This window comes from Pseudomonas sp. JV414, assembly GCF_032424305.1.
In the GTDB taxonomy this organism is placed as follows: Bacteria; Pseudomonadota; Gammaproteobacteria; order Pseudomonadales; family Pseudomonadaceae; genus Aquipseudomonas; species Aquipseudomonas lini.
Genome location: NZ_VYKC01000009.1, coordinates 171,431 through 229,101, shown reverse-complemented (window position 1 = coordinate 229,101; position 57,671 = coordinate 171,431). Strand labels below are relative to the sequence as shown.

Annotated in this window: 48 protein-coding genes, 2 tRNA genes and 1 riboswitch (2 of these 51 running past the window's edge); of the genes, 31 read left to right on the top strand and 19 right to left on the bottom strand. The window is 60.0% G+C overall.

The annotated features are described in order from the left end of the window. The 3 genes from F6R97_RS12020 to F6R97_RS12010 all read right to left on the bottom strand — a co-directional run. Positions 1-264, bottom strand: the 5' end (the start) of a protein-coding gene (locus F6R97_RS12020) for an aldo/keto reductase (protein WP_048396122.1). The gene continues 549 nt to the left of window position 1, outside the view; 264 of the gene's 813 nt are visible here — the first part of the coding sequence; its start codon is at positions 262-264; its stop codon lies off the left edge, out of view. Then, positions 261-1,436: an NAD(P)/FAD-dependent oxidoreductase gene (locus F6R97_RS12015; protein WP_048396123.1), complete on the bottom strand. Its 1,176-nt coding sequence runs from the start codon at positions 1,434-1,436 to the stop codon at positions 261-263. Before F6R97_RS12015 ends, F6R97_RS12020 begins: the two co-directional genes overlap by 4 nt. Positions 1,437-1,583: 147 nt before the next feature. Further along, positions 1,584-1,916, bottom strand: a complete 333-nt coding sequence (locus F6R97_RS12010; RefSeq protein WP_008004867.1) for a DMT family transporter — start codon at positions 1,914-1,916, stop codon at positions 1,584-1,586. Positions 1,917-2,019: 103 nt separating this feature from the next. On the opposite strand from F6R97_RS12010, the gene F6R97_RS12005 reads away from it, so the two are divergent. Beyond that, positions 2,020-2,910 (top strand): LysR family transcriptional regulator, encoded by an 891-nt coding sequence (locus F6R97_RS12005; RefSeq protein ID WP_038978680.1) that lies wholly within the window; start codon positions 2,020-2,022, stop codon positions 2,908-2,910. 22 nt (positions 2,911-2,932) lie between these two features. Next, positions 2,933-4,210, top strand: a complete 1,278-nt coding sequence (waaA, locus tag F6R97_RS12000; protein ID WP_315866595.1) for a lipid IV(A) 3-deoxy-D-manno-octulosonic acid transferase — start codon at positions 2,933-2,935, stop codon at positions 4,208-4,210. A gap of 106 nt (positions 4,211-4,316) precedes the next feature. On the opposite strand, the gene F6R97_RS11995 is transcribed toward waaA, so the two are convergent. After that, complete coding sequence (locus tag F6R97_RS11995; protein ID WP_038978682.1) at positions 4,317-5,756, bottom strand: TolC family outer membrane protein; 1,440 nt, start codon at positions 5,754-5,756, stop codon at positions 4,317-4,319. Between the two features lie 193 nt (positions 5,757-5,949). Further along, a riboswitch (TPP riboswitch) is annotated at positions 5,950-6,055 on the top strand. A 166-nt stretch (positions 6,056-6,221) separates the two neighbouring features. Here F6R97_RS11995 and thiC point away from each other — a divergent pair. Together thiC and cytX are read left to right on the top strand one after the other, a co-directional pair. Further along, a complete protein-coding gene (gene thiC, locus F6R97_RS11990; protein WP_315866594.1) occupies positions 6,222-8,111 on the top strand; it encodes a phosphomethylpyrimidine synthase ThiC in 1,890 nt (629 codons plus the stop codon). Between the two features lie 157 nt (positions 8,112-8,268). After that, positions 8,269-9,561 carry a putative hydroxymethylpyrimidine transporter CytX gene (gene cytX / locus F6R97_RS11985; RefSeq protein ID WP_315866593.1) on the top strand — a complete coding sequence of 431 codons (1,293 nt, stop codon included), beginning with the start codon at positions 8,269-8,271 and terminating at the stop codon, positions 9,559-9,561. On the opposite strand, the gene F6R97_RS11980 is transcribed toward cytX, so the two are convergent. Next, positions 9,530-10,276 (bottom strand): RsiV family protein, encoded by a 747-nt coding sequence (locus F6R97_RS11980; protein WP_038978685.1) that lies wholly within the window; start codon positions 10,274-10,276, stop codon positions 9,530-9,532. The two genes, cytX and F6R97_RS11980, sit on opposite strands and share 32 nt — an antisense overlap. A 242-nt stretch (positions 10,277-10,518) precedes the next feature. On the opposite strand from F6R97_RS11980, the gene F6R97_RS11975 reads away from it, so the two are divergent. The 9 genes from F6R97_RS11975 (at position 10,519) to F6R97_RS11935 (ending at position 19,954) form a co-directional block, all read left to right on the top strand. Beyond that, positions 10,519-11,136 (top strand): NUDIX domain-containing protein, encoded by a 618-nt coding sequence (locus F6R97_RS11975; RefSeq protein ID WP_038978686.1) that lies wholly within the window; start codon positions 10,519-10,521, stop codon positions 11,134-11,136. Further along, the gene (locus F6R97_RS11970; RefSeq protein WP_038978687.1) at positions 11,127-11,579 is read left to right on the top strand and encodes a DUF1249 domain-containing protein; all 453 of its coding nucleotides are present in this window, start codon (positions 11,127-11,129) and stop codon (positions 11,577-11,579) included. Before F6R97_RS11975 ends, F6R97_RS11970 begins: the two co-directional genes overlap by 10 nt. Before the next feature lie 98 nt (positions 11,580-11,677). Beyond that, positions 11,678-12,493: a 3',5'-cyclic-AMP phosphodiesterase gene (gene cpdA, locus F6R97_RS11965; RefSeq protein WP_050681609.1), complete on the top strand. Its 816-nt coding sequence runs from the start codon at positions 11,678-11,680 to the stop codon at positions 12,491-12,493. A 203-nt stretch (positions 12,494-12,696) separates the two neighbouring features. Continuing rightward, the gene (locus F6R97_RS11960; RefSeq protein WP_038978689.1) at positions 12,697-13,305 is read left to right on the top strand and encodes a YqiA/YcfP family alpha/beta fold hydrolase; all 609 of its coding nucleotides are present in this window, start codon (positions 12,697-12,699) and stop codon (positions 13,303-13,305) included. A gap of 69 nt (positions 13,306-13,374) precedes the next feature. Continuing rightward, a complete protein-coding gene (gene parE / locus F6R97_RS11955) occupies positions 13,375-15,279 on the top strand; it encodes a DNA topoisomerase IV subunit B (protein ID WP_007902595.1) in 1,905 nt (634 codons plus the stop codon). After that, positions 15,279-16,268 (top strand): esterase-like activity of phytase family protein, encoded by a 990-nt coding sequence (locus F6R97_RS11950; protein WP_315866592.1) that lies wholly within the window; start codon positions 15,279-15,281, stop codon positions 16,266-16,268. The genes parE and F6R97_RS11950 overlap by 1 nt, the downstream gene beginning before the upstream one ends. Then, positions 16,265-16,786 carry a TIGR02281 family clan AA aspartic protease gene (locus F6R97_RS11945; protein ID WP_050681611.1) on the top strand — a complete coding sequence of 174 codons (522 nt, stop codon included), beginning with the start codon at positions 16,265-16,267 and terminating at the stop codon, positions 16,784-16,786. Before F6R97_RS11950 ends, F6R97_RS11945 begins: the two co-directional genes overlap by 4 nt. A 10-nt stretch (positions 16,787-16,796) precedes the next feature. After that, positions 16,797-19,064, top strand: coding sequence for a DNA topoisomerase IV subunit A (gene parC, locus F6R97_RS11940; protein WP_038978692.1), 2,268 nt, complete (start codon positions 16,797-16,799; stop codon positions 19,062-19,064). A gap of 176 nt (positions 19,065-19,240) precedes the next feature. Continuing rightward, entirely contained in the window at positions 19,241-19,954 is a 714-nt protein-coding gene (locus F6R97_RS11935) for a membrane integrity-associated transporter subunit PqiC (RefSeq protein ID WP_038978693.1), read from the top strand. A 253-nt stretch (positions 19,955-20,207) separates the two neighbouring features. Here the strand turns inward: F6R97_RS11935 and F6R97_RS11930 are convergent, their stop codons facing one another. After that, positions 20,208-21,743, bottom strand: a complete 1,536-nt coding sequence (locus F6R97_RS11930; RefSeq protein WP_315866591.1) for an AhpA/YtjB family protein — start codon at positions 21,741-21,743, stop codon at positions 20,208-20,210. 135 nt (positions 21,744-21,878) lie between these two features. On the opposite strand from F6R97_RS11930, the gene serB reads away from it, so the two are divergent. Next, a complete protein-coding gene (gene serB / locus F6R97_RS11925; protein ID WP_038978695.1) occupies positions 21,879-23,093 on the top strand; it encodes a phosphoserine phosphatase SerB in 1,215 nt (404 codons plus the stop codon). A 119-nt stretch (positions 23,094-23,212) separates the two neighbouring features. On the opposite strand, the gene F6R97_RS11920 is transcribed toward serB, so the two are convergent. From F6R97_RS11920 to F6R97_RS11905, 4 genes are all read right to left on the bottom strand, one after another. Further along, on the bottom strand, positions 23,213-25,003 hold the full coding sequence (locus tag F6R97_RS11920; RefSeq protein WP_038978696.1) for a hypothetical protein: 1,791 nt from the start codon (positions 25,001-25,003) through the stop codon (positions 23,213-23,215). 250 nt (positions 25,004-25,253) lie between these two features. Further along, the gene (gene asd, locus F6R97_RS11915; RefSeq protein WP_038978697.1) at positions 25,254-26,114 is read right to left on the bottom strand and encodes an archaetidylserine decarboxylase; all 861 of its coding nucleotides are present in this window, start codon (positions 26,112-26,114) and stop codon (positions 25,254-25,256) included. A gap of 19 nt (positions 26,115-26,133) precedes the next feature. Continuing rightward, entirely contained in the window at positions 26,134-26,949 is an 816-nt protein-coding gene (locus F6R97_RS11910) for a rhodanese-like domain-containing protein (protein WP_038978698.1), read from the bottom strand. Between the two features lie 109 nt (positions 26,950-27,058). Further along, positions 27,059-28,591 (bottom strand): HDOD domain-containing protein, encoded by a 1,533-nt coding sequence (locus F6R97_RS11905; protein WP_315866590.1) that lies wholly within the window; start codon positions 28,589-28,591, stop codon positions 27,059-27,061. Positions 28,592-28,757: 166 nt separating this feature from the next. On the opposite strand from F6R97_RS11905, the gene motA reads away from it, so the two are divergent. Next, positions 28,758-29,609, top strand: coding sequence for a flagellar motor stator protein MotA (gene motA, locus F6R97_RS11900; RefSeq protein ID WP_038978700.1), 852 nt, complete (start codon positions 28,758-28,760; stop codon positions 29,607-29,609). 3 nt (positions 29,610-29,612) lie between these two features. Then, on the top strand, positions 29,613-30,641 hold the full coding sequence (motB, locus tag F6R97_RS11895) for a flagellar motor protein MotB (RefSeq protein ID WP_048396135.1): 1,029 nt from the start codon (positions 29,613-29,615) through the stop codon (positions 30,639-30,641). Positions 30,642-30,942: 301 nt separating this feature from the next. Here motB and F6R97_RS11890 read toward each other — a convergent pair whose 3' ends face one another. From F6R97_RS11890 to rsgA, 4 genes are all read right to left on the bottom strand, one after another. Continuing rightward, entirely contained in the window at positions 30,943-31,428 is a 486-nt protein-coding gene (locus F6R97_RS11890) for a toll/interleukin-1 receptor domain-containing protein (protein ID WP_315866589.1), read from the bottom strand. After that, positions 31,428-32,387 (bottom strand): caspase family protein, encoded by a 960-nt coding sequence (locus F6R97_RS11885; RefSeq protein ID WP_315866588.1) that lies wholly within the window; start codon positions 32,385-32,387, stop codon positions 31,428-31,430. The genes F6R97_RS11890 and F6R97_RS11885 overlap by 1 nt, the downstream gene beginning before the upstream one ends. A 3-nt stretch (positions 32,388-32,390) precedes the next feature. Continuing rightward, a complete protein-coding gene (locus F6R97_RS11880) occupies positions 32,391-32,798 on the bottom strand; it encodes a TIR domain-containing protein (RefSeq protein WP_315866587.1) in 408 nt (135 codons plus the stop codon). 213 nt (positions 32,799-33,011) lie between these two features. Beyond that, a complete protein-coding gene (rsgA, locus tag F6R97_RS11875) occupies positions 33,012-34,043 on the bottom strand; it encodes a small ribosomal subunit biogenesis GTPase RsgA (protein WP_315866586.1) in 1,032 nt (343 codons plus the stop codon). 108 nt (positions 34,044-34,151) lie between these two features. On the opposite strand from rsgA, the gene orn reads away from it, so the two are divergent. Both orn and F6R97_RS11865 read left to right on the top strand, forming a co-directional pair. Further along, a complete protein-coding gene (gene orn / locus F6R97_RS11870) occupies positions 34,152-34,694 on the top strand; it encodes an oligoribonuclease (protein WP_315866585.1) in 543 nt (180 codons plus the stop codon). 94 nt (positions 34,695-34,788) lie between these two features. Next, complete coding sequence (locus F6R97_RS11865; RefSeq protein WP_007902638.1) at positions 34,789-35,400, top strand: trimeric intracellular cation channel family protein; 612 nt, start codon at positions 34,789-34,791, stop codon at positions 35,398-35,400. A gap of 116 nt (positions 35,401-35,516) precedes the next feature. Here the strand turns inward: F6R97_RS11865 and queG are convergent, their stop codons facing one another. Further along, on the bottom strand, positions 35,517-36,581 hold the full coding sequence (queG, locus tag F6R97_RS11860; RefSeq protein ID WP_315866584.1) for a tRNA epoxyqueuosine(34) reductase QueG: 1,065 nt from the start codon (positions 36,579-36,581) through the stop codon (positions 35,517-35,519). Positions 36,582-36,644: 63 nt separating this feature from the next. On the opposite strand from queG, the gene F6R97_RS11855 reads away from it, so the two are divergent. The 12 genes from F6R97_RS11855 (at position 36,645) to F6R97_RS11800 (ending at position 51,647) form a co-directional block, all read left to right on the top strand. Then, entirely contained in the window at positions 36,645-38,144 is a 1,500-nt protein-coding gene (locus F6R97_RS11855) for an NAD(P)H-hydrate dehydratase (protein ID WP_315866583.1), read from the top strand. Further along, a complete protein-coding gene (tsaE, locus tag F6R97_RS11850) occupies positions 38,132-38,602 on the top strand; it encodes a tRNA (adenosine(37)-N6)-threonylcarbamoyltransferase complex ATPase subunit type 1 TsaE (RefSeq protein ID WP_038978707.1) in 471 nt (156 codons plus the stop codon). The genes F6R97_RS11855 and tsaE overlap by 13 nt, the downstream gene beginning before the upstream one ends. Continuing rightward, the gene (locus tag F6R97_RS11845; protein ID WP_048396139.1) at positions 38,603-40,030 is read left to right on the top strand and encodes an N-acetylmuramoyl-L-alanine amidase; all 1,428 of its coding nucleotides are present in this window, start codon (positions 38,603-38,605) and stop codon (positions 40,028-40,030) included. It abuts the gene before it with no gap. After that, on the top strand, positions 40,027-41,937 hold the full coding sequence (mutL, locus tag F6R97_RS11840) for a DNA mismatch repair endonuclease MutL (RefSeq protein ID WP_409999794.1): 1,911 nt from the start codon (positions 40,027-40,029) through the stop codon (positions 41,935-41,937). The genes F6R97_RS11845 and mutL overlap by 4 nt, the downstream gene beginning before the upstream one ends. Further along, positions 41,937-42,908 (top strand): tRNA (adenosine(37)-N6)-dimethylallyltransferase MiaA, encoded by a 972-nt coding sequence (gene miaA, locus F6R97_RS11835; protein WP_038978710.1) that lies wholly within the window; start codon positions 41,937-41,939, stop codon positions 42,906-42,908. Before mutL ends, miaA begins: the two co-directional genes overlap by 1 nt. Before the next feature lie 94 nt (positions 42,909-43,002). Next, positions 43,003-43,263 carry an RNA chaperone Hfq gene (hfq, locus tag F6R97_RS11830; RefSeq protein WP_007902656.1) on the top strand — a complete coding sequence of 87 codons (261 nt, stop codon included), beginning with the start codon at positions 43,003-43,005 and terminating at the stop codon, positions 43,261-43,263. 12 nt (positions 43,264-43,275) lie between these two features. Further along, positions 43,276-44,577: a ribosome rescue GTPase HflX gene (gene hflX / locus F6R97_RS11825; protein WP_008009827.1), complete on the top strand. Its 1,302-nt coding sequence runs from the start codon at positions 43,276-43,278 to the stop codon at positions 44,575-44,577. Positions 44,578-44,673: 96 nt separating this feature from the next. Beyond that, entirely contained in the window at positions 44,674-45,846 is a 1,173-nt protein-coding gene (gene hflK, locus F6R97_RS11820) for an FtsH protease activity modulator HflK (protein WP_038978711.1), read from the top strand. Beyond that, positions 45,846-46,715, top strand: coding sequence for a protease modulator HflC (hflC, locus tag F6R97_RS11815; RefSeq protein ID WP_038978712.1), 870 nt, complete (start codon positions 45,846-45,848; stop codon positions 46,713-46,715). The genes hflK and hflC overlap by 1 nt, the downstream gene beginning before the upstream one ends. Positions 46,716-47,031: 316 nt before the next feature. Then, entirely contained in the window at positions 47,032-48,219 is a 1,188-nt protein-coding gene (locus F6R97_RS11810; protein ID WP_038978713.1) for an ATP phosphoribosyltransferase regulatory subunit, read from the top strand. A 54-nt stretch (positions 48,220-48,273) separates the two neighbouring features. Continuing rightward, on the top strand, positions 48,274-49,563 hold the full coding sequence (locus tag F6R97_RS11805; protein WP_030128327.1) for an adenylosuccinate synthase: 1,290 nt from the start codon (positions 48,274-48,276) through the stop codon (positions 49,561-49,563). Between the two features lie 149 nt (positions 49,564-49,712). Continuing rightward, on the top strand, positions 49,713-51,647 hold the full coding sequence (locus F6R97_RS11800) for a methyl-accepting chemotaxis protein (RefSeq protein ID WP_315866582.1): 1,935 nt from the start codon (positions 49,713-49,715) through the stop codon (positions 51,645-51,647). A gap of 123 nt (positions 51,648-51,770) precedes the next feature. Here F6R97_RS11800 and F6R97_RS11795 read toward each other — a convergent pair whose 3' ends face one another. The 4 genes from F6R97_RS11795 to F6R97_RS11780 form a co-directional block, all read right to left on the bottom strand. After that, positions 51,771-53,336 carry an iron ABC transporter permease gene (locus F6R97_RS11795; RefSeq protein ID WP_315866581.1) on the bottom strand — a complete coding sequence of 522 codons (1,566 nt, stop codon included), beginning with the start codon at positions 53,334-53,336 and terminating at the stop codon, positions 51,771-51,773. Beyond that, on the bottom strand, positions 53,336-54,346 hold the full coding sequence (locus F6R97_RS11790; RefSeq protein WP_048396143.1) for an iron ABC transporter substrate-binding protein: 1,011 nt from the start codon (positions 54,344-54,346) through the stop codon (positions 53,336-53,338). The genes F6R97_RS11795 and F6R97_RS11790 overlap by 1 nt, the downstream gene beginning before the upstream one ends. 337 nt (positions 54,347-54,683) lie before the next feature. Next, positions 54,684-54,770: transfer RNA gene (locus F6R97_RS11785), tRNA-Leu, on the bottom strand. A 165-nt stretch (positions 54,771-54,935) separates the two neighbouring features. Then, positions 54,936-55,022: transfer RNA gene (locus tag F6R97_RS11780), tRNA-Leu, on the bottom strand. 226 nt (positions 55,023-55,248) lie between these two features. Here F6R97_RS11780 and rnr point away from each other — a divergent pair. Continuing rightward, positions 55,249-57,671: the 5' portion of a ribonuclease R gene (gene rnr / locus F6R97_RS11775; protein WP_048396144.1), read on the top strand. It continues 205 nt past the right edge of the window; the window shows 2,423 of its 2,628 coding nt (coding positions 1-2,423); it begins with the start codon at positions 55,249-55,251; its stop codon lies off the right edge, out of view.

Sequence of the window (57,671 nt, the reverse complement as noted above, 5' to 3'; positions counted from 1 at the left end):
ATCCTGACGTTGACCCCGCAGCAACGGGCCGAGACGCTCTTCGCTGCGGCCATAGGCCGGCGCGGTGTCGATCAGGTTGATGCCCAGGTCGCGCGCGAGTTTGAGCAGCATGCGCGCTTCGTCATCGTCGGGGATCTGGAAGCCATTGGGGTATTTCACCCCTTGATCGCGGCCGAGTTTCACTGTGCCCAGACCCAGGGGCGAAACCAGCAGGCCGGTGCTCCCCAACGGGCGATGAAAGTCGTGCAGGGTTGGTTGGCTCATGGCAGCAGTTGCTCCCAGGCAGGGACGCCCATCGGCGGTTTTGGCAGTTCCGGCAGCGGCACCGGATGGCTCGGCTGAATGCCGTCGCGTTGCAGTGCTGCGAGGACGCGGTCAGCGAAGTCCGGCGCCAGGGCCAGTTTGGTCGGCCAACCCACCAGCACGCGATCCTGCTCGGCGAGGAAGGCATTGTCCGGGCGAGTCAGGCCCGATTGCAGCGGCTCGGCGCGTTCGACTCGCAAGGTCGCCCACTGCGCGGTGCTCAGGTCGATCCACGGTAGCAGGTTGCCGAGTTCTTTCTGCGCGGTGGCTATCTGCTCCGCAGGATCGCGGGCCACGCCTTCGGCTTCGGCGATGTCGCCTCCCACGTACCAGACCCACTGGCCATCGGCGGCCGGGTGAGTGGTCACGGTGACGCGCGGCTTCGGCCCGCCGCCCAGGCAATGGGCGTACAGCGGTTTGAGGCCCGGGCCTTTGACGATGATCATGTGCAGGGGGCGACGCTGCATGGCCGGTTGGCTCAGGCCCAGTGCCTTGAGCAGGTCGGCGGTGCCGGCACCGGCGCTGAGAATGATGCGCTGGGCGCGGATCTCGCGTTCGTCGACTTTCAAGCCGACCAGTTCGCCGTTTTCCAGCAGCGGTTCGATGTGCTGACCGGCCAACAGACCGTCGCCAGCCAGATCGGCCAAGCGCTGGATCAGGCTCGGCACGTCGACCACCAGTTCCGTCAGGCGATAGACCTTGCCCTTGAAGCGCTTGTCTTGCAGCGCTGGCGGCAATTGATCGCCTTTAACTTGATCGACCCGCCCGCGCACGGCTTTGCTGGCGAAAAAACTGGTGAGGTTGCCGGCGAGAGTGCCGGGGGACCATAGGTAATGGGCGTCGGACAACACGCGTACGCCGGACAGATCCAGTTCGCCGTCGCCGGCCAGCGCTTCACGCCAGCGACGCGGCATGTCGGCGATGGCTTCCGAGGCGCCGGTCAGGGCACCGTGCAATGCGTACTTGGCGCCGCCGTGGATGATGCCCTGGGACTTCAGGCTCTGCCCGCCACCGAGGCTGGCGCTTTCCACCAGCACGGTCGAAAAACCCTGATGGCGCAGACGCGCATTCAGCCAGAGGCCGGCGACACCAGCGCCGACAATCAGAACGTCGGTGGAAATAACAGATGGCATGCAGCGACCTCAGTGTTCAAGACGAGGGCGCAGTATACAGACTCATAGATTGGAGGTTTTGCTGGCGATCAAGAGAACCATTGTGGCGAGGGGGCAAGCCCCCTCGCCACAGGATCCCCTTCACCACAAGGGGATTGGTTGCGACAGTTAATGCCCCGCAGTCTTCGAGAACAACTGGATTACAACCACGCCCAGCACAATCAACGCCATCCCCAGCATCGCCGGCACATCCAGCTTCTGCCCGTAGATAAACAGCGCCGCAACGCTGACCATCACGATCCCCATGCCGGCCCACACCGCGTAGGCCACGCCCACCGGAACGCTGCGCACCACCAGGGTCAGCATCCAGAAAGCAATGCCATAACCGACGATGACCAGCAGCAGCGGCAGTGGCGTGCTGAAACCCTTGACCGCTTTCATCGAAACGGTAGCGATCACTTCGGCGCAGATGGCGATGGCCAGGTAGTAGTAAGCGGTCATGGGTCAATCCTCGTGTGAAGTGTTGCTTTCTGAGGTCGGCATTCTAGAGATTCGCCAGATGCGGTAAAGTCATTACCTATCTGCTCTGAAGATGGGTTGAGCCATGAACATGCAATGGAATCTGGAACAGCTGCGCTTGTTTGTCAGCGTAGCGGAACAGCGTTCGTTTTCCGCGGTGGCGCGGGATCAGCGCAAGGCACAGTCGGCGGTCAGCAGTTCGATTGCGTTGCTGGAAGAGGACTTGGGCATCAGCCTGTTCGATCGTAGCAGTGGTCGTCAGCCGAGACTCACCGAAGCCGGTACCGCCCTGCTTGAGGAGGCGCGGGAAGTGCTGCGTCAATGCGAGCGCCTCAATGGCCGGGCGCTGGCGATGATGCGCGGCCAGGAAGCGAGTCTGCGTGTGGCTCAGGACGAGGCAATGCCCTATCAAGCGGTGGTTGAAAGCTTCGAGGCCCTGGCAGAAAAGTTTCCCAGCCTCGAAGTGCAGCTGACCAGCGCCGCCCAAGGTGATGTGGCGCGCAAACTGGTGGAGCGGCGGGCTGACCTGGGCTTGCTGTTTTATCATGACCAGATTCCCGAAGCCCTTGAGCGGCGAGTATTGGGCAGCGTCGAGATGGTCACGGTGTGCGGCGCGGGGCATCCCTTGGCGAAGCAGACGCAGGTCGATTGTCAGCAATTGGCGCAGCATCGACAGTTGCTGATGTCCACGCAGTCCAGCGTTTATCCCGGCAGCGAGCCGGCCAGCCCGCAGGTCTGGCGCGCCGACAGTTTCTACGTGATGGCTGAATGGGTGATGCGCGGCCTTGGCTGGGCCTGGTTGCCGCGACATGTGGTGCAGTACCCCGCGTATCAGGATCTGATGGTCGAGCTGAGCAGCGAATGGACGCCGCCGGCATTGATTGTCGAGCTGGTATGGCGGCGCGACGAGCCCCTCGGCCCGGCGGCTCGTTGGCTGGCGGAACGTTTTGCCGTGCACTTGCAGGCGATCGGCTAAAAAACCGATAAACTCCGCCGCCATGAATAGAACTCTCTACACCGCGCTGTTTTACCTGGGGCTGCCATTGGTAGCGATTCGGCTTTGGCTGCGGGCGCGCAAGGCGCCGGCGTATGCCAAGCGTATTGGCGAGCGTTTCTCCCTCGCGCTGCCGGCGATGACGCCGGACGGCATTTGGGTGCACGCGGTGTCGGTGGGCGAAAGCATCGCCGCGGCGCCGATGATTCGTGCCTTGTTGCAACGGTATCCGACGCTGCCGATCACCGTCACCTGCATGACCCCGACCGGGTCCGAGCGCATCCAGGCGTTGTTCGCCAACGAGCCGCGCATCCAGCATTGCTATTTGCCTTATGACTTGCCTTGCGCAGCAAAGCGATTCCTTGATCGGGCCCGGCCGAAACTGGCGGTAATCATGGAAACCGAGCTCTGGCCCAACCATATCCACCAATGCGCCAAGCGCGGGATTCCCGTGGCGCTGGCCAATGCGCGACTGTCCGAACGTTCGGCCAAAGGTTATGGCCGCTTCCATAAACTGACCCGGCCGATGCTCGCCGAGATGAGCCTGTTCGCGGTACAGACCGAAGCCGAGGCGCAGCGTTTCCGGGATTTGGGCGCACGCCCGGAAACCGTCGAAGTGACCGGTTCGATCAAATTCGACCTGACCATCGACCCGCAACTGCTGCAGCGTGCCGGCGAATTGCGTGCGCAGTGGCAGGCACAGGATCGTCCGGTATGGATCGCCGCGAGTACGCATGAAGGTGAAGACGATGTGGTGCTGGCTGCCCATCGTAGGCTGCTGGCCAATCATCCCGATGCCTTGCTGATTCTGGTGCCGCGTCATCCGGAGCGTTTCAACCCGGTGTTCGAGTTGTGCCGGCAGCAGGGTTTTGCCACGGTACGGCGTTCGACGGGCGAGCCGGTTACCACAGGTACGTCGGTGCTCTTGGGCGACACCATGGGCGAGTTGTTGTTTCTCTATGCGTTAGCCGATAGCGCTTTCGTCGGTGGCAGCCTGGTGCCGAACGGCGGCCATAATCTGCTGGAACCAGCAGCCCTGGCCAAGCCGGTGCTCAGTGGGCCGCACTTGTTCAACTTCCTCGAAATCGCCGCGCAGTTGCGCAGCGCCGGGGCGTTGGCCGAGGTCGATGATGCCGAAAGTCTGGCGCTGGCGGTGCAGCGGCTGTTCGAACTGCCGAGCGATGCGCAGCGGATGGCAGAGGCGGGGCTGAAAGTGATGCGCACTAACCAGGGGGCGCTGCAGCGGTTGCTGGAAGGGTTGGGCAGGTTGATCGAGCGTTAAATCGGGGTGCCTTCAAAAAGATCGCAGCCTTCGGCAGCTCCTACAGGGTGTACACCAATCCCAATGTAGGAGCTGCCGAAGGCTGCGATCTTTTGATCTTTTGCTGTTATTGAGCCGGATTAGCCCGTAACTGCTCCGCCGCAGCCTTGGCCAGATCCGGTGGCAGGAAGTCCTTGTCCGGGTTGTAGTCGGCCTTGAGGTAACGCGTCAGGTCCTGCAAATCCCCCGGGTTCAAGGTGCCAGCGGCCTGCTTCAAGCGCAGGTTGTCGAGGATGTAGTCGTAGCGGGTGTTGTTGTAGTTGCGCACCGAGGTGTACAGCTGGCGCTGGGCATCGAGCACGTCAACGATGTTGCGCGTCCCCACCTGATAACCGATTTCGGTCGCTTCCACCGCGCTCTGGTTGGAGATGATCGACTGCCGGCGGGCCTGCACCTGCTCGACGTCGGTGTTGACGGCGCGGTGCAGATTGCGGGTGTTTTCCACGACCTGACGACGCAGCGCTTCGCGTTGCTGCTCGGACTGAGTCAGCCGTGAATAGGACTCACGCACCTGCGAGCTGGTCAGCCCACCGCTGTAGAGCGGGATGCTCAATTGCAGGCCAACCGTGCGCTGCTCGACATCGCCGCCGTAACGCACGCCGTTCGGGTTCGGGTTGGTAAAACCGAGGGCGTCGTTGTCACCTTTCTGATATTGCGCGACCGCATCCAGGGTGGGCGCATGTCCGGCCTTGCGCTGCTTGAGGGTTTCCTCGGCGGCGCTTACCGCGTAGTTGCTGGCCAGCAAATTCAGGTTCTGTTTGGCGGCGGTGTCGACCCAGGCTTTGGCATCGTTCGGTGCTGGCGGCAGGATCGGTAAGGTGTGGACGATGCCCTGGATCGAATTGTATTGACGGTTGGTCAGGGTGATCAGCGCTTCGAACGCGTCATCCACCTGACGCTGAGCGAGAATCCGGTTGGCCCGCGCCGTGTCGTAACTGGCTTGGGATTGCAGTACATCGGTCTTATCGGACAGGCCAACGTCGAAGCGCTCGTTGGACTGATCGAGTTGACGCTTGAACGCCGCTTCTTCGGCCTTGGTCGAGGCCAGGGTGTCCTGGCTGCGCAGCACGTTGAAGTAGCTTTCGGCGCTTTGCAGAATCAGGTTCTGTTCGGTGGCCGAGAGTTGCAAGGCTGCCTGTTCGTTGACGTCCTTGGCGGCCTGCAACTGGAACCAGCGATCGGCGCGGAAAATCGGTTGTGCCAGGGTTGCCTGATACACCGTGCCGCTGCGGGTCGAAGTCACCGAGGGCTGATCGAGCGCGGTGCGGGTGTTGTTCAGGTCGGCACCGGCGGACAGGTTGGGCAACAGCCCTGCGCGGGCCTGGGGCACGACTTCCTTCTGAGCGCCGTATTGGGCGCGGGCGGCGGCGAGGTCGGCGTTGTTGTCCACCGCTTCCTGATAGACGCTGACCAGGTCAGTTTTGGTCGATAAGGGCGCTTCAGCTGCCCAGGCCATTCCGTTGGACGCACAAGACACGGCAAGGGCCAGTGAGAGTTTGCGCAGCATGAGGCCATCCCTAAAAAATTACGCTGATAATTTGAGCGCCAAGGCTACGGCGCGGCGCCCTGCAGCGTCAAGGCGCGGCACGGCGTAGCGAGTGTAGTTGCACGCAGGCAAGGCAACAATCCTGCAATTGCGCCATTCATCATGGTGTTTGCTGCGGAGTTGGCGTTCTTTGCCGGTTGTGTCTAGACTGGCCGGGTTCTTGTCGGGGTGCCTTGCTATGAGGCTGAGATCGAATAATTTCGGATCCCGTTGAACCTGATCAGGTTAGCGCCTGCGTAGGGAACAAGATTTCTCGTCACCCGGCGAGTCCTCTTGTGCTTCGTCCGGGATGTTGTTCGACAATCGAACACCCCTCGAGCACCGAGCACAGCACCAGCTGGTTTTCCCAGCGCCCGTGCGTCCATTCGTTTACAGGTTCGCTCCGACAAAAATCCACTGCCTGGATGTGTGTCTGGAGAGCCCGTGATGACTACAAAATCAAAAATCGCAACTAACCTGAGTGACTCGGCCAAGGTCGATCAGCAATCGGTTCAGCCGTTTACCCGCTCGCAAAAAATCTATGTCCAGGGCACTCGCCCCGACATCCTCGTGCCGATGCGCGAAATCAGCCTGGACGTGACCCCGACCGACTTCGGCGGCGAAATCAACGCGCCGGTAGTGGTGTACGACACCTCGGGCCCGTACACAGACCCCAACGTCATCATCGACGTGCGCAAAGGCCTCGCCGATGTGCGTTCACCGTGGATCGAATCCCGTGGCGACACCGAACGTTTGTCCGGCCTGAGCTCGAACTTCGGCCAGGAACGCCTGGCCGATGCGGAATTGACCAAGCTGCGTTTCGCCCACGTGAACAACCCGCGCCGCGCCAAGGCCGGGGCCAACGTCAGCCAGATGCACTACGCCCGTAAAGGCATCATCACCGCCGAGATGGAATACGTCGCCATCCGCGAAAACATGAAGCTCGAAGTGGCCCGTGCCGCTGGCTTGCTGGATCAGCAGCACGCCGGCTACAGCTTCGGCGCCAGCGTGCCGAAAATCATCACGCCGGAATTTGTCCGTGAAGAGATCGCCCGTGGTCGCGCGATCATTCCGGCCAACATCAACCACACCGAACTGGAACCGATGATCATCGGCCGTAACTTCCTGGTGAAGATCAACGGCAACATCGGCAACAGTGCACTGGGTTCGTCCATTGAAGAAGAAGTGGCGAAACTGACCTGGGGCATTCGCTGGGGGTCGGACACGGTCATGGACTTGTCCACCGGCAAGCACATTCACGAAACCCGCGAATGGATCATCCGTAACTCGCCGGTGCCGATCGGTACCGTGCCGATCTACCAGGCTCTGGAAAAAGTCGGCGGCGCCGCTGAAGACCTGACCTGGGAGCTGTTCCGCGACACGCTGATCGAGCAGGCCGAGCAGGGCGTCGACTACTTCACCATCCACGCCGGTGTGTTGCTGCGCTATGTGCCGCTGACTGCCAAACGCGTGACCGGTATTGTTTCCCGTGGCGGTTCGATCATGGCCAAGTGGTGCCTGGCACATCACAAGGAAAACTTCCTCTACACCCATTTCGAAGACATCTGCGAAATCATGAAGGCCTACGACGTCAGCTTCTCGCTGGGCGATGGCCTGCGTCCGGGCTCGATTGCCGACGCCAACGACGCCGCACAATTCGGTGAGCTGGAAACCCTCGGCGAGCTGACCAAAATCGCCTGGAAGCACGACGTGCAGTGCATGATCGAAGGCCCGGGCCACGTGCCGATGCAGTTGATCAAAGAGAACATGGACAAGCAGCTCGAGTGCTGCGACGAGGCGCCGTTCTACACCCTCGGCCCGCTGACCACCGACATTGCCCCAGGCTACGACCACATCACCTCCGGTATCGGTGCGGCGATGATTGGCTGGTTCGGTTGCGCGATGCTTTGCTACGTGACGCCGAAGGAACACTTGGGCCTGCCGAACAAGGATGACGTGAAGACCGGGATCATCACCTACAAGATCGCCGCTCACGCTGCCGACCTTGCCAAGGGGCATCCGGGTGCGCAAATTCGTGACAATGCCTTGAGCAAGGCGCGTTTCGAATTCCGTTGGGAGGACCAGTTCAACCTGGGCCTGGACCCGGACACCGCGCGTTCGTACCACGACGAAACCCTGCCGAAGGATTCGGCCAAGGTCGCGCACTTCTGCTCCATGTGCGGGCCGAAATTCTGCTCGATGAAGATCACCCAGGAAGTCCGTGAATACGCGGCCAACCAGCGGATCGAAACTGTCGATGCGGAAGTCGCCCAGGGCTTGGCGGAACAGGCTGAGCGGTTCAAGCAGGAAGGTAGTCAGTTGTACAAGAAGGTTTGATTTGATCCGCAGCGCCAGCCTTTCGAGGCCGGCGCAGCTCTTGTAGGAGCGAGGCTTGCCCGCGAAGGCGGTTTGTCTGACACACCGCTTTCGCGGGCAAGCCTCGCTCCTACAGGTTGTGGTTACAACAACAAATGTCCCTCTGAGATAACACCCCTTGAGCATTCAACCCAGCACTTATTCCCCGGATTGCGCGGTGCCGATCGACAAGCGTGTCTTCGGCGGCCGTGATTTGTGTTCCCTGTGGTTCTCCCTCGGCATCGGCCTGATGGTGTTGCAGACCGGCGCGCTGCTCGCTCCAGGTCTGGGCCTGTCCGGCTCATTGCTGGCGATTTTTCTTGGCACGCTGGTCGGCGTTCTGTTGCTGGCCGCCGTCGGCGTGATCGGCAGCGACACCGGCCTGGCGTCGATGGCCGCGCTCAAACTCAGCCTCGGCAAACATGGCGCGAGCCTTCCGGCGGTGTTGAACTTGCTGCAACTGATCGGTTGGGGCTCGTTCGAAATCATCGTGATGCGCGACGCTGCCAGCCTGCTCGGCGCCCGTGCGTTCAGCGAAGGCAGCCTGATGACGAATCCGCTGCTGTGGACAGTTTTCTTCGGCGGTTTGGCGACTTTGCTGGCCGTCAGCGGGCCACTGACCTTTGTGCGCAAGATCCTGCGCAAGTGGGGCATCTGGCTGCTGCTGGCCGCGTGCATCTGGCTGACCTGGAACCTGTTCGTCAAAGCCGACCTGGCGGCGTTGTGGGCGCAGGCCGGTGATGGTTCGATGCCGTTTGCCGTGGGCTTCGACATTGCGATCGCCATGCCGCTGTCGTGGTTGCCGCTGATTGCCGACTACTCGCGGTTCGGCAAGCGTGCGAAGAATGTCTTCGGCGGTACGGCGCTGGGTTTCTTTATCGGTAACTTCTGGCTGATGAGTTTGGGCGTTGCCTACACCCTGGCGTTCGCGCCGAGCGGCGAAGTGAATGCCTTGCTGCTGGCGTTGGCCGGTGCAGGGTTGGGGATTCCGTTGCTGCTGATTCTGCTGGATGAGTCGGAAAATGCCTTTGCCGACATTCACTCGGCGGCGGTGTCCAGCGGGATTCTGTTGCGCTTGAAAGTTGAGCATCTGGCCTTGGCGATCGGCGTGATCTGCACACTGATCGCGTGCCTGGCGCCATTGGCCCAGTACCAGAACTTTCTGCTGTTGATCGGTTCGGTGTTTGCACCGCTGTTCGGTGTAGTGCTGGTGGATCACTTCATCCTGCGCAAGCGCAGTGCTCATGTAGCGTCAGCCGCATTGCGCTGGCCGGCGTTGCTCGCCTGGTTGGGCGGGGTGAGTACCTATCATTTGCTGGCCAATCTCTATCCGGACATCGGCGCAACCCTGCCGTCGCTGGTACTGGCAGGGCTGCTGCAACTGCTGCTCGGTCGGGCCTTCAGCTACGGCCGGGAAACAGCTCGGGCTTGAGAATACCGTTCAGGCGCGGGTAGGGGATCTTCAGTTCGACGTGGCCCAATGCGTAAGGCGCGATGGTGCTCACTTCGTACTTGAGGATCACCCCGCCGTAGGTCAGCGCCACGTTCTGGGTTTTCACGAAGGGCCAGCTCTTCACGAACTCCGGTTCCTGATCGAGCTTGGTGCTGATCAGCCAACTGTTGTGCGCCACTTGGGCCGCTTTCCAGAACGCCTCTTCCTGCCCCGGGATCAACATGTCCGAGAGGGTCAGTACTTTATGCTGCTGACGTGAGTAGTTGATGAAGCCGCGGCCCGGCGTGCCATGGGCACCGCCGGTGTCCAGGTAGCTGGATAATTCAACGATCACCAAGCCGTCATGCTGCTCACGTACCTTGGCTTGCAGGTAGCTGCTGTAGCGCGGGCCGGCACTGCTCAAAAACTGCTCGCGATACGCCGCCAATGTTGGCGCTACAGGGGCGTCAGGCGAGGTGCGGGTCATTTGCAGCAGGCGTTTTTCGATGATGCCGTCAAGTGCAGGTTCATCCGGGAAACGCAGCGTATCGATATTCACCAACGGGCATTCAGCGTTGGCGCAGCCTGGTTTCAACTGTTCCGATGCGTCGCGGGTAGTTTCCAGCGGCGCCCGATAGTTGGGCTGGAACAAACTCTGGCAGGCGCCCAGGGTCAGGGCGATTGCGGCCACGGAGGCGATTTTAAAAAGCGACATGGGCGTCCTTCATAAAACAGGGAAAGGCGAAAAGTTACCCGCTTCGACTCTTAACGAAGCAGTCAGTTCGCCACTAAGCTAATTAGAGTTGGTTTCGCCCTCACCGTCTATCCCGCTGACTGGAAAGGGGCTGCATCAAACATCGCGGGCGCGTTAGGATGGCGCGAAGTCGAGGTTGCAAGTAACGAGTTGCAAGTAAAAAAAGGAACCTCATAACGGATTTGCAGTAAACGAGGATTGTCATGACTGATTTTGCCAACGCCATTCCGACCGCCGTTGATATCGTTCGGCGCGAAAAGTGCTATGAGGGTTTCTACAAGCTCGACCGCGTGCACTTGCGCCACGAATTGTTCGCCGGTGGCATGAGTCGCGAAATCAATCGTGAACTGTTCGTGCGCCATGATGCGGTGTGCGTGCTGCCTTACGATCCGCAGCGCGATGAAGTGGTGCTGATCGAGCAGTTTCGCGTCGGTGCCATGGGCAAGACCGACAATCCGTGGCTGATCGAACTGGTCGCCGGTCTGATCGACAAGGATGAAGTACCGGAAGAAGTTGCTCACCGCGAAGCGCAGGAGGAAGCTGGGCTTGTATTCGGGGCGCTCTGGCCGATGACCAAATATTTTCCATCGCCGGGCGGCAGTAATGAATTCGTGCATTTGTACCTGGGGCGTTGCGAGACAACCGGGGTCGGCGGCCTGCATGGGCTGGAGGAAGAGGCAGAAGATATTCGCGTCACGGTCTGGGCGTTCGAAGATGCCCTGCAAGCCGTACGCGACGGACGTATTGCCAACGCGGCAAGCATCATCGCCTTGCAATGGCTGGCTTTGAACCGCGTTGAAGTGAGGGGGTTATGGTCGTAAACAAGCTGCGCGATCGCTACCGGATCGACCTCGTGGGGCTGCAAGCCTCCTGCGAGGCCAATTACGCGCGCCTGATGCGACTGCTACCGGACATGCGCAACGAGCCGGCAGCCCGGCGCATTGCCGTGACCCATGGCGACCAGATGCTGGGTGTGCTGGCCCTCGAAGTGCTGCAGGTCTGCCCGTACACCACGACCCTGCAAGTACGCCAGGAACACAGCCTGCCATGGCTGCCGGTGCCGCAACTGGAAGTTCAGGTCTATCACGACGCCTGCATGGCCGAAGTGGTCAGTGCTGAGCATGCAAGACGCTTCCGGGGCATCTATCCTTACCCGAACGCCGCGATGCATCAGCCGGATGAAAAGGCTCAGCTCAATCTGTTCCTGGGGGAATGGCTGAGTCACTGTCTGGCATGTGGGCACGAGTACGCAGTCGTTCGGTAGTTGTGAACTGCGTCCGGTTCACAGGTTTCCTCTTTTGATCGTCCCCCAGCATAATTGCGGCACTTACCCATCCCGTGATCACGCCCTGGGAGAACGCCTTGCCGAGCGTATCCACATTGACCACCGCCGATCCTGCGTTGCTGGTGCAACTCTCCGACAGCCATCTGTTTGCCGAGGCGGACGGGACGTTGCTGGGCATGAATACCCGCGACAGCCTGCAACAGGTCATTGAGCTGGTAAAGCTTCAGCAGCCGCAGATCGACTTGATCATTGCCAGTGGCGATCTTTCCCAAGACGGGACGCTGGAGTCGTATCAGCTGTTTCGTGACCTGACCCGGCAGATCGATGCGCCGGCACGCTGGATTCCCGGTAATCATGACGAGCCGCGGATCATGGCCGAGGCGGCAGTGCAGAGTGCGCTGCTGGAACCGGTTGTGGACATTGGCAACTGGCGGATTACGTTGCTCGATTCTGCGGTGCCGGGTTCGGTGCCGGGGTATTTGCAGGATGAACAGTTGCAGTTGCTGGCCCGCTCATTGAGTGAGGCGCCGCAGCGGCATCATTTGGTGTGTTTCCATCATCATCCTGTGTCGATCGGGTGTGCGTGGATGGAGCCCATTGGATTGCGCAATCCTGAAGCGTTGTTCGCGGTGCTGGATCGGTTTCCTCAGGTACGTGCGGTGTTGTGGGGGCATGTGCATCAGGAAATTGACCAGGAGCGCAACGGTGTACGCCTGATCGCATCGCCCTCGACCTGTATTCAGTTCGAGCCGGGCAGTGATGATTTCAAGGTGAGTGAGCAGGCGCCGGGGTATCGATGGTTGCGGTTGTTGCCGGATGGTCGGCTGGAAACTGGCGTGGAACGCGTCACCGGGTTCGACTTTCAGATTGATTACGGCTCTAACGGCTACTGATTTATTTGTCATTTTCCAAGACCGAGGTGCGGCCATCGCGGGCAAGCCCGCTCCCACAGGGGATTTGTGAACGCCTCAGATCCTTGTGGGAGCGGGCTTGCCCGCGATGGCGTTTGCTCAGGTGACATGATTTCCACGCATATCCCCGATTTTCCCGACACCCTGTAAACTGCGCCTCTTTACCCGACGCACAGGGAGCTCAAATGTCTGGTTCGATCCTTTATATCCACGGTTTCAACAGCGCGCCGGCGTCGAAAAAGGCCTGTCAGTTGATTAATGTGATGGAACGGCTGGGCTTGAGCGATCAGTTGCGTGTGCCGGCCTTGCATCACCATCCTCGCGAGGCCATCGGTCAGCTGGAGCAGGCGATTGCCGAGCTGGGGCGGCCACTGCTGGTCGGCAGCTCACTCGGCGGCTACTATGCGACTCACTTGGCCGAGCGCCATGGCTTGAAAGCCCTGTTGATCAACCCGGCCGTCAGCCCGCACCGGATGTTCGACGGGTATCTGGGGACGCAGAAAAACCTGTATACCAATGAGACTTGGGAAATGACCCACGACCACGTGACGGCCCTGGCCGAGCTGGAAGTGCCGGCGCCCCAGGATCCGCAGCGGTTTCAAGTGTGGTTGCAGACCGGCGATGAAACGCTGGATTATCGCCTCGCCCAGCAGTATTACCGAGCCTGTGCCTTGCGCATCCAGGCGGGCGGCGACCATAGTTTCCAGGGTTTTGCCGAGCGATTGCCGGCAATGCTGAGTTTCGCCGGCATCGGCGCAGATTTGTATCAGGCGATTGATTTCACTGCACTGTGATTTGTCGCCTCTTTTTCATAGAACTCTCTTTTTCACAGAACACTTTTTACAGGCGGACGACGAGACCCCATGGCCACTCCCAGCGCTAGCTCTTATAACGCAGACGCCATCGAAGTCCTCTCGGGCCTCGACCCGGTGCGCAAACGCCCCGGCATGTACACCGACACCAGTCGACCGAACCACCTCGCCCAGGAAGTCATCGACAACAGCGTCGACGAAGCCTTGGCCGGGCATGCGACATCGGTGCAGGTCATCCTGCACGCCGATCACTCTCTGGAAGTCAGCGATGACGGCCGTGGCATGCCAGTGGACATTCACCCGGAAGAGGGTGTGTCGGGCGTCGAACTGATCCTCACCAAGCTTCATGCGGGCGGCAAGTTTTCCAACAAGAACTACCAGTTCTCCGGCGGTTTGCACGGGGTGGGTATTTCCGTGGTCAACGCCTTGTCGACCGAAGTCCGGGTGCGTGTGAAGCGCGACGGCAACGAATACCAGATGACTTTCGCTGACGGTTACAAAAAGACCGAGCTGGAAGTGATCGGCACCGTCGGCAAGCGCAACACCGGCACCAGCGTGTTCTTCGCGCCGGACCCGAAGTACTTCGATTCACCGAAATTCTCCATCAGCCGCCTCAAGCACGTGCTCAAGGCCAAGGCCGTTCTGTGCCCGGGGCTGCTGGTCAGTTTTGAAGACAAGGCCACCGGCGAGAAAGTCGAATGGCATTACGAAGACGGTCTGCGCTCCTACCTGGTAGACGCAGTCAGCGAATTCGAACGCCTGCCGGACGAACCGTTCTGCGGCAGCCTGGCCGGTAACAAAGAAGCGGTCGATTGGGCGTTGCTGTGGTTGCCCGAGGGCGGCGACAGCGTTCAGGAAAGCTACGTCAACCTGATCCCGACGGCCCAGGGCGGTACGCACGTCAACGGTCTGCGTCAGGGCTTGCTCGATGCGATGCGCGAGTTCTGCGAATTCCGCAGCCTGTTGCCGCGTGGCGTGAAGCTGGCGCCGGAAGACGTCTGGGAACGCATTGCGTTCGTCCTGTCGATGAAAATGCAGGAACCGCAATTCTCCGGTCAGACCAAGGAACGCCTGTCATCCCGTGAAGCGGCAGCCTTTGTTTCCGGTGTGGTCAAGGACGCGTTCAGCCTGTGGCTCAACGCTCACCCTGAGACCGGCATGCTGCTGGCGGAATTGGCGATCAACAACGCCGGCCGTCGTCTGAAGGCCAGCAAGAAGGTTGAGCGTAAGCGCATTACCCAAGGGCCGGCGTTGCCGGGCAAACTCGCCGACTGCGCCGGACAGGACCCGATGCGCTCCGAGCTGTTCCTGGTGGAAGGTGATTCCGCCGGCGGTTCGGCCAAGCAGGCGCGGGACAAAGAATTTCAGGCGATCCTGCCATTGCGCGGCAAGATTCTGAACACCTGGGAAGTCGACGGCAGCGAAGTGCTGGCCAGCCAGGAAGTGCACAATATTGCCGTGGCCATCGGTGTCGATCCGGGCTCGGCGGACATCGCCCAGTTGCGTTACGGCAAGATCTGCATCCTCGCCGACGCCGACTCCGACGGTCTGCACATCGCCACGTTGCTCTGCGCCTTGTTCGTCCAGCATTTCCGTCCGCTGGTGGATGCCGGACACGTCTACGTCGCCATGCCGCCGCTGTACCGTATAGACCTGGGCAAAGAAATTTACTATGCCCTGGACGAGGCCGAGCGCGATGGCATTCTCGATCGTCTGGTAGCCGAGAAGAAACGCGGCAAACCACAGGTCACCCGATTCAAAGGTCTGGGTGAAATGAACCCGCCGCAGTTGCGCGAAACTACCATGGACCCGAACACGCGGCGTCTGGTGCAGTTGACGCTGGAAGATTTCGACGCGACCTCGGAAATGATGGACATGCTGCTGGCGAAAAAACGCGCTGGCGATCGCAAGTCCTGGCTGGAGTCCAAGGGCAACCTGGCCGAGGTTCTGGGCTGATGCGATTTGGCTGGGCCCTGGCGTGTGCGTTGCTGCTGACCTCGGTAACGGTTTCGGCGCAGCCCGCACCCGAGCTGCGCCTGTTATCCGAGCATGCCGTCGACGGCATGCGCGGCGGCAATCTGTCGGGGCTGGCCCAGTGCGGCAAGGATTTGTGGACCGTTTCGGATCGTGACGATGATCAAATCTATCGCCTCGACACCCGCAACAACACCTGGCACGCCGAAACCGTGCGCATCGACGTACCCCTGGCGCCCGACAGCGGCTTGCCCTGGGGCTTGCGTTCGCGGGCCTGGGCGGCGTCGTTCGTGCGGGGCGGGGACCTGGATTTCGAAGGCATCACCTGCGACAGCGCTGGCAATCGTTACATCGTCAGCGAAGCGCACGCCGCGGTGCTGCAGGTTCCGCCAATCGGGCCTGCGTCCTGGCTGAAAATCTCGCCGATGCTGGTACGCGAAGCACGGGCCAGCGGCATGTTGCTGCACTTCAATTCGTTATTTGAAGGGCTGGCGATCAATCCGGCTGGTGACACGCTGTGGCTGGCCGCCGAACGTGAGCGCCGCGGTTTGCTGCTGATCAAGCGCCAGCAAACGGTCTGGGACTGCAAGGGTGGTTGTGTGCTGCTGAGTGAAGCCGGGGTGGAGATGCAACCAGCGCAATTTCCCAAGGCCCGCGCGCGCTCCCGGGATTTTGCCGATCTGTCATTGTTTGACGGCAAATTGTTCACCCTTGAGCGCAATGCCTTTCAGGTTTGCCGTCGCGATGCGGTGACAGCCAAGGTCGAGCGCTGCTGGTCGTTTGCCGCCGAGGCCTTGCAGGAAAACCGTCGTTATTCACAGCCCTTTGGGCTGGCGGAAGCGTTGATCGTGGACGTCGACGGTGCCTGGATTGGTATCGACAACAACAATGGTGCGCGCGTCGACGGGGAGAAACGCCCGATTGTCTGGCGCTTTGCCGCGCCTGAAGGTGGCTGGAGTGCCAAGCCATGAGTCAACAGCCTCCGGGCAAACGCGCTGGTCGGGTGTTGATGGTGTTGGCCTGGTGCGCCGCGCTATTTCTGGCGACACGATTTTTCGGGCAATGGGAAGAGAACCAGCAAAACCCGAATGCGGTGGTCAGTTCTGAACAGGGCGAAGGTTTTATCGAAGTGAAGCTGATCAGCAACAGCCAGGGGCATTTTATTGCCACTGGCCAGATCAACGGTCAGCCGGTGGATTTCATGCTCGATACCGGCGCGACCGATGTGGCGATCCCTGCGGATCTGGCCAAGCGTTTGAAGCTGGAAGAAGGTTTCGGTGTGACCCTGAGCACGGCCAATGGCCTGAGCCAGGGCTATCGTACAAAAATTGACCGCCTGCAACTGGGCGACATCGTGCTGCGGGATGTCCGCGCTCTGGTCGCGCCGGGGCTGCACGGTGATCAGGTGCTGCTCGGTATGAGCGCACTGAACAAACTTGAATTTACCCAGCGCGGTGGCACCATGCTGCTGCGCCAGACAACGAACTGATGAGGCCCGCATGAGCGACTCCCTTGATCTCAGCCTGGACGGTGTAGAACGCCGGTCACTGGCTGACTTCACCGAAAATGCCTACCTCAACTACTCCATGTACGTGATCATGGACCGTGCCTTGCCGCATATCGGCGACGGCCTGAAACCGGTACAGCGGCGCATCATCTATGCGATGAGCGAGTTGGGGCTGGACGCCGATTCCAAGCACAAGAAATCGGCGCGTACCGTCGGTGACGTGCTCGGTAAGTTCCACCCGCACGGCGACTCGGCGTGCTACGAAGCCATGGTCCTGATGGCCCAGCCGTTCAGCTACCGCTACACGCTGGTCGACGGCCAGGGTAACTGGGGTGCGCCGGACGATCCGAAGTCCTTCGCCGCCATGCGTTACACCGAAGCGCGGCTGTCGCGTTATTCCGAAGTGCTGCTCAGCGAACTGGGCCAAGGCACCGCGGATTGGGGGCCGAACTTCGACGGCACGCTGGAAGAGCCTTTGGTATTGCCGGCCCGTTTGCCGAACATCCTGCTCAACGGCACCACCGGCATCGCCGTGGGCATGGCCACCGACGTACCGCCGCATAACCTGCGCGAAGTCGCGACGGCGTGTGTGCGTTTGCTGGATGAGCCGAAAGCCACGGTCGAACAGCTCTGCGAGCACATCCAGGGCCCGGATTACCCGACCGAAGCGGAAATCATCACGCCGCGCGCCGACCTGCTGAAAATCTACGAAACCGGCAAGGGCTCGGTGCGCATGCGCGCCGTGTACCACATTGAAGACGGCGACATCATTGTCACCGCGCTGCCGCATCAGGTTTCGGGTGCCAAGGTGCTGGAACAGATAGCGGCCATGATGCAGGCCAAACCGTCGAAAGCCCCGCAGATCGCTGACCTGCGAGACGAGTCCGACCACGAAAACCCGTGCCGGATCGTGATCATCCCGGGTGCGCGCAAGAACTTCGATCACGACGCGCTGATGCAGCACCTGTTCGCCAGCACGGAGCTGGAGTCAAGCTACCGGGTCAACATCAACATCATCGGTCTGGACGGCAAGCCGCAGCTGAAAAACCTGCGCGCGCTGTTGGTCGAGTGGCTGGAATTCCGGGTCCAGACCGTGCGTCGTCGTCTGCAATTCCGCCTGGACAAGGTTGAGCGCCGCCTGCACCTGTTGGACGGTTTGTTGATCGCTTATCTCAATCTGGATGAAGTGATTCACATCATCCGCACCGAGGAACACCCGAAAGCCGCCCTGATCGAGCGTTTCGCCCTGAGCGAAATCCAGGCCGATTACATCCTCGACACCCGTTTGCGTCAGTTGGCGCGACTGGAAGAAATGAAGCTGCGTGCCGAGCAGGATGAACTGCTCAAGGAACAAGCCAAGCTGCAAGCCCTGCTGGGCAGCGAAGCCAAGCTGAAAAAGCTGGTACGCACCGAGCTGATCAAGGACGCCGAAACTTACGGCGACGACCGTCGCTCGCCAATCGTCGAGCGTGCAGAAGCCAAGGCCTTGACCGAGCACGATCTGCTGCCGAACGAGAAAGTGACCGTAGTTCTGTCGGAAAAAGGCTGGGTTCGCTCTGCCAAGGGGCACGAAATCGACGCCACCGGGCTTTCCTACAAGGCCGGGGATGGTTTCAAGGCCTTGGCGGCCGGACGTTCCAACCAGTTTGCGGTATTTATCGACTCCACCGGGCGCAGTTATTCGGTCGCGGCCCACACCTTGCCCTCGGCCCGTGGCCAAGGCGAGCCGCTGACCGGCCGTCTGACGCCGCCGCCAGGGGCGAGTTTCGAATGCGTGCTGATGCCTGAAGACGATTCGCTGTACGTGATCGCGTCTGACGCCGGTTACGGTTTCGTGGTCAAGGGTGAAGACCTGCAAGCCAAGAACAAGGCGGGCAAGGCCCTGTTGAGTTTGCCGAACAACGCCAAAGTGATTCTGCCGCGCCCGGTAGCCGATCGTGAGCACAACTGGCTGGCCTCGGTGACCACCGAAGGTCGCCTGCTGATTTTCAAAATCAGCGATCTGCCACAATTAGGTAAAGGTAAAGGGAATAAGATCATCGGGATTTCCGGTGAGCGTGTTGCCAGTCGCGAAGAATATGTCACGGACATCGCCGTTTTGCCGGAGGGTGCCACTTTGGTGCTGCAGGCCGGAAAACGTACCTTGTCATTGAAGGCGGACGACCTTGAACACTACAAAGGTGAGCGTGGGCGTCGTGGTAACAAACTGCCAAGGGGCTTTCAGAGGGTTGATGCGCTGTTCGTCGAAAACCTCAATTAAGCGTCCTAGAGCGCTCGATCTACGATTTAACACGTAGATCGACGCTTTGCCGCTGGAGTCGGAACGCATATTCACGGATGATATGGCCTTTCAAGCGCCGGCGTAGCCGAGCGTTCTTCATATTTTTTGAGTATTTTCACTGTGGTTAGCCTTGTGGCAGCCACCTGGATGGGACGATGACTGCTCTGCGCCTTCCTTTTATTTTGATGCTCGCCGGCGTTCTTGGCCTGGCGGGTTGCAGCGTTCACCAACCGGTGTCGCTGTATCAGCTGGACAGCGGAAGTCCGGCTCAGCCTGCGCAAAGCGCGGGCATGGCGGTATTGCTTGGCCCGGTAACGGTTGCCGACTACCTGCAACGCGAAACTTTGCTGCAGCGTCAGCCCGATGGCAGCCTGCAAGCTTCGGTTGATGGTCGTTGGGCGGGTAGCCTGTCGTCCGATATCGATCAGCTGTTGCTGCGTCAGGTCGCCGGTCATCTGGACAGCCAACGCGTTGTCCTGGCACCGGCAACACTGGGCTTCACGCCGGATGTTCAGGTTCTGCTGACGATCACGCGTCTGGACTCGGGTGCGTCGCAACCGGCAATCCTTGATGCGCAATGGCGCCTGATCGACCGTCGTGGTCAGGTGCGCGATAACCGCATCATTCATCTGCAGGAACAGCACGCCGGCGGCACTGCGGCTCAGGTTCAGGCTCAGGGTGTGTTGCTGCAGCGTCTGGCCGAACAGCTGTCGACCGCGCTCAAGCCACTGGCCAACCAGCCGCCGATCGCCGAAGCACCTCGCAAGCCAGCTGCCAAGCCTGTGGCACCGGCAGCAGAGCCAGAGAAGCAACCGAAGATTCCAATGGCTTCGCCGATCCGCACGGATATGGAAGTGTTCAGGTTCTAAGCCTGGATTGATCCAAAGCAAAGCCCGCCATTGATGCGGGCTTTGTTGTTTCTGCGGAATGAAGTCTTCAGTGCTTCTGATGGCCTCTTCGCGAGCAAGCCCGCTCCCACAGTGGATCTTCAGTGAGCACACCGTTTGTGGACAGCCGAGATGAATGTGGGAGCGGGCTTGCTCGCGAAGAGGCCGGGACAGGCAACAAAAAGCCCGCAGACGATCACTCATCTGCGGGCTTCTTTACAGCGGGGGCTAGCGTTTACGCCCGGCGTTCGTGCATCCGCGCCAGTTGCCGCTCCAGCATCGACGGATAGGGCTCCATCAAGCGCTCTACGCAGCACGCACCTTCAGGGCTGGCGATCGGGCGGATCCGCGCACGCTGGCGAATCAGTGCGTCGTCGCTGATCTTGCGCTCCACCAGCAACAGGTTACGGCTGTGTTGCGACAGGGCCAGTGCATCCTGAGCTGTTTCGGTCAGCAGCAGGTCGATCTGGCTCAAGCCGAACAGTTCGTCACCCAGCGTCAGGCCCAACTGCAATTGCAGGGTGATGCCGCTATCAGCGACTTCGATCTGCAACTGATGACCCAAGGCGCGCAGCAACTCTCCGCAGCAGATGGCGTTGGTCAGGTAGTCGTCGCCGCTGTCTTCGGTGTGGAACAGCATCAGCGTGCTGCCATCGTTCAGGGTATGCAGTTCGCTCTGGTAAAGCGACGCGGCCTGATCGAGGCAATCGCGATAGCGTTTGAGCAGCTCTTCCAGGCGTGCGCGGGGCAGGCGGCGCAACTGATCTTGCGCGCCCAGTTGCACGGCCAGTACGGCGCTGTGCTGCGGCAAGTTCGATACCTGCGGCTTTACGACTGGTTTCGGCGCGCTATCTGCCGAATCATCACGCAGATCGGCAAACGGATCTTCGTCGTCCTCATCTTCTTCGACGGTGCTGACAGTGCGCCGCGGCGCAGGCTTGAGGCCGGCGACAGGCTTGGTTTCGTCGAAACCTGGATCGCGCAGGTTACGCACTTCGAAGGTCGGCTCGTTATCGTCGGCGTCTTCGTAATCGCTGTCGTCGTATTCAGGTTCCGGCGCCGGTTCCGGCTCGGCCGGCTCTGGCGCGAAATTGGCGTGCAGCTGGCGAGCGAGGTCGCCGACCTCATCCTGGCGCTCGGTGGCCGGGGTGTATTCGTCGATATTGCGCAGCCACACCCGCAATTGCATCAGCGGCGTGGAGAGATTGCGTCCCAGGCGCAGGCTCAAGGCCAGGGATAGCGCCAGCAGAATCGCACTCAGAATGCCCATGCTTTGCAGGCTGATGGTCATTGGCTGCTGGAACTGGTCCATGTCCAGGCTGATGCGCAGTTGCCCGGCGGTCACGTCTTGAAAAGTGATCTTGCTCTGGTACATGCCCTCGGCTTCGCCCAGCAGGCTATGCTTGGGACGCTGACCGGCTTCGGCGAGGATGCGGTTATCCACGCTGTAGATGGCGGCGTGGGCCACCAATTTGTTCTTGGTCAGGTTGTTGAGCAGCACGTTCAGGCTGAGGATGTCATTGGACACCAACAGTTCCGTGGCCGAGGTCGCGGTCTGGGTGGTCAGGCTTTCGCCCAGGGCATCCGCCTGCTCGTGCATGGCCTGCTTGAACTGCAAACCCATCACGCAGGCATAGATCACCAGGGCCAGAGCGACCAGGATCACGTTATGGCTGGCAATGCGCAATGCGATCGGTACACGGCGATGACGCAGTGCCCGGAAGATCAGCAGAAAGAAGTTATCGGTTTTTACTGGCGTGGGCCGGTTCACTTGAGCTCGGCTCTTTAGTCCGTGAAGTTGACGCGCAGTATAGCGACAGGCCCTAGGCCGTCAAAGCGCTCACGGTGCCCGATGGTCACTGAAAATGGGTAGAATGCGGTTTTTTTCCACCTGCGGGGGTGCGCCTTGCGCGAAATTGTCCTGATAAACATCACGGGAGTCGACCGTCCGGGTCTGACTGCGGCCATTACCGGTGTTCTGGCCCAGGGTGGTGTGAATATTCTCGACATCGGTCAGGCGGTGATCCACGACACCCTGTCGTTTGGCATCCTGGTTGAAATTCCCGATACCGAACAAGGTAGCTCAGTGCTCAAGGACATCCTGTTCACGGCCTACAAGCTGGAGCAGCAGGTGCGTTTCACGCCCGTGTCCGAAGAGGATTACCAGCTGTGGGTCGGCAATCAGGGCAAGAAACGCCACATTGTCACCCTGCTGACCCGCAAAGTGACCGCCGAGCAATTACAGCGCGTTAGTTCGATCACCGCCAAATATGGCCTGAACATCGATCATATCGATCGCCTGTCCGGGCGCATGCCGCTGGACACCCCGGCCGACAAGGGCAAGGGCTGCATCGAGTTTTCCGTGCGCGGCGAGGCGGCGGATCCGCAAGCGCTGCGGGCCGAATTCCTTAGCGTTGCTCAAGAACTGAACGTCGACATCGCCTTCCAGGAAGATTCGCTGTTCCGTCGTAACCGCCGTCTGGCGGTGTTCGACATGGATTCGACGCTGATCGAAGCCGAAGTCATCGACGAACTGGCCAAGGCTGCTGGTGTGGGCGACCAAGTGTCCGCGATCACTGAGCGGGCAATGTCCGGCGAGCTGGACTTCCGCGCCAGCTTCAAAGAGCGCCTGGCCTTGCTGCAAGGGCTGGACGTCAGCGTGCTGGATTCCATCGGCGCCTCGCTGCGCCTGACCGAAGGCGCCGAAACCCTGTTCGCCGAACTCAAGCGACTGGGCTACAAGACAGCGATTCTGTCGGGCGGCTTCACCTACTTCGCCAAACAACTGCAGGCCAAGCTGGGCATCGACTACGTGTTTGCCAACGAACTGGAAGTGGTCGACGGCAAGGTGACTGGCGTGGCGGTCGAGCCGATTGTCGATGCGCAACGCAAGGCTGATCTGCTGCGTGAGCTGGCGCATAAGGAAGGTTTGCGTCTGGAGCAGACGATTGCCGTCGGTGACGGTGCCAACGATCTGCCGATGCTGGCGATTGCCGGGCTGGGCGTGGCGTTCCGTGCCAAGCCGCTGGTCAAGCAATCGGCGAAGCAGGCGATTTCCACCCTTGGGCTCGATGGCGTGCTGTACCTGCTGGGCTTCCGGGATCGCGACGGGCAGCTCTGAGTTTCAGGTTGTCTGGGCGGGCCTCTTCGCGGGCAAGCCCGCTCCCACAAGGATAGTGCAGACCCTGTGGGAGCGGGCTTGCCCGCGATTGGGCGCGCCGCGGTTTCGTGGACTCACGCTCACAGCGACTTCCACAACGAATCAAACTCTTCCACTGCCCCGACCGCGCCGCTCCCTGCGGCGTTTTCGTTTCTGGCTGTCTCAAGCGAACGGTAGGCAAACTGATTGAAACTGTTGGTACTCGCCACCCGACGCTCCAGTCCGGCCCGGCGTTCCTCGCCGTTGGTATTGATCAGCACCTTATTGCCTTCCTGGAACGGCAGGCGAGGTGTTAGCAGGGTGGCCGGCAGGTCGATGGCACTGATGGCAGGCAGCAGAAGCCCACGCAAGTACTGGCTGTGCTCGTCGTGGGAGCGCATCAGTTGCAGACCGCAGGGTTCGGCGCAAGGCGCGACTTGCTCGATACCCATCTGCGTGCCGCCGCCCCGCACCTGGCGGATCCAGCGCACCACTGCAATGCTCCAGCCTTGACCGGCAGCATCCTCGATACCGACCATTTCGCCAGCCTGTAGCTCGGCGGGCACGGCGCCGGGCCAAGCCAGGCAATAGCCGCCAGGGCTGTGATTGATCACCGGCAGCGCATAGGTCGGGAAATGCTGTTGGCGGTCGGCCGCCTCGTGGCTGTCATCGTTCTGAAGGTGCGGGTATTCGATCTCTTCGTAAGGCAGCAGCGTATCTGTGGTGCCATGGGGGGCGGCGTCGAAGGCCTGGCTCCATTGGTCTTTGGCGCGACTTGTCGGGTCGGTAGCCGAGAACTGGGCGGGGCGGGCGCCGGGTTTCTTCAGGATGTCGTTGAACGAGCGTTGCCCGCCGAGATAAAAATGCAATGCGCTCATGCCCACGCACAGGGTCAACGTGCCGTGGCCGACAGTGCGCTGGAAACTGCGCTCGGCGGCCTGGCCCCAGGCGGCATGCAGGTGTTGCAGCGTATCCAGATTCAGCCCCGTCGGAACGGGCAGCGGCGATGCCTTGTCGGCTGACTGTTGCAGATGGGTTTCGATGGCCGCGACCAGAGGTTGCGGGTCAATCCCCAGCAAGCTCTCCTGTTGTTCGGCGAGGAATTTGGAGCGGTAACGTGGCCCGGTGTCGAGATCCGGGGCGATGGCAAACAGCCCATTGTCCGGTTTGGCCGGTTGCAGCTTGATCCACTGGCTCCAGGGTTCGAGCACCTCCGCGAGTCGGGCGATCTGGCTCTGGCGCAGTTGATTGCAGCGTGAAGCCTCCAGCAGGAGGGCGACGACGTAGGTTTGCTCGATGCTCAGGCTTTGCGTCTGACTGGCCAGTTCATCGCGCACGCTCAAATGTTGCAGTTGGAACTGACAGCCAATCCGGTACAGCTGATGTAACTCGAGCCACAGACTTTCGGGCACTGGACAATAGAGTTCAGTGGCGCGGATCAACGCGCCGTTCAGGCAATGGATTGCCCGTTGCAAAGCCTGGGTCAGCAGCGGCGCACGGTCCTTGCTGAAGCGCGGTGTGATGCGGATGATGATTTGCTTGTAGCCGATCGCCAAGTGGCTCTGCAGCGCCTGGCAAAGGTTGGCGATCTTGCGCGAGCGCTCGTCGAGCACAATCGCCTGATGCAGGAAATGCCGCTCCAGGTGCTTGCAGACGTAATACACCTCGGGCCGCAGCAGTTCGAGCAGTTGCAGACGATTGTCGCTGGGTGTGAGCAGTTGGTTGAGTTCGCTCAAGCCTTGATACAACTGGCGAGCGGTTTCGCCGATGTTGGCTTTGGGCAGGTTGGCGATCCAGCGCTTGAGATCGCGAGGCGTGGCTTCGCAGAAAGACAGACGCGACTGCGTCGGGATCGGTGCGCGTAGCAGCAGGACAGGATTGGTCTCATTCATGCCGTAGACAAACTCCGACCGGGAAATGGGCAGTGAATGACTTGACTGTAGCAGCTATGAGCGCGGGAGGAGGTGTCGCGATGTTTACGCCGCACTGGCCCGCGTAGGAGCTGCCGAAGGCTGCGATCTTTTGATTTTGCTTTTTGACAGTTTGGAGCTGCCGAAGATCAAGATCAAAAGATCGCAGCCTTCGGCAGCTCCTACAGGGGAATGCGCCGCCCGGAAGACAACCCGGGCGGCGGGTCCGGGATCAGGCGGTTGGCAAGCCGATGCCCTGGCCCATCTGCACTGGCGAAAGGGCGCCCAGCCCTTCAGCCCATTTCACTTGATCCGGCCCGAACAGCACGACTGCCGTAGAGCCGAGCTTGAAGCGACCCAATTCCGCGCCTTTCTCCAGATGGATCGGCGCACGGGCCGCTTCGTCGTAACGGAAGGTTTTCAGTTCGCGCTTGGGCGGTGTCACTAAGCCGGCCCACACGGTTTCGATCGACGCCACAATCATCGCGCCCACCAGCACCACGGCCATCGGCCCGCGCTCGGTATCGAAAATGCACGCCACACGCTCGTTGCGAGCAAACAGTTCCGGTACGTTTTCAGCGGTGGTCTGGTTGACCGAGAAGATCCGGCCGGGGATGTAGACCATCTCGCGCAGAGTGCCGGCCAGCGGCATGTGCACACGGTGGTAATCCTTGGGTGACAGGTAAATGGTGGCGAAATCACCGCCCATGAATGGCGCTGCGTTGGCTGCGTCACCACCGAGCAGTTCCAGCACGCTGAAGCTGTGGCCCTTGGCCTGGAAAACACGACCGTGTTCGATCGGGCCGAGCTGGCTGACGGCACCGTCGGCCGGACTGAGGATCGCGCCGGGGGTTTGGTCCAGTGGGCGAGCGCCGTCTTTCAAGGCGCGAGTGAAGAACGCGTTGAAATGCTCGTAAGCCGTCAGGTCTTCGACCAGCGCCTGAGACATATCCACCTGATAGCGCTTGGCGAACCACGCAGTGAAGGCATTCTTGAACCAGCGCACGCGGCATTCGGCAATGCAGCCAGCCAGTCGCGAGATCAAGTGGTGAGGCAGCAGGTATTGGCTGAGGATAAACAAACGCTTCTTCATTAACTGTCCTTAAAAAACCTTAAATCTCTACGGGCGTGTCGGGATGGTTGCCCCATTCGCCCCAAGAGCCGGCGTAGCCTTTGACTCGCGGATAACCGAGCGCCTTGGCCACTAGATACGTGAAGCCAGAACGGTGGTGAGTCTGGCAGTGGGTAATGACTTCTTTGTCTTTGGTGATGCCGAGTTGTTCCAGGATTTTCGGCATGTCGGTGCGGATGCGCAGGTTGCGCGCCTGATCCATACCGGCTGTCCACTCGAAATTGACCGCGCCAGGAATGTGCCCGCCCTTGGCGGCCAGCACTTTCTCGCCGGAGTATTCCAGCGGCCCACGTGCGTCCCAGATCGCCAGGTCAGCGGCACCGAGGCGGCTTTGCAGGTATTCGCGGGTGGCGATGGGTTCATCGTGCAGGGTCAGGGCGACCGGGCCACCGACCGCAGGCGGGATCTGGATCGACATCGGCAAGCCTTCTGCCAGCCATGCCGGCAGGCCGCCATCGATATAGTGATACTTGCTGTGGCCGATGACATCCAGCAGCCAGATAAAGCGCCCGGCCCAACCGCCGCCTTCGTCGTCATAGACGACGTAGACCGCATCGGGGTTGTGCCCCAGTTCGCCGAACAATGCTTCAAGCGTGGCCTGGGTCGGTAGCAGGCCCGGCGCAGGTGCCTGACCCAGTTGAGTACGTTTTGGATCGACAAAGCGTGCCCCGGGGATATGCCCTGCGGCATAGCGGGCGCTGCTGGTCAGGTCTACCAGAATCAGTTCGCGGGAGTCGAGACGCGGGAGCAGGTCGCTCGGCTCGATCACCAGCGCCAAGCCAGAGAAGTCAGACATGTGAGGTCTCCAGAGCACAAAGGGGAGGATTGTAGCGCAGCGTCATGAGGGCCTGTTATCAGTTATTTCGGCATAGGAAAAAACTGAAAACAGGCCCTGGTGGTTGGCCCTAGCGCTGGCTAAAGCTGTGCAGGGCTTTTTCGATGCATTGCGCGGTTTTGCCAAAAGCCTGCACGGTAATTTCCGAAAACGGCCCGCCGCCCTGATCCGCCACCACGATCATGATCACTCGACCGTTGTTGACCAGGGAACGCAGCAGCAAGTGCTCACCGCTGAACTGTTTACGCAGGCTGGCCGGCAACAGGGCCGAGAATTGTGCGTTGTTGGACGGCGCCAGGCGCACCTGGGCCTGTTGCGCGAGCAGGCGCTGCAGCACGGTGCTTTGGCTGACCACCAGGTTCAGGCCGGCCACTTCTTTGGGCAACCCGGCAGTCTGGTGCACACGCAGATTAGCGTGCGTGCGGTCGGCCATCAGGATCATCACCCGCCGCATCCCACACGCCACCAGGGCGTCTCGGGCCGATGTGGTCAAGTGCATGGCATTGGTGAAAGGGCTCGGCTCCACCAGCAGTTCGGCACATTGCTTGCGCCACTTCGCCAGGTCTTCTGCGGTCGGCGCCGGGGCCGGCAGCAAACCGGCGTGAGCACGGTTTATGCCCGACGGCCAGATCAGCGCTTCGGCCGGATGCCAGAGGTCCGGCATGGCGTGTTGGCGGGCGCTATTGGCGGCTTGCTGGTGCAATTGTTGTTGCACCTCATCCATCGGTATTTGCAGGTAAAGGCTGGTCAGGAACTGCCAGCGTTCACAGTGGGGACTGTCCCAGGCCTGTTGTGCCGACAACGCCAGACCGTTGGCCAGCAGCACGGTATTGGCGGGCTGATTGAGCCAGCGCCGTAGCGTCGGGTCGTCATCGAGGCGGTTCTGTTGGCGTAGCGGGTGATCGCTGTCACGCGCGATGCGCAGCACTTTCACCAGCTCGCGTTGTTCGCTGCGCAGCAGCCGATAACCCTGCTGCACCCAGATCGGCAAACGCCAGGTGTCCACCAGCGCCAGACAGATTTCCAGCAGGCGCACGCCGAACAATTGCTTTTCGACTTTGCGCGCCGACTCGCCTTTATAGATGACCCGCAGCTCCCATTCTTCAAGCAACTGCGGATGGGTCAACGCCATGGGCCACAGTGGCGAAAGAAACAGCAGGCTGCCCCAGTGGATGTCCTGCCACAACCGCGCCAGGCGACCGGCAAAAAAACCATTGGCCTGTTGGGTGGCGTGCTGGCTGATCAACTGAAGCTGGCGCAAGGCGACAGGTATCTGCAATTGGGGTTCGGCGGGCAGGCGCTCGAGCAATTCTTCGGTGCGTTTCAAACCGAGCCGATTGATCGCCACTTCAAGATTTTCAGCGGGCTCGGTCATGCTGCCATGAGTATGGCGGTTGGCTTCGCGAATCACGCTCAAGGCAAGAGCCGGGCTGTTCTGCATCAGTTCGGCGATGTCTCGCAGCGAACTACGGTTATCTCGGATGGCTTTGCAGACTTGGTCGTGACTGGCTTGCGGAACCGGCAGGCGTACACCATCGAGAAGCTTGACCCAGCCTTCGAGCGTGGTTGGTTTTGGCGTTGGGACGTTCGTTTCGTTAGCCATGGTTGCACGCGATCATTGTCTGCATTACCTGTGCCCGGCGCGGGCTAAATTAGCTTTTCGATTGAACTGGCTATAGTCTGGCGCAGTTTTGCCGATAAGGAGAAGAAGAGATTTTTTAACTTCCGAATATGACCTTGAACCCGACTCAGTAAGTGCTCTCCTACCTATGGCTAAAATTATCGGCATCATCGTCGTATTCGCGAGCGTGCTCGGCGGATACGTGCTTTCCCACGGCAAGATTGCCGCCCTCATCCAGCCTTTCGAGGTGATGATTATCGGCGGCGCGGCCCTTGGTGCATTCCTGCAGGCCAACCCCGGTCATATGACGATGCACGTGCTCAAGAAGTCCTTGAGTATGTTCAGTTCGCGTTTCAACCACACCTTCTACCTGGAAGTGCTGGGGCTGATTTACGAGATTCTTAACAAGAGCCGCCGCGAAGGCATGATGGCAATCGAAGGTGACATCGAAGATGCCGCCGCGAGCCCGATCTTCGCCAAGTACCCGGCGGTCCTGAAAGATGACCGCATGACTGCGTACATCTGCGATTACCTGCGCATCATGTCCTCCGGCAACATGGCTCCCCATGAGCTTGAAGGTTTGTTCGACATGGAACTGACCAGCCTCAAGGAAGACCTGGATCACCCCTCCCACGCAGTCAACGGCATCGCCGATGCCATGCCGGGTTTCGGTATCGTCGCGGCGGTATTGGGTATCGTGGTGACCATGGCTTCCCTGGGTGAAAGCGACCAGAAAATGATTGGCTTGCACGTAGGTGCGGCTCTGGTAGGTACCTTCTTCGGTATTCTCGCAGCCTACGGTTTCTTTGGCCCGCTGGCCCACGCCCTGGGTCACGATGCCAAGGAAGAACTGAACGTCTACGAAGCCATCAAGGCCTCGCTGGTGGCTTCGGCTTCCGGCATGCCGCCATCGCTGGCAGTGGAATTCGGTCGCAAGGTTCTGTACCCGGCGCACCGTCCTAGCTTCGCTGAGCTGGAACAAGCGGTTCGCGGTCGCTAAGTCATGGAAAATAACCAGCCGATAATCATCAAACGCGTCAAAAAGTACGCGGGCGGGCATCACGGGGGCTCCTGGAAAATCGCCTTCGCGGACTTCGCGACGGCGATGATGGCGTTCTTCCTGGTGTTGTGGCTGTTGTCCACGGCAACGCCGGAACAAAAGATCGCCATCGCCGGTTACTTCAAGGATCCGGTCGGTTTTAGCGAAAGCGGCACGCCGTACATCATCGATCTGGGCGGCTCGCCGACCCTGGCGCCGGAGAACACCCTCAACCCCGAGGTGAAATCCCAGCCTCAGCCGGACAAGGTGACTATCGACTCCGAGCAGGTCGAAGGCATGGCCGAGCTGGTCGAGAAGGAGCGTCTGGAACTGCTGCTGCAAGAGTTGCAGAACAAGGTCGAAGAAAATCCGCAGCTGCAGAAGTTCAAGGACCAGATCCTTTTCGAGATCACCCAGGACGGTTTGCGCATCCAGATCGTGGACGCCGAGAACCGCCCGATGTTCGACTCCGGCAGTGCGCGTCTGAAGCCGTATTTCGAAGACATCCTGCTGGCCATGGCTGACACCATCAAAGCGGTGCCGAACAAGATCAGCATCAGCGGTCACACCGATGCCAAGCCGTACTCAGGCGCCGGCGACTTCGGCAACTGGGAACTCTCGGCCAACCGTGCCAACGCGGCCCGCCGTGCATTGATCGCCGGCAGCTATCCGGACTCTCAGGTAGCGCGAGTCGTGGGTTATGCCTCGTCGGCGCTGTTCGACCGGGAGAACCCGTTCAACCCGGTCAACCGCCGCATCGACATCATCGTACTGACCAAGAAAGCCCAGCGTGCCATCGAAGGTTCGCAAGGTGCGGAACCTGCGCCAGTGCCGACGCAAGGACAGGGTGGCCCAGGCGAAGTGCCCACGCCGTCAGCCGATCCGAACGCCTTGCCGGCGGATAAGGAACCGCTGCCGGCTCATGAGCTTCGTGAGCGGTTGAATCTGTTTGATGATCCTGCGCCGAAACCGGGTGATCCGGTCAAGCAGTGATCCACGAAAAAGCCGCGAATGATCGCGGCTTTTTTGTTCGTGCGAAGGCATGACGCTGCTGGCGGTAAAAAAACAAGGAATCAGGATCGCGCTGCAGTCATACCTACCTTTGTGGCGAGCGAGCTTGCTCGCGCTGGGCTGCGTAGCGGCCCCAAAAAATCTGACAACCATTGCATTGCCGATTTTTGTGAGCGCTGCGCACTCAAGCGGGAGCAAGCTCCCTCGCCACAGGTTTCTCACTGACTCAAGACTCTCTTAGGTGAACAGCATTGCGCGATCATCGCGGCTTTTTTTGCACCTGTCAGAAACCCCGTCGAATGCGGTTCTTGAGCTGGTCGTGGAACAGCTCGGCATTGCCTCTATAGGTTCGATAAAGGGATTCGTTGATCGAGCCCAGCGTCATTGAACGCTTGGTCGCCACTTCTTCGCGATAGGCATCAATGAAAAACTCCAGATCCTTGTCGGTGCTGAGCTTTGGCCATTTATCGAGATACAGCGGCAGTTCCGTAGGGCCGGTCTTGAATGAGCATATCCGCCGATGGCTGATGGTCGCTTCGCCAATTTCGAACGGCACCCACCACGACAGAGCGGTCTTGTCCGAGACTATCGCCAGCAGATGCGTGCACTCGGTGATGTTGCGGGTGATGACCCCGGTGATGTCGTCAGTGGTCTGTGATTCCGGATCCAGCACGTCGAAGTAGGTCTTGATGTTGGCCTTAATCAGGCGGGTGCTGATGGCGATGGCGTGGGACCGATCGGTATGGCGGTAGCTGATAAACACTGGCATCAAAAATGTCCCTTGATCGCGAGTTCGCGGTAATAGGCGCCGAGGGCGGTGAGGCGGCAACCGGTGGAATGGAGGGCGGCGTAGTACATGTGTTCGGCGTCCACCGGTTCGATCAGGCTGTGGCGGTTGCACTTTTGCAGTTGGGAGAAGACTTCGCCGTGCTCCGGGTCGAACGTGGCTTCGGTAGGTTCGTAGCTGGGGTCGAGCGCGAACATTGATTCCGCCTCTTCGAACCAGTCGGGCAGTTTGCGCAGAATCTCTTTGGGGATCAGCGGGGAGACTTCTCGCAATGAAATGAACTGCGACACATTGGTCTTGAACACCGGGCGCTGTTCCCACGCGTCGAGAGCGTTGTCGACGAATGAGTAGAGGCTGCCGGGCGTGATTTTCCCCAGGATGTTCGCAGCGCCGCCGTGCAGGGCTTGCAGCAATAGCCCCGTGAAGACGCCGTGGTTGGCGCCTTCCATCGCCGGCTCTTCCTTTTTGCACGCGGTGAGGATGGTCATGCCTTCGCACACCATGCTGCTTTCGCTGCGCAGCGCCCTCACTTCGCCCGCCGAGCCTGCCTGGCAGCAGTCGAGAATAATCACTTTGTTTTTGATTTTTACGGCTTTGGTCGCCCAATTCAGGATGTCGCTGATGCGAATTCCATCCTTGGCGGATTTGTAGTCCTGGGGGATCAGCATGCCTTCGTCCGTATCGACGTCGAAGTTGCCGTGGCCGGCGAAGTAAAGCAGTGCAACGCTGCAATCGCCTGAAAACAATTCCTGGATATGCCCTTCGAGCTTTTCGCGGCTCAGATAATCTTCGGCGGAGGTCAGGACCAGGTTCTTGAAGTTCGGATCGCCATTGGCGTCGGTTTTCAGCACCGAAGCCATGGCCATCGCGTCGTTGTTGCAACCACTCAATTGTGAAACGTGGCTGTAGTTATTAATGCCGATGAACAGTCCCTTGCGCATGGTTCAGCCCGCCGCGTGAGTGCGGATGGCACTGATGATGCTGTTGGTGTTCCACGCACACTCCGCGTGCGCCGCCCGGCGTACCACTGTGGAAATCCGCTCCGCACCAAACGGCTTGACCGCGATGATCACCTTGTTCATGCGCTTGGCGATCTCGATTTCCTTGTTGATCCACTTGCTGTAGGTCGAATACATCCCCGCCATGATCAGTACTGCCGAGCAGAGCCGAATCTTGTTTTCGATGGCTTCTTCTAGTTGTTTGTCGGTTTTCGCGCCGATGATCGGGTTGTCCGGTGGCACCGAAAAATTCTTGAACGTGAAGCCGGGTTTAGCGTTGAGCAGACGCACGAGGTTGTCGTGGGCGTGGGGGTAGTTCCACGAGTGGCTGATGAACAAATGATAGGTTTGCATGGCTGTCCCTCGGTATCGCCAGAAATGCGATGAGGGCTTGAATGTATGCACTTGAGTGGCCGCAACAAGGCCTTGGCGGTTAAAGAGACGTGTCCTTCAGGCAGGCGCGAAGAAGCCTTACAGAGAGGTCTGACGTTTAACTGAGGGAGTTTTTGTAGGACGCCACGAACGACCTACCGCCCCGTAATAGTCAGGGGCGGTTGGCACGTCTGTTTAATAGCTGCTTTCAGGCAAACTGGCGATGATCGAGCGGTAGCTGTTCATCCGTTGCTGCTGCACGCGGCCTTCTTCAAGAGCCTTGAGCAGGGCGCAACCCGGCTCGCGGTCGTGCTTGCAGTCGCGGAAACGGCAGGTGCCGATCAGGTCGTTGAACTCGATGAAACCGGCTTCGACGTCGGCGCGGCTGACGTGACCCAGGCCGAATTCCCGAATACCCGGGGAGTCGATCAACTCACCGCCACCAGGGAAGTGGAACAGTCTCGCGGTGGTGGTGGTGTGGGTGCCTTGGCCCGACAGCTCGGACAGCGGGCCGACGCGGGTGTCGACTTCCGGCAGCAGGCTGTTGACCAGCGACGACTTGCCGACACCGGACTGGCCGACGAATACGCTGATGTGCCCGTCCAGCTGCTTCTGCAACTGTTCCATGCCATTGCCGTGGTGGGCCGACACTTCCAGCACCGGGTAACCCAGCGTGCGGTAAACCGCTAGCAAGGCGTTCAACGCCGGGGCGTTCTGCTCGTCGATCAGGTCGAATTTGTTCAGCAACAGTAAAGGCCGAATACCCGCGTGTTCCGCAGCTACCAGATAACGGTCGATCAGGTTGGCGTGAGGCTCGGGCAGCGGCGCGAAGACGATAACGATCATGTCGACGTTGGCGGCCACCGGCTTGAGTTGGCCACGGCTGTCCGGACGGCAGAGCTCAGTGTTGCGCGGCAGTTGCGCCACGATCACGCCGATGCCCTGGTTGCCGGCACGCCACACAACCTGATCGCCGGTCACCAGCGCGGGCAGGTTGGCGCGCAAGTGACAGCGGAATACCTGGCCGGCCAGCTCGCCATCGAGGGCTTCGACTTCAACCTGCACGCCGAAGTGCGCGATCACCAGGCCCGTCTGTTCCGGACCCAGGTCGCCGCCTTCAAGTGCCTCGACAGCCGAGGACTCGCGTTTGGCGGCGCGGGCAGCGCGCTCGCCCTGAATCTTTTCGATGCGCCAGTTTTGACGACGATTGAGTTGGCGTTTGGCCATGGGTGTTCCGTATCGAGAATGCAGCGATTAGGTAAAACGGCCGCGAGTTTAGCACGCCCCGGGGGCCTCCCTAGGCTAAACTGCGTACCTACGCCGAGGAGCCGACTCATGCAAAACCCGCTGAACCTGATCTGGATCGACCTGGAAATGACCGGTCTGAACCCTGATACCGACGTCATCATCGAGATGGCCACCATCGTCACCGACAGTGATTTGAACACCTTGGCCGAAGGTCCGGTGATCGCCATCCATCACAGCGACGAGATCCTCGCCGGCATGGACGAGTGGAATACCCGTCAGCATGGCGGCTCCGGGCTGACCCAACGGGTTCGCGACAGCCGTATCAGCATGGCCGAAGCAGAAGCCGAGACCATCGCCTTCCTGGAAAAATGGGTGCCGAAGGGCAAGTCGCCGATCTGTGGCAATAGCATTTGCCAGGACCGTCGCTTCCTTTATACCCACATGAAGTCGCTGGAAAGCTACTTCCACTACCGCAACCTCGACGTGTCGACCCTTAAAGAACTGGCCGCGCGCTGGGCACCGGACGTACGCGACAGCTTCAAAAAGGGCAGCACCCACCTGGCCCTGGACGACATCCGCGAATCGATCGCCGAGCTGCAGCACTATCGTAAGAATTTCATTAAGTTCTGATTGCGCGCCACGGTCCTCCCTCTGTAGGAGCTGCCCTCTTTTGGTGCTTCGGTGAAGTGGGTAGACTGCGCGCCTTCCTGCAAGGACCGCCACCATGTTGCTGATGCTCTACCTGATCGCCATTACTGCCGAGGCCATGACTGGCGCCCTGTCTGCGGGCCGTCGCGGCATGGACTGGTTTGGCGTGGTGCTGATTGCGTGCGTCACCGCATTGGGCGGCGGTTCGGTGCGTGACGTGCTGCTCGGCCACTACCCGCTGACCTGGGTCAAACACCCGGAATACCTGGTGCTGACCTCCGTCGCGGCGATGCTGACGATCTTCATCGCCCGCTGGATGCGCCACCTGCGTTCGCTGTTTCTGGTGCTCGACGCGGTGGGCCTGGTGGCGTTCACCCTGATCGGCTGCATGACGGCCCTGGAAATGGGCCACGGCATGTTGGTGGCTTCGGTCAGCGGCGTGATCACCGGGGTATTTGGCGGCATCCTGCGGGACATCTTCTGCAACGACATCCCGCTGATCTTCCGCCGCGAGCTCTACGCCAGCGTCTCTTTTGCAGCGGCGTGGTGCTATCTGCTCTGCATCTACCTGCAATTACCCGGCGAACAGTCAATCCTGATCACCCTGTTCGGCGGCTTCCTGCTGCGTTTGCTGGCGATCCGTTTCCATTGGGAAATGCCCAAGTTCGTTTATAACGACGAGGCTTGACCCTCACGAAATACCCCTTATCCCCAGGATGTACTCATATCGGTAGGAGCTGCCGCAGGCTGCGATCTTTTGACGTTGATTTTTTAAGATCAAAAGATCGCAGCCTGCGGCAGCTCCTACGCCAGACCGTGTTGTTTCAGGGCCCATTCGACGTGTTCGCGGACCAGTTCTGAAGGGTGTTCGCGTCGTGCCTTCAGCGCTTCCAGCACCGGAATACTCGACGGCGCATTACCCAGACCGACCGCCAGATTGCGCAACCAACGCTCGTAACCCGCGCGTCTGAGCGGTGAACCCTCGGTGCTGCTTAGAAACTTGTCCTCATCCCACATGAACAGTTCCGCCAGCTCCGCGTTGTCCAGGTTATGCCGGGGTTTGAAATCGCTTTCGCCGGAAGGTCGGGCGAAGCGGTTCCACGGGCAGACGATCTGGCAGTCATCGCAACCGAATACCCGATTGCCGATCAATGGCCGCAAATCTTCGGGGATAGCACTTTTCAGTTCGATGGTCAGGTAGGAAATGCAGCGCCGGGCGTCCAGTACATACGGACCAACGAAGGCGTTGGTCGGGCAGATGTCCAGACAGGCAGTGCAGCGACCGCAGTGTTCGGTGGTGTGGGGCGGGTCGACCGGCAGCGGCAGGTCGACGAACAGTTCGCTGAGGAAGAAGTAGCTGCCGGCCTTGCGATTCAAGACCAGCGTATTTTTTCCGATCCAGCCTAAGCCCGCCTGTTCGGCGATGGCTTTTTCCAGCACCGGGGCGCTGTCGACAAAGGCGCGGTAGCCGAACGGACCGATCACCGCCTGAATTTTTTCCGCCAGTTGTTGCACGCGTTTACGGATCAATTTGTGGTAATCGCGGCCCAAGGCATAACGCGAGACGTAGGCTTTTTCCGGTTCGGCCAAGCGTTTGGCCATTTCGGTGTCGCCCGGCAGGTAGTCCATGCGCAGGGAAACGACGCGAAGTGTGCCGGGCACCAGCTCTTCCGGGTGTGAGCGTTTGCTGCCATGGGCGCCCATGTACTCCATTTCGCCGTGGTAGCCGGCTTCGAGCCAGCGCTCCAGGTGCTGCTCATGCTCGGCCAGGTCGAGGCCGCTGATGCCGACTTGCTGAAAGCCCAGCTCGCGGCCCCAGTCCTTGATGGATTGGGCAAGAGCGGGCAGGTCTGTAGTAATAGCGGGCATGAGGCGAGAGAAACCGGAGCTGAGGTGCGTATAATTCTGCCAGACATCGGAGCCTGAAGACGCATGCCGCACACTAAAGATGAATTACCCGACGCGCTGTATAGCGCCGCGCAAGTCCGAGGGCTCGATGCGAGCCTGATTGCGGCCGGTACACCGGGCTTCGAATTGATGCAGCGTGCGGCGCGAGCGACCTGGCGCGCGCTGGTCCGTCATTGGCCGACGGCGCACGAATTGAGCGTGGTGGCCGGCCACGGCAATAATGCGGGCGACGGTTACCTGGTGGCCGTGCTGGCCCGACGTGCCGGCTGGCACGTGCGGGTGCTGGCCGCCGGTGATCCCGGGCGTTTGCAGGGCGATGCCGCATCGGCCCATGCCGAGGCAGTAGCCGAGGGCGTTGCCATTCAAGACTGGAACGCGCACTGCGAATTACGCGGCGTTGTGCTGGATGCCTTGCTCGGCACCGGCCTGACCGGTGAAGTGCGCGAGCCATACGCCAGTGTCATCGCCGCGATCAATGCCAGTGGGCTACCGGTTGCAGCGGTGGATATCCCTTCGGGGTTGTGCGCTGATACGGGGCGTCAGCTCGGCATTGCGGCTCGAGCGGACCTGACGGTGACGTTCATCGGTTTGAAGCTGGGTCTGTTCACCGGTAGCGCTGCCGATGTGGTTGGCGATTTGGTATTCAATGATCTGCAGGCCGCTCCAGAGACGTTTATCGGGGCCACGGTCAGTGCTCGTCGCTTGACGGCTGGTAATGCGCCGCGTCTGACCGGTCGCGCTCCCACTTCCCACAAAGGCAGCTTTGGCCACGTATTGCTGATCGGCGGTGATCGCGGTTTTGGCGGCGCCATCCTGCTCGGTGCACAAAGTGCTTTGCGCAGCGGCGCCGGGATGGTGTCCGTGGCCACTCGCAGCGAGCATGTTCCGGCTGCATTGGCGCGTTTGCCTGAAGCGATGGTGCTCGGCATTTCGTCGGCCAATCAATTGATGGGGCTGCTTGAGAAGGTCACGGTGCTGGTCGTCGGCCCGGGGCTGGGGCAGGCCGCTTGGGGGCGCAGTCTATTGTCGGCCGCGGCCAATGCGCCGCTGCCGCAAGTCTGGGACGCCGATGCGTTGAACCTGTTGGCCGAGGGTGGCGTGAGTTTGCCCGCACGTTGTGTTATCACGCCGCACCCTGGCGAGGCGGCGCGATTACTGGGGGTATCGACGGCCGAGGTTCAGGCCGATCGTCCGGCCGCTGCCCATGCATTGAGCAAAAAATACACAGCGGTGGTGATCCTCAAGGGTGCCGGCAGTTTGATCGCCAGCCCCGACGGGCGTCTGGCGTTGTGTCATCAGGGCCATCCGGCCATGGCATCTGCCGGTTTGGGCGATGTGCTGGCCGGTCTGGTCGGTGCCTTGCTCGCCCAGGGCATGGACGCGTACGACGCGGCGTGCCTGGCGGTCTGGCTGCACGCCAATGCCGGCGCGCAACAAGGTGAATTCGGCCGTGGGCTGGCGGCCAGTGATCTGATTCCAGCCATTCGTCAGTTGTTGGAGGAGCAAGCACCGTGTCTGAAGTAACCCTGTACCTGGCTGATGAAGAGGCGATGACCGCGTTTGGTGCGCGCATCGCACAAACCACTGAAGGGCACGGTCTGATTTTTCTCGAGGGAGATCTGGGCGCCGGGAAAACCACGCTGTCCAGAGGCATTATTCGTGGCCTGGGGCATACAGGCGCGGTAAAAAGTCCGACCTTCACCCTGGTCGAGCCTTACGAGATTGGGGAGGTCCGCGCCTTCCATTTCGACCTGTATCGACTGGTCGATCCAGAGGAGTTGGAGTACCTCGGCATCCGCGACTATTTCGAAGACGATGCTCTGTGCCTGATCGAATGGCCCCGGAACGGTGCAGGCTTTTTGCCAAAGCCCGACCTGACCATTACCATTAGCCCGCAAGACAGCGGGCGTTCGCTGAAAATTTTGCCCCAGGGCTCGCGTGGCGAGTTGTGGTGTGCCGCTTTGGCATTGGAATCCAATTAAATGATGGGGTTAGGTATGCGCTTTCGCGCGTTGGTTGCTGCCGTAGGATTGTTGTTTTTGGCGGTGACCGTCGACGCTGTGGCCGAGACGAAGGTCAACAGTGTTCGCCTGTGGCGGGCGCCGGACAACACGCGACTGGTGTTCGACCTGACAGGGCCCGTCCAGCACAGTGTCTTTACCCTGTCCTCCCCGGACCGGCTGGTGATCGACATCAATGGCGCATCTCTGGGGTCGCCGCTGAACGTCAATACCTCGAATACTCCGATCACCGCAATGCGCTCGGCTCAACGTACGCCGACCGACCTGCGAGTGGTCATCGACCTGAAAAAGGCCGTCACGCCGAAAAGTTTTACCTTGGCGCCCAACGCCCAATACGGTAATCGCTTGGTGGTCGACCTGTTCGATAACGCCGCCGATGCTGCGCCAATTCCTGTACCGACCAACGTTGTCACAGTGGCCCCGGTGCCGGTCACTCCGGTAGATCCGCCGGTCAAACTGCCACCAGCCCCGGCCGGCAAGCGCGACATCATTGTGGTGATCGATGCCGGCCACGGTGGCGAAGACCCGGGTGCCTCGGGTTCTCGCGGTCAGCGTGAAAAAGACGTGGTGCTGGCGATCGCCCGTGAACTGCAGCGACAGGTCAACGGCATGAAAGGCTTCCGCGCCGAACTGACGCGTACTGGCGATTACTTCATTCCGTTGCGCGGCCGTACCGAAATCGCCCGCAAGAAGGGCGCTGACCTGTTCGTTTCGATCCACGCCGACGCCGCGCCTTCGGCCGCCGCGTTCGGAGCATCGGTGTTCGCCCTGTCCGATCGCGGCGCTACGTCGGAGACCGCCCGTTGGCTGGCCGACAGCGAAAACCGATCCGACTTGATCGGCGGTGCCGGCAACGTCAGCCTCGATGACAAGGACCGCATGCTGGCCGGCGTACTGCTCGATCTGTCGATGACTGCTTCCCTGACATCCAGCCTCAACGTTGGCCAGAAAGTCTTGAGCAACATCGGTCGCGTCACGCCGCTGCACAAACAGCGCGTGGAGCAAGCCGGGTTCATGGTGCTGAAGTCGCCTGACATCCCGTCGATCCTGGTGGAAACCGGTTTTATCTCCAACGCCAACGAAGCTTCCAAGCTTGCCGCAGCGAACCATCAGCAGGCGCTGGCGCGTTCCATCAGCAGCGGTGTGCGGCAGTTCTTCCAACAGAATCCACCGCCGGGCACCTACATTGCCTGGCTGCGAGATTCCGGCAAGATCGCCCAGGGCCCGCGTGACCATCGCGTGAATCCCGGCGAAACCCTGGCGATGATCGCCGTGCGCTATCAGGTGTCCCCGGCCACCTTGCGCAGCGCCAACAACCTCAAGAGCGACGAGCTGAAGATTGGTCAGACATTGACCATTCCCGGCACTGAACTGGCGGCCAAAGAATGAATCAGGTGCTGACCAACACTGCGCGTATCGAACTGCTCAGCCCGCGGCTGGCGAACCAGATTGCCGCCGGTGAAGTGGTTGAGCGCCCGGCCTCGGTGATCAAGGAGTTGCTGGAGAACAGCCTCGACTCCGGTGCCAAACGTATCGATGTCGATGTGGAGCAGGGCGGCGTCAAGTTGCTGCGGGTTCGCGACGATGGCAGCGGCATTTCTGCCGATGACCTGCCCCTGGCCCTGGCCCGTCATGCCACGAGCAAGATTCGTAACCTGGAAGACCTTGAGCAGGTGATGAGCCTGGGGTTTCGTGGTGAGGCGCTGGCCTCCATCAGCTCCGTGGCGCGTCTGACCCTGACGTCCCGCACTCGCGATGCCGATCAGGCCTGGCAGGTGGAAACCGAAGGCCGGGACATGGCGCCTCGCGTACAACCGGCAGCCCATCCGGTGGGGACTTCGGTGGAAGTGCGCGATTTGTTCTTCAATACCCCGGCGCGCCGCAAGTTTCTCAAGACCGAAAAAACCGAATTCGATCACCTGCAAGAAGTGATCAAACGTCTGGCGCTGGCGCGGTTCGACGTGGCGTTCCATCTGCGCCACAACGGCAAAACCATCCTCAGCCTGCACGAGGCCCACGATGATGCGGCCCGCGCCCGGCGTGTAGCGGCGATTTGCGGTGCGGGTTTCCTGGAGCAGGCGCTGCCGATCGAGATCGAGCGCAATGGTTTGCACTTGTGGGGCTGGGTCGGGTTGCCGACCTTCAACCGCAGCCAGGCAGACTTGCAATATTTCTTTGTGAATGGCCGTGCCGTGCGCGACAAACTGGTGGCCCACGCGGTGCGCCAGGCTTATCGCGATGTGCTGTTCAATGGTCGGCACCCGACGTTCGTGCTGTTTTTCGAAGTCGATCCGGCGGGCGTCGACGTCAACGTGCACCCGACCAAGCACGAAGTACGTTTCCGTGACGGGCGCATGGTTCACGATTTCCTCTATGGCACTTTGCACCGCGCCCTCGGCGATGTGCGGCCGGAAGATCATCTGGCCGCGCCTGTCGCGACGGCCATTGTCCGGCCAACCGGGCTCGACGCCGGTGAGTTCGGTCCGCAGGGCGAAATGCGTCTGGCGGCCAATGCGCTGCTGGAACAGCCTCAGGCACAACCGTCGTTCAACACGCCGGCTGGCTCGGGCGCTGGTGCCGGTTATCAGTATCAGTACTCGCCGCGGCCTCAGTCCGGAGTACCCGTCGCCGAAGCTCAAGCGGCCTACCGTGAGTTCTTCGCGCCGTTGCCCGAAGCCAATGCGGTAGCGCTCCCGGCCGGCCAGGACGACATTCCGCCGCTGGGTTACGCGTTGGCGCAGCTCAAGGGCATCTATATTCTTTCGGAAAACGCCCAAGGCCTGGTGCTGGTGGACATGCACGCCGCCCACGAGCGGATCATGTACGAACGCCTGAAAATCGCCATGGCCAGCGAAGGCCTGAGTGGTCAGCCGCTGTTGGTGCCGGAGTCCCTGGCGGTCAGTCAGCGCGAAGCCGATTGTGCTGAAGAACATGTCGCGTGGTTCCAGCGGCTGGGCTTTGAGTTGCAGCGTCTGGGCCCGGAGTCGCTGGCGATCCGGCAAATCCCCGCGTTGCTGAAACAGGCTGAAGCCAATCGATTGGTTAGCGACGTTCTGGCGGATTTGATGGAATATGGCACCAGCGACCGGATTCAGGCACATCTGAACGAACTGCTCGGCACCATGGCCTGCCACGGCGCGATTCGCGCGAATCGGCGTCTGGCCTTGCCGGAAATGAACGGTCTGCTGCGGGACATGGAAAACACCGAACGCAGCGGTCAATGCAACCATGGCCGACCGACCTGGACCCAATTGGGCCTGGACGATCTGGACAAACTGTTTTTGCGCGGTCGTTGATGAGCCAGTTCCCTCCTGCGATTTTCCTGATGGGGCCGACGGCTGCCGGCAAGACCGACCTGGCCATCGAACTCACCAAGGTCCTGCCCTGCGAGCTGATCAGCGTCGATTCGGCGCTGGTTTACCGTGGCATGGACATTGGCACCGCCAAGCCTTCCAAAGAAATTCTGGCCGAATTCCCACATCGATTGATCGATATTCTCGACCCGGCCGAAAGTTATTCGGCTGCTGATTTTCGTCGTGATGCGCTCCAGGCCATGGCCGAGATCACCGCGCGGGGCAAAATTCCGCTGCTGGTAGGCGGCACAATGCTCTACTACAAGGCTTTGCTCGAAGGTCTGGCCGACATGCCGGCGGCCGATCCGGACGTGCGCGCGCAAATCGAAGAAGAGGCTGCACGCCTTGGCTGGCAAGCCCTGCACGATCAATTGGCGATCATCGATCCGCAATCCGCAGCGCGAATTCATCCGAACGATCCACAGCGCCTCAGTCGAGCGCTGGAAGTTTATCGCGTCAGTGGTCAGAGCATGACTGAGCTACGCTTGCGACAATCTGCGCAAAGTACTGAAGCAGCCGCTTCGGGACTGCAACAATTGCCCTATACTGTCGCGAACTTGGCCATCGCTCCGGCAAATCGCCAGGTACTGCACGAGCGTATTAAACAAAGATTCACAAATATGTTGGAACAGGGATTCATCGACGAGGTCGTAGCCCTGCGAAATAGAGGTGACCTGCATTCGGGGATGCCGTCTATACGTGCTGTAGGTTATCGACAAGTCTGGGATTACCTGGATGGCAAGCTGACGCAAGCCGAGATGCAGGAGCGTGGAATCATTGCCACGCGCCAATTGGCAAAGCGCCAGTTCACCTGGCTACGCAGTTGGGCTGATTTACACTGGTTGGACAGCCTCGATTGCGACAATCTGCCGCGCGCCTTGAAATACCTTGGGACCATCTCCATATTGAGCTGAGTCCTTGCAATTGCCGTCTATCCTTGGGGGTGTGACGGCCCCAAGCCATCTGTTTACCTATTTTTTATATTGAATCCTTAAAGGAGTGCGGCACATGTCAAAAGGGCATTCGCTACAAGACCCTTACTTGAATACTTTACGTAAAGAGAAAGTGGGGGTTTCCATCTACCTGGTCAACGGGATCAAACTGCAAGGCACGATCGAGTCTTTCGACCAGTTCGTTATCCTGCTGAAAAACACCGTTAGCCAAATGGTTTACAAACACGCTATCTCTACAGTGGTGCCGGTTCGTCCAATTCGTCTGCCTAGCGCAACCGAATCCGAAGCAGGTGACGCTGAGCCAGGTAACGCCTGATAGGAGTCTCCTTTGTTCTTTGAGCGCCACGGTGGTGGTGAACGGGCAATTCTCGTTCACTTGGATGGTCAGGACCCTGAGGCGCGCGAAGATCCGCAGGAGTTTCAGGAGTTGGCAATTTCGGCTGGCGCCGAGACCGTCGCGTTTTTTAACGTGCCGCGTCATCGGCCAACCGCCAAAACCCTGATTAGCAGTGGCAAGGTCGAAGAATTACGCGACCTGGTCAGCGCCGAACAGGTCGATCTGGTGATTTTCAATCACATCCTCACGCCCAGTCAGGAACGTAACCTCGAACGTATTTTCGAGTGTCGCGTGATTGACCGCACGGGTTTGATTCTCGATATCTTCGCCCAACGCGCCCGCACCCATGAAGGCAAGCTCCAGGTTGAACTGGCCCAGCTTGAACACATGAGTACGCGGCTGGTTCGTGGCTGGACTCACCTTGAGCGGCAGAAGGGCGGTATCGGTCTGCGCGGCCCGGGTGAAACCCAGCTGGAAACCGACCGGCGCCTGTTGCGGGTTCGCCTGCGGCAGATCAAGGGGCGCCTGGAAAAGGTCCGCAGCCAGCGCGAGCAATCTCGTCGCGGGCGCAAACGTGCTGACATCCCGACGGTTTCACTGGTGGGGTATACCAACGCCGGCAAATCGACGCTGTTCAACTCGGTCACCGATTCCGACGTCTTCGCCGCCGACCAGTTATTCGCTACCCTCGACCCGACTTTGCGCCGACTCGAACTCGATGACCTCGGGCCGATCGTACTGGCCGACACCGTGGGTTTCATTCGTCACTTGCCGCACAAACTGGTCGAGGCATTTCGGGCTACGCTCGAAGAGTCGAGCAACTCCGACCTGCTGCTGCACGTGATCGATGCGCATGAGCCTGAGCGGATGGCCCAGATTGAACAAGTCATGGTGGTGCTCGGGGAGATCGGGGCACAGGACTTGCCGATCCTTGAGGTATACAACAAACTCGATTTGCTCGAGGGTGTTGAGCCGCAGATCCAGCGCGATGCCGATGGCAAACCGCAGAGGGTCTGGTTGTCGGCCAAGGATGGTACCGGCCTGGACCTGCTCAAGCAGGCTGTGGCCGAACTGTTAGGCAGTGATTTGTTTGTTGGCACCTTGCGCTTGCCGCAACGTTTTGCTCGACTGCGTGCGCAGTTTTTCGAACTCGGTGCTGTGCAAAAAGAAGAACACGACGAAGAAGGCATCAGCTTGCTGGCCGTTCGCTTGCCACGGATCGAATTGAATCGACTCGTGAGCCGCGAAGGTCTGCAACCGATGGAATTCATCGAGCAACACACTTTGCAATAAAAGCCTGAGAAAGCGGTTGTGCCGCGGTGACAGGCATTCTGTAGCATTGGTCGGCGCGCCGTGGGTGCGTCTTTGCTTTATCAGATGGAGAGCGCTATGGCTTGGAATGAGCCGGGTGGCAACTCGAATAATCAGGATCCTTGGGGTGGCAAGCGCCGCAATAACGGCGACCGCAAGGGACCACCGGATCTCGACGAGGCCTTCCGAAAGCTGCAGGAAAGCCTGAACGGGTTGTTCGGTGGTGGTAAAAAACGCGGTGACGAGGGCGGTGGTTCGGGCAAGAGTGGCGGCTTCGGCGGCCTGCTCGGCATCGGCCTGGTCGTGCTGGCGGCTGTGTGGCTGTACAGCGCTGTCTACGTGGTCGATGAGCAGGAGCAAGCCGTAGTGCTGCGCTTCGGCAAATACTATGAAACCGTCGGCCCGGGCCTGAACATCTATTTCCCGCCGATCGATCGCAAGTACATGGAAAACGTCACGCGTGAGCGTGCCTATACCAAGCAGGGTCAAATGCTGACTGAAGACGAAAACATCGTCGAAGTGCCGCTGACCGTGCAGTACAAGATCAGCAACCTGCAGGACTTCGTGCTGAACGTCGATCAGCCGGAAATCAGCCTGCAGCATGCGACCGACAGTGCCTTGCGTCACGTGGTGGGTTCTACCGCCATGGATCAGGTGCTGACCGAAGGTCGTGAATTGATGGCCAGCGAAATCAAGGAGCGTCTGCAACGCTTCCTCGATACCTATCGCACCGGTATCACCGTCACCCAGGTCAACGTACAGAGCGCAGCGGCACCGCGTGAAGTTCAGGAAGCCTTTGATGACGTGATCCGCGCCCGTGAAGACGAGCAGCGTTCGCGCAACCAGGCTGAAACCTACGCCAACGGCGTCGTGCCGGAAGCCCGTGGTCAGGCCCAGCGCATCCTCGAGGATGCCAACGGTTACCGCGACGAGACCGTCTCCCGTGCCAAGGGTGAGGCTGATCGCTTCACCAAGCTGGTGGCCGAGTATCGCAAAGCCCCTGAAGTTACCCGTCAGCGTCTGTACCTGGACACCATGCAGGAAATCTTCAGCAACACCAGCAAGGTTCTCGTGACCGGTAACAAGGATGGCCAGAACAATCTGCTGTACTTGCCGCTGGACAAGATGATTGATAGTGGTCGCAGCCCCGGTGCTCCAGTGACCGGCGCGGCAGCCAGCAGCAATGAAGTGAATGCGCGTGCGGCAGCTGATCTGCAGCAACAGCAAGCACGTACCAGGGAGAGTCGCTGATGAGCAATAAATCGCTGATCGCCCTTATTATCGGCGTCGTCGTGGCGATCGTTGCCTGGAACTGCTTCTACATCGTGGCTCAGACCGAGCGCGCGGTGATGCTGCAGTTCGGTCGCGTGGTCCAGGCCGATGTTCAGCCGGGCCTGCATGTGAAAGTGCCTTACGTGAACAAGGTGCGCAAATTCGACGCGCGTCTGATGACACTGGATGCACCGACACAGCGCTTCCTGACGCTGGAAAAGAAAGCCGTAATGGTCGATGCCTACGCCAAGTGGCGCGTGAAAGATGCCGAGCGCTTCTACACCGCGACTTCCGGCCTCAAGCAGATTGCCGACGAGCGTCTTTCCCGTCGTCTGGAATCGGGCCTGCGTGACCAGTTCGGTAAGCGCACCCTGCACGAAGTGGTGTCCGGTGAGCGTGATGCGCTGATGGCTGACATCACCAATTCGCTGAACAAGATGGCGGAAAAAGAGCTGGGCATCGAAGTTGTCGATGTCCGGGTCAAAACCATCGACCTGCCGAAGGAAGTGAACCGCAGCGTGTTCGAACGTATGAGCACCGAGCGTGAGCGTGAAGCTCGCGAGCACCGCGCCAAGGGTAACGAGCTGGCTGAAGGCATCCGTGCCGACGCCGATCGTCAACGCCGCGTGTTGCTGGCTGAAGCCTATCGTGAATCTGAAGAGGTTCGCGGTGACGGTGACGCCCAGGCTGCTGCGATCTACTCCAAGGCATACGGTCAGGATCAGGAGTTCTACGCGTTCTACCGTAGCCTGCGTGCCTACCGTGAAAGCTTCGCGAACAAATCCGACGTCATGGTCCTGGACCCGGGCAGCGACTTCTTCCGTTACCTGGAAAAAGCCAAGCCTTGATACGGCGTTGACCTGAATCATCCCCCCGCCTGGCAGCTAAAGCCTCGGGCGGGGTGATCCTTTGGGAAAACGTGTGTATGATGCGGCAGCCGGGAAATTCCCGGCTTTTTTGCGTCTGCACGTTTGATTGCTGTTTTTATGCAGGCGCCCGAGTTGAATGACTCGACAGGTTTTTCGAGGAAAGTGGTTGGCGAAGCCGGTTTCAGGCTTTTCGCCCCGTTGTTCATGCGCGTGGTTTGCACATGAACCGATCATTTTCTGCTTCACTCAAGGCTCGCCCAAAGGCTTGTCGCCCGGATCATAGGGGAATGGCGTAATGGCAACGGTAGACCGCTGGCTGCTGCCAGATGGCATCGAAGAAGTACTGCCACCAGAAGCTGCGCGCATCGAAGTAGCGCGTCGCCAGGTGTTGGATCTGTTCCAGAGCTGGGGTTACGAGTTTGTCGTGACTCCCCATATCGAGTACCTGGAATCCCTGCTGACCGGTGCAGGTTCGGACCTCGATCTGCGTACCTTCAAGGTCATCGACCCGCAGTCGGGCCGGCAGATGGGTTTCCGTGCCGACATCACGCCGCAAGTGGCGCGCATCGATGCGCATACCCTGCGTCGCGAAGGTCCAAGTCGTCTGTGCTATGCCGGTAGCGTGCTGCATGCCCAGCCGCGTGCCTTGTCGTCCTCGCGCAGCCCGATTCAACTGGGCGCCGAGTTGTACGGCGATGCCAGCCCGAGCAGCGACGTGGAAGTCATCAGCCTGATGCTGGCCATGCTGCAACTGGCCGATGTGCCGGATGTGCACATGGACCTCGGTCATGTCGGCATCTACCGCGGCCTGGCCCGCGCCGCCGGTTTGTCGGGCGAAGTCGAGCAACAGTTGTTCGATGCGTTGCAACGTAAAGCCATCGACGAGGTCATTACCTTGACCGAAGGCTTGCCTGCCGATCTGTCGGGCATGCTGCGAGCGCTGGTCGACCTGTGTGGCGGTCGTGAAGTGTTGAGTGCAGCGCGTGAGCGTCTGGCCAATGCGCCGGCGCCCGTGCTGGCGGCCCTGGACGATTTGCTGGCGATTGCCGAGCGTCTGTCCACGCGTTTCCCGGAATTACCGCTGTATTTCGACCTGGGCGAGTTGCGCGGCTACCACTACCACACTGGTGTAGTGTTCGCCGTGTTCGTCCCGGGTGTTGGCCAGTCCATTGCCCAAGGCGGTCGTTACGACGACATCGGCGCCGATTTCGGTCGTGCCCGTCCGGCAACTGGTTTCTCTACCGATTTGAAAACCCTGGTGACCCTGGGGCGTGCTGAAGTCGAGCTACCGTCTGGCGGTATCTGGATGCCTGACAGTACGGATGCAGCACTCTGGCAGCAGGTTTGCCAGCTGCGCAGTGAGGGTCAGCGAGTTGTTCAGGCGTTGCCTGGGCAGCTTTTGGCCGCCGCCCGTGAAGCGGACTGCGACCGGCAATTGATTCAGCAGAACGGGCTTTGGCAAGTATTGCCGCTGGCTTCTTGAGTTTTCCTGCCGGCCGCCGCCGGCACCAAGTTTGCGCGAATGAGGACAAGTGTTATGGGTAAGAATGTCGTAGTCCTGGGCACCCAATGGGGTGATGAGGGCAAAGGCAAGATCGTTGATCTGCTGACCGAACATGCTGCCGCCGTAGTGCGCTACCAAGGTGGCCACAACGCTGGTCACACCCTGGTGATCGACGGCGAAAAAACCGTCTTGCACCTGATTCCGTCGGGCGTGCTGCGCGAAGGCGTGCAGTGCCTGATCGGTAACGGCGTGGTGGTTGCACCCGACGCCCTGCTGCGGGAAATCATCAAGCTGGAAGAGAAAGGCGTTCCGGTGCGCGAGCGCCTGCGTATCAGCCCGTCTTGCCCGCTGATCCTGTCCTACCACGTAGCGCTGGACCAGGCCCGTGAAAAAGCGCGTGGCGAGCTGAAGATCGGTACTACCGGTCGCGGCATCGGCCCGGCTTACGAAGACAAAGTTGCCCGTCGCGGTCTGCGCGTAGGCGATCTGCTCAACATGCCGCGCTTTGAAGCCAAGCTGCGTGAACTGGTGGAATACCACAACTTCATGTTGGTCGGTTTCTACAAAGAGCCAGCCATTGACTTCGACAAGACCCTGGCCGAGTGCAAAGAATACGCTGAGCTGCTCAAGCCGCTGATGCTGGACGTGACTGCCGAGCTGCACGACCTGCGTCGTGCGGGCAAAGACATCATGTTCGAAGGCGCCCAAGGTTCGTTGCTGGACATCGACCACGGCACCTACCCGTACGTGACCAGTTCTAACACCACCGCTGGCGGCGTTGCTACCGGTTCGGGCGTTGGTCCTATGTTCCTGGACTACATCCTGGGTATCACCAAGGCTTACACCACACGTGTAGGTTCGGGTCCATTCCCGACTGAGCTGTTCGACGAAGTCGGTGCGCACCTGGCTAAACAAGGTCACGAGTTCGGCGCGACTACCGGCCGTGCTCGTCGTTGTGGCTGGTTTGACGCCGTTATCCTGCGTCGCGCTATCGATGTGAACAGCATCTCGGGCATCTGCCTGACCAAGCTGGATGTACTCGACGGTCTGGAAACCATCAACATCTGCGTCGGCTACAAAGATGCCGAAGGTAAGGACGTTGCCCCGACTGACGCTGACAGCTACATGGGCCTGCAGCCGGTGTACGAAGAAGTGCCGGGCTGGACAGAGTCGACCGTGGGTGCCAAAACTCTGGAAGAGCTGCCAGCTAACGCCCGTGCTTACATCAAGCGCGTTGAAGAGCTGATCGGTGCGCCGATCGACATTATTTCGACGGGCCCGGATCGCAACGAAACCATCGTTCTGCGTCACCCGTTCGCTTAATAAGTCGTTGATGTAAAACACGAAGGCCCCTTAATTGGGGCCTTTGTCGTTTATGCCTGTCGAACGGCATGACCTTTGCTGGGAACATTGAAAAAGCATCGTTTCTGACGTGCTATCAATTTGATGGCGTCAAAGCAGAGGGATTTTCAGTGTCGGCCGTTCTCTCACTGTTACAAAGCCGTCTCTTGCGGCCCGTGTTCGTTACCCTTGGTATCGCCCTTTTGGTGCAGGTGCTGGTGGCTGTCGCTCTGACCCGGAGCACAGTGACTGCGCTGGAAGCTGATTTGGGTCTGCGGCTGGACGCCGACAGCCAAAAGCTCTCTGGTGAGCTTGAGCAGGCGGGACGTGAGGTCACGTCGAGTCTGGATAGTCTGTCCGCCAGTACTCGCCAACGCCTGACAGCCGGACTGTCTCCGCGTCTGAAGGACGAGCAGGCACAACTGCGTGCGACGCTGGAGAAGGGGTTGAAGGATTCAGCCAACGACATGGCGCAGCTTCTGGCCTCGGTCGCACCCCGCGCCATGTGGGACAGCGATATTCCCACTCTGTCCGAATTCGCTCGCCGTGCCCAGCGCAATCCCAATGTGTTGTTCGTGGTTTACGACGATGCCACGGGCCAGCACCTGACGCGCTACCTCAACCGGGAGAACCCGATCAACAAGGCGCTTCTGGAAAAAGGTCAGGGCGAGCGGGCGCTGGACAAGGTGCTGGATGCGGCGAAGAACGATCCGTCGGTCTACTACCTTGAAGCCTCGATCAACCCCAATGGGGTAGAAATCGGCAAGGTCCTAATGGGGGTTTCGACCGCTTCCGTGGAAACCGATCTGGCGGCGCTGGACAAGCGCTTCTCGGCGCTGATCGCCAGCAGCGATCAACTGGTGGGCGACAGTCTCAAAGGCGCGGCAGCTGACAGCGCAACGGCGATGCGCGGGCGTCTGCAATCGGCGCAGTCCACCGCCGCTGAAATGAAAGCCAATACCACCACTGCCGTGCAGGAAGCGGCGGGGACTTTGCGCTGGCGCATCGGCATGGGCTTGTCGCTAGTGGGTTTTGGTGTGCTGCTGTTGCTGGCAGTGGTGCTGGGTCGTCGAGTGGTCAACCGCTTGAAGCTGCTGATCGCCGCCATGGATGACCTGGCGGCAGGTGAGGGCGATCTGACCAAGCGCGTGCAGATCAACAGCCAGGATGAGATCGGCGACATGGCCTCGGCGGTCAATCGCTTTGTGGATAAGTTGCAGCCGATCGTGCGTGAGGCGGGCGATGTGGCCCAGCGTACCGGCGTGGAAATTGGTGCCATGACCCTGCGCAATGCTGGCGCCGATGCGGCGGCGGGCATGCAGCGCGATGAAGTGGCCGAAAGCTTGCGTGCGTTGTCGCAAATGGCTGACGAAGCTCAGTCTGAAAGTCACGCCATGCAGGCCGCTTTGAAGCAAGTGGTGGACATTCGTCAGGCCACGGATGAAAACACGCGGACCTCGGCGAAAGTCGGCAGCCTGATCGAAGCGTTGGCCGGACAGGTCGACACCGGCGCGAAAGTCATCGAGCGTCTGGCGCAGCAGAGTGAGCAGATTGAAGTGGTGCTGACGGTGATTCACGGGATCGCCGAGCAAACCAACTTGCTGGCATTGAACGCGGCCATTGAGGCGGCGCGTGCCGGCGAGACCGGTCGCGGGTTTGCCGTGGTGGCGGATGAGGTGCGGGCACTGGCGAGCAAGACTCAGAGTTCAACCGGTGACATTCAGGCTCACATCGTTGCGTTGCAGCAGGGCGCGCGCGAGGCTGTTGCAGCGATTGGTCAGGCCGGACGTCAGGCCAGCGAAGGTTTGCTGGTGTTGCGCGACAGTGCGCGGTTGCAGCAGTCGGTGCAGGCCTCGGTCGAGCAGGTGCATGCGGCGATCGGTCTGGCGACCCAGGCCGCGGCGCATCAGGCGCAAGGTGCGCAGGCCGTTCGGGGGCGGGTTGAGACCATTCATGCTCAGGCTGAAAAGGCTGCTCAGGCGGTGGTGGAGACCACGGCCAGCGGCAAAGTGCTGGATGGCTTGGCGGCGCAGTTGAAGGCTAGCTTGGGGCAGTTCAGGGCTTAAGTTTTGTATTGTTTGTGCGGGCGCCATCGCGGGCAAGCCCGCTCCCACAGGTACTTCTGTGAACTCACAATTTTGTGCGTAACGGAAGACACTGTGGGAGCGGGCTTGCCCGCGATAGCGATCTCAGCGACTCAAATACATCCGCGTCGTCAGTAAATAAACCGGCAACCCCGACACCACAATCAACAACGCTGCATAAGGCGCCGCCGCCGCAAACTCCACATTTGCGGTATGCGCCCAGACTTCCGTCGCCAACGTATTCAGCCCGGTCGGACTCAGCAGCAGCGTCGCAGTCAGTTCCTTCATCGCATCCAGAAATACCAGCGCAAACGCTGCCCCCAAGGCAGGGAAGATTATCGGCAGCGTCACCCGACAAAACGCGCTGAAGGACGACGCTCCCAGCGTGCGTGCGGCCTCTTCCAGTTGCGGCGCTGCCTTGTTCAGCGCGGTGCGAATCGGCGCTTGAGCCAGCGGCAGAAACAACAGCGCATAAGCAATCAGCAGCAGCGCCGAGGTCTGGTACAGCACCGGCACATAATGCAGGGCGAAATACACCAGGGTCAGCGCAATCACCAATCCCGGCAGTGCATGCAGCAGATACGGCAGGCGCTCGGCCCAGATTGCCAGTCGGCCTTTATGGCGCACCACCAGCAACCCCACCGGCACCGCCAACACCAGGCACAGCGCTGCGCCACCGAGGGACAGCGCCAGAGATGACAACAAGGCCTCGCTGATCGCGGCGACCGGGAACGCCGCTGACGAACCCACCATCAGCCAATACGCCAGCATCCCCAGCGGAATACCGCTGCCGATGATTGCCAGCAGCAGGCAGTACAGCTGCCCGACAGTCGCCCAAGGCCCCAGGCGAACCTGCTGCGCATGTCGCGCCGCGCCCTGGCCGGTGCGCACATGTCGGCCCTTGCCGCGCACGCGCAGTTCCAACCAAAGCAGCATCAGACACAACACCAGCAACACGGCGGAAAGCATCGCCGCATTCGCGTTACTGAATTCCAGTTCGAACTGTTGATAGATCGCGGTGGTAAACGTCTGCAGGCCGATGATCGACAGCGCGCCGAACTCCACCAGCATGTGCAGCGCAATCAGCAGCGAACCGGCCAGCAGTGACGGCCAGAGCAACGGCAGGGTGATTTTGAAGAACACGCCCCAGCGATTCTGCCCCAGGGTTCGTGCCGACTCCTCCAGCGACGGATCGAGATTGCGCAGGGTTGCCGCCACCGGCAGAAAAATCAGCGGGTATTTGGACAGGGTCATCACCAGGATCGCGCCGCCTAGCCCTTCGAAGTGAGCACTCAGGGAGACCCAGGTGAAGCTGCTGACAAACGCCGGCACCGCGAACGGCAGACACAGGATCACGCCCCATAGCCGTCGCCCCGGCAGATTACTGCGCTCCAGCAACCAGGCGAGCGACAAACCAATCACACCGCAGGCCAGCGTGACGCCCACCATCAGTGCCAAGGTATTACGCAGCAGGCCAAACACATAAGGGCGCCACAACAGATGCAACGCCTCAGCCCAACCGGCCTGCCAGGTCTTCAGTCCGACATATGCCAGTGGCAATAGACTGAGCGCCACCAGCAGCAAAACCGGCAGCAACAACCAGATCGACGGCCGCTTGCGCCGTGGCATGTAGCCCCCGCGCAAGGCGGGGGCGGATAACGATGCGCTCATCAGTTCAAGCCAACGTCACGTTCCAGGTCCAGGGCTTCTTCGGCGTTGCCGAGATCGGCTGGCGTGACTTTCGGCGCTTGCAGTTCGCTGAACGGCTTGAGGCCACGATCCGATTCCATGCCTTTGTGCAGCGGGTATTCGGCGGTGGTCTGGGTAATCACGCGCTGACCTTCTTCGCTGGCCATGTAGGCGAGGAATTGCTGGGCTTCTTTTGGATGTTTGCTGGATTTCAGCACCGCAGCGCTGGAAACGGTGATTAGCCCGCCGACATCACCGCCGGTGAAGTAATGCAGTTTCGAATCGAGCTGGCCTTTTTCACGCTGCAAGGCGAACCAGTAATAGTTGTTCACCAGCACGGTGGCGACTTCACCGTTTTCCACAGCCTTCAGCGCGACCATGTTGTTGCTGTAGGTTTTGCCGAAAGCGCGTAGGCCGGTGAGCCATTCTTCGGCTGCATCCATGCCGTGCACTTTGATGATTGCTACGGCTTGTTCCTGAAACGCGCCGCTGGTTGGAACGAAGCCGACCTTCCCTTGCCATTTCGGATCGGAGAACTCCATCACCGACTTGGGCAGGTCTTTTTCATCGATCAATTTGGGGTTGAATGCAACCACGCGAACTCGCGCAGTGATACCGATCCAGGTGCCGTTGCCGGCAACGTAGTCCTTGGGCAGAACGGCGAGGGTAGCGGCGTCGGTTTTCGCCAGCAGGCCTTGTTCGCCGAGTTTGTTCAGCGGTGGGGATTCTTCGGTGTAGATCACGTCGGCGGGGGAGCGATCGCCTTCTTCGACGATCTGGCTGGCGAGCTGGTTGCTGCTGCCCTTGCGCACATTGACGTGAATCCCGGTCTTGGCTTCGAAGGCTTTGGCGACGGCGTCGCCGACTTCTTTGTGTTGGCCGTTGTAGAGTGTCAGGGAAACCGGATCGGCGGCTTGGGTGAGGGGAGTGGCGAGTGTCAGGCCGAGCAGGGTAATGGTCAGGCCGCGGCGCAGGGTATTTCGAAACATCATTCGCAGGGTTCCTCACTGTCGCATTGCAAAATCTTGTAACAATGATAAACGATATTGTTTCTCAAGTGCGTCTTGCGGGGGCTGCGAGGTTTTGCTAATGGTGGTTAGAGCGGGCTTTTGTGGCGAGGGGGCTTGCCCCCGTTCGGCTGCGAAGCAGTCGCAAAACCTGATAATTAGGTGTGGCTGGAAGAATGAAGAGGGCCGCTTCGCGACCCAACGGGGGCAAGCCCCCTCACCACAGCGAGAGGTGGTATTTGAAATTTTCGAAAGCCAGAAACGCAAAAACCCGCTTTCGCGGGTTTTTGTGAAATTCAAGATCGTGACCTTGAATTTGAATTGGTGCCCAGAAGAAGACTCGAACTTCCACGACCTTGCGGTCACCAGCACCTGAAGCTGGCGTGTCTACCAATTTCACCATCTGGGCATAATCGCAAGCGTTGCCGCTGTTGATGTGGCGCACTATACGGAGAGCATTTTGATCTGTAAACCCCTGATTTAGTTTTAATAAATCGGAAGCCTGAAATGCAAAAACCCGCTTTCGCGGGTTTTTGTGTGAGCCTTGAAATTGTTCTAATCTCAAGCTCGAAATTGGTGCCCAGAAGAAGACTCGAACTTCCACGACCTTGCGGTCACCAGCACCTGAAGCTGGCGTGTCTACCAATTTCACCATCTGGGCAGTATCGGCAGCGCGTGTGCGTCGTCGATGGCGCGCACTATACGGAGCGTCTTTTTAACTGTAAACCCCCGGCATCGAAAAAACCTGGAAAATTTCTCCAGTGGTATTCAAATCAGCTTTGCCGTGTCGATAAAGGGCTTTAGATGGGCTGTCATAGCCTGAAATTTCCCGTTTCATTACGCCTATGCCAAACTAACCCGCATATAGACAAGGTGAAAACTCTCTAATGGCCGATTGGCAGTCCCTCGATCCCGAGGCCGCTCGTGAAGCGGAAAAATATGAAAACCCTATTCCTAGCCGCGAACTGATCCTTCAGCACCTTGCTGATCGAGGTTCGCCTGCTAACCGCGAGCAGCTGGTCGAAGAGTTTGGTCTGACCACAGAAGACCAGATCGAAGCCCTGCGCCGCCGCCTGCGCGCCATGGAGCGCGATGCTCAACTCATCTATACCCGCCGGGGCACTTATGCGCCGGTGGACAAGCTCGACCTGATCCTGGGCCGCATCAGCGGTCACCGTGACGGCTTCGGCTTCCTGGTGCCGGATGACGGCAGTGATGACCTGTTCATGAGCCCGGGGCAAATGCGCCTGGTGTTCGATGGCGACCGTGCCCTGGCCCGTGTTTCCGGTCTCGACCGTCGCGGTCGCCGCGAAGGTATGATCGTTGAAGTGGTGTCCCGTGCCCACGAGACCATCGTCGGTCGTTACTTCGAAGAGGGCGGTATCGGTTTTGTCGTCGCGGACAATCCGAAGATCCAGCAAGAAGTGCTGGTGACTCCGGGTCGCAACGCCAACGCCCAGATCGGTCAGTTCGTCGAAGTGAAGATCACCCACTGGCCGACGCCACGCTTCCAGCCGCAAGGCGACGTGGTCGAAGTCGTGGGTAACTACATGGCGCCGGGCATGGAAATCGATGTCGCCCTGCGCACCTACGATATTCCTCACGTCTGGCCTGAAGCGGTGCTCAAAGAAGCCGCCAAGCTCAAGCCGGAAGTCGAAGAGAAAGACAAAGAGAAGCGCATCGATCTGCGTCACCTGCCGTTCGTGACCATCGACGGCGAAGATGCACGCGACTTCGATGATGCGGTCTACTGCGAAGCCAAGCCGGGCAAGCTGCGCCTGTTCTCCGGTGGCTGGAAGTTATACGTGGCGATTGCCGACGTTTCCAGCTACGTGAAAATCGGTTCGGCACTGGATAACGAATCCCAGGTTCGTGGCAACTCGGTGTACTTCCCCGAGCGCGTCGTGCCGATGCTGCCAGAGCAACTGTCCAACGGCCTGTGCTCGCTGAACCCGCACGTCGATCGCCTGGCCATGGTCTGCGAGATGACCATCTCCAAATCCGGCGAGATGACCGATTATTGCTTCTACGAAGCGGTGATTCACTCCCACGCTCGCCTGACCTACAACAAGGTCAGCGCGATGCTGGAAACGCCGAAAGCCACCGAAGCGCGTCAGCTTCGTGGTGAATACACCGACGTCCTGCCGCACCTCAAGCAGCTGTATGCGCTGTACAAGGTTCTGCTGGCGGCTCGTCATGTGCGCGGCGCGATCGATTTCGAAACGCAGGAAACCCGGATCATCTTCGGTTCCGAGCGCAAGATTGCCGAAATCCGCCCGACCGTTCGCAACGACGCCCACAAGCTGATCGAGGAATGCATGCTGGCGGCCAACGTGGCCACTGCCGAATTCCTGAAAAAGCACGAAATCCCTGCGTTGTATCGTGTCCATGACGGCCCGCCACCGGAGCGTCTGGAAAAACTGCGCGCCTTCCTTGGCGAGCTCGGCCTGTCCCTGCACAAAGGCAAGGATGGTCCGTCGCCGAAGGATTACCAGGCTTTGCTGGCCAGCATCAAGGACCGTCCGGATTTCCACCTGATCCAGACCGTCATGCTGCGTTCGTTGAGCCAAGCGGTGTACAGCGCTGATAACCAGGGTCACTTCGGCCTGAATTACGAAGCCTATACCCACTTCACTTCGCCGATTCGCCGCTACCCGGACCTGCTCACGCACCGGGCGATTCGCAGCGTCATCCATTCGAAAATGGACACGCCGCACGTTCGCCGTGCCGGTGCGATGATCATTCCGAAAGCGCGCATCTACCCGTACGACGAAGCGATCCTGGAGCAGCTCGGCGAGCAGTGCTCGATGAGCGAGCGCCGTGCCGACGAAGCGACCCGCGACGTAGTGAACTGGCTCAAGTGCGAGTTCATGAAAGACCGTGTGGGCGAATCGTTCCCGGGTGTGATCACCGCCGTGACCGGTTTCGGGCTGTTCGTCGAGCTGACCGACATCTACGTCGAAGGCCTGGTGCACGTCACCGCGCTGCCGGGTGATTACTACCACTTCGATCCTGTGCACCACCGCCTCGCCGGTGAGCGTACCGGTCGCAGCTTCCGCCTTGGCGACACGGTTGAAGTGCGCGTCATGCGCGTCGACCTCGACGAGCGCAAGATCGACTTCGAGATGGCTGAAAAAACCATCAGCGCGCCGATCGGTCGCAAGAAGCGTGGAACTGAAACTGCTGCTCCTGCCGGCGCTGCTACCAAATCGGCTGCAGAGCCGGCACCGGCCAAAACCGGCCGTCGTCCTGCCAAGGAAAAGGCTGTCGAAGCCTATCGCCCGAGCGATGCCGCGGCAAAAAATGCCGA

Bases quoted from the DNA above. Each gene is read 5' to 3' on its own strand.
- F6R97_RS12015 (WP_048396123.1), bottom strand. From the start codon at position 1,436: ATGCCATCTGTTATTTCCACCGACGTTCTGATTGTCGGCGCTGGTGTC.
- F6R97_RS12010 (WP_008004867.1), bottom strand. From the start codon at position 1,916: ATGACCGCTTACTACTACCTGGCCATCGCCATCTGCGCCGAAGTGATC.
- F6R97_RS12005 (WP_038978680.1), top strand. From the start codon at position 2,020: ATGAACATGCAATGGAATCTGGAACAGCTGCGCTTGTTTGTCAGCGTA.
- waaA (WP_315866595.1), top strand. From the start codon at position 2,933: ATGAATAGAACTCTCTACACCGCGCTGTTTTACCTGGGGCTGCCATTG.
- F6R97_RS11995 (WP_038978682.1), bottom strand. From the start codon at position 5,756: ATGCTGCGCAAACTCTCACTGGCCCTTGCCGTGTCTTGTGCGTCCAAC.
- thiC (WP_315866594.1), top strand. From the start codon at position 6,222: ATGACTACAAAATCAAAAATCGCAACTAACCTGAGTGACTCGGCCAAG.
- F6R97_RS11980 (WP_038978685.1), bottom strand. From the start codon at position 10,276: ATGTCGCTTTTTAAAATCGCCTCCGTGGCCGCAATCGCCCTGACCCTG.
- F6R97_RS11975 (WP_038978686.1), top strand. From the start codon at position 10,519: ATGACTGATTTTGCCAACGCCATTCCGACCGCCGTTGATATCGTTCGG.
- F6R97_RS11970 (WP_038978687.1), top strand. From the start codon at position 11,127: ATGGTCGTAAACAAGCTGCGCGATCGCTACCGGATCGACCTCGTGGGG.
- F6R97_RS11960 (WP_038978689.1), top strand. From the start codon at position 12,697: ATGTCTGGTTCGATCCTTTATATCCACGGTTTCAACAGCGCGCCGGCG.
- parE (WP_007902595.1), top strand. From the start codon at position 13,375: ATGGCCACTCCCAGCGCTAGCTCTTATAACGCAGACGCCATCGAAGTC.
- F6R97_RS11950 (WP_315866592.1), top strand. From the start codon at position 15,279: ATGCGATTTGGCTGGGCCCTGGCGTGTGCGTTGCTGCTGACCTCGGTA.
- F6R97_RS11945 (WP_050681611.1), top strand. From the start codon at position 16,265: ATGAGTCAACAGCCTCCGGGCAAACGCGCTGGTCGGGTGTTGATGGTG.
- parC (WP_038978692.1), top strand. From the start codon at position 16,797: ATGAGCGACTCCCTTGATCTCAGCCTGGACGGTGTAGAACGCCGGTCA.
- F6R97_RS11935 (WP_038978693.1), top strand. From the start codon at position 19,241: ATGACTGCTCTGCGCCTTCCTTTTATTTTGATGCTCGCCGGCGTTCTT.
- F6R97_RS11920 (WP_038978696.1), bottom strand. From the start codon at position 25,003: ATGAATGAGACCAATCCTGTCCTGCTGCTACGCGCACCGATCCCGACG.
- asd (WP_038978697.1), bottom strand. From the start codon at position 26,114: ATGAAGAAGCGTTTGTTTATCCTCAGCCAATACCTGCTGCCTCACCAC.
- F6R97_RS11910 (WP_038978698.1), bottom strand. From the start codon at position 26,949: ATGTCTGACTTCTCTGGCTTGGCGCTGGTGATCGAGCCGAGCGACCTG.
- F6R97_RS11905 (WP_315866590.1), bottom strand. From the start codon at position 28,591: ATGGCTAACGAAACGAACGTCCCAACGCCAAAACCAACCACGCTCGAA.
- motA (WP_038978700.1), top strand. From the start codon at position 28,758: ATGGCTAAAATTATCGGCATCATCGTCGTATTCGCGAGCGTGCTCGGC.
- motB (WP_048396135.1), top strand. From the start codon at position 29,613: ATGGAAAATAACCAGCCGATAATCATCAAACGCGTCAAAAAGTACGCG.
- F6R97_RS11890 (WP_315866589.1), bottom strand. From the start codon at position 31,428: ATGCCAGTGTTTATCAGCTACCGCCATACCGATCGGTCCCACGCCATC.
- F6R97_RS11885 (WP_315866588.1), bottom strand. From the start codon at position 32,387: ATGCGCAAGGGACTGTTCATCGGCATTAATAACTACAGCCACGTTTCA.
- F6R97_RS11880 (WP_315866587.1), bottom strand. From the start codon at position 32,798: ATGCAAACCTATCATTTGTTCATCAGCCACTCGTGGAACTACCCCCAC.
- rsgA (WP_315866586.1), bottom strand. From the start codon at position 34,043: ATGGCCAAACGCCAACTCAATCGTCGTCAAAACTGGCGCATCGAAAAG.
- orn (WP_315866585.1), top strand. From the start codon at position 34,152: ATGCAAAACCCGCTGAACCTGATCTGGATCGACCTGGAAATGACCGGT.
- F6R97_RS11865 (WP_007902638.1), top strand. From the start codon at position 34,789: ATGTTGCTGATGCTCTACCTGATCGCCATTACTGCCGAGGCCATGACT.
- queG (WP_315866584.1), bottom strand. From the start codon at position 36,581: ATGCCCGCTATTACTACAGACCTGCCCGCTCTTGCCCAATCCATCAAG.
- F6R97_RS11855 (WP_315866583.1), top strand. From the start codon at position 36,645: ATGCCGCACACTAAAGATGAATTACCCGACGCGCTGTATAGCGCCGCG.
- F6R97_RS11845 (WP_048396139.1), top strand. From the start codon at position 38,603: ATGATGGGGTTAGGTATGCGCTTTCGCGCGTTGGTTGCTGCCGTAGGA.
- mutL (WP_409999794.1), top strand. From the start codon at position 40,027: ATGAATCAGGTGCTGACCAACACTGCGCGTATCGAACTGCTCAGCCCG.
- miaA (WP_038978710.1), top strand. From the start codon at position 41,937: ATGAGCCAGTTCCCTCCTGCGATTTTCCTGATGGGGCCGACGGCTGCC.
- hfq (WP_007902656.1), top strand. From the start codon at position 43,003: ATGTCAAAAGGGCATTCGCTACAAGACCCTTACTTGAATACTTTACGT.
- hflK (WP_038978711.1), top strand. From the start codon at position 44,674: ATGGCTTGGAATGAGCCGGGTGGCAACTCGAATAATCAGGATCCTTGG.
- hflC (WP_038978712.1), top strand. From the start codon at position 45,846: ATGAGCAATAAATCGCTGATCGCCCTTATTATCGGCGTCGTCGTGGCG.
- F6R97_RS11810 (WP_038978713.1), top strand. From the start codon at position 47,032: ATGGCAACGGTAGACCGCTGGCTGCTGCCAGATGGCATCGAAGAAGTA.
- F6R97_RS11805 (WP_030128327.1), top strand. From the start codon at position 48,274: ATGGGTAAGAATGTCGTAGTCCTGGGCACCCAATGGGGTGATGAGGGC.
- F6R97_RS11795 (WP_315866581.1), bottom strand. From the start codon at position 53,336: ATGAGCGCATCGTTATCCGCCCCCGCCTTGCGCGGGGGCTACATGCCA.
- F6R97_RS11790 (WP_048396143.1), bottom strand. From the start codon at position 54,346: ATGATGTTTCGAAATACCCTGCGCCGCGGCCTGACCATTACCCTGCTC.